Below are 57,671 nucleotides of genomic sequence, written 5' to 3'. Positions count from 1 at the left end.
GCCCGACGGACCTGGCGCTGCTGGCCAGCGCGCTGGAGCGGGCGGCCCGGGAGGTGTCGGCGGCTCAGGTGCCGTCCCTGCTCTGACACGTCTCGGGGTCTGTCCGCCGGACAGACCCCGAGGCCGGTCCGTCCCGATCACACCCGATCACGACGCGGTCACGATCGCCCACTTGACACCGTATGCGCTCTTGCCGACCCCATGGACCCGGCGTAGACCGGAGCGCACGGGGCAAGCGCTCGACGTTCGACGACGAACGAAGAACGGGGCAGTGATGCTGAGGACGAGCAGAACACACCGGACACGCACGGCCGCGAGGACCGCGGCAGCCGTCGCCGCGGGCGCACTGGCACTCTCGCTCACCGCGTGCGGCGGCAGCGGTGACAAGAAGAGCGACGGCGGGAGCACCGCGAGCGCGGGCGGCACCGTCACCCTTCCCGAGCTGGACGGCACCACGCTGTCGGTCGCCGCCGTCTGGACCGGGGCCGAACAGGCGAACTTCAAGAAGGTGCTGGCGGAGTTCGAGAAGCGCACGGGTGCCAAGGTCACCTTCGTGCCCGCCCAGGACCCGATCATCAACTTCCTCGGATCGAAGATCGCGGGCGGTCAGCCGCCGGACGTGGCGATGCTGCCCCAGCCGGGCGCGATCAAGCAGGCCGTGCAGAAGAACTGGGCCAAGCCGCTCGGCGCCGAGGCGCAGGCCGAGCTCGCCAAGAACTACTCCCAGGGCTGGCAGGACATCGGCAAGGTCGACGGCAAGCCGTACGGCGTCTACTACAAGGCCGCCAACAAGTCCCTGATCTGGTACAACGCCAAGGTCTTCGAGAACGCGGGGGCGAGCGAGCCGAAGACCTGGCCGGAGCTGCTGAACACCGCGCAGACGGTCTACGACTCCGGGGTGGCCCCGTTCTCCATCGGCGGCGCCGACGGCTGGACCCTCACCGACTGGTTCGAGAACGTCTACCTCTCCCAGGCGGGCCCGGAGAAGTACGACCAGCTGGCCCAGCACAAGATCAAGTGGACGGACCCCTCGGTGAAGGAGGCGCTGACCACCCTCGCCCAGGTCTGGGGCAAGAAGGGCTACGTGGCGGGCGGCGCGGACGGCGCGCTCCAGACGGAGTTCCCGGCGTCCGTGACGCAGACCTTCACCGGCGGCGACCAGCCGAAGGCGGCCATGGTCTTCGAGGGCGACTTCGTGCAGGTCAACATCGGCGAGACGAAGGCGAACGTGGGCACGGACGCGAAGGTGTTCCCGTTCCCGACGGTCGGCGCCACCGCGCCCGTGGTCAGCGGCGGCGACGCGGCCGTCGTCCTGAAGGACTCCGAGGGCGCGCAGGCGCTGGCCACCTTCCTGGCCTCGCCGGACGCCGCGACCGTGCAGGCGAAGCTGGGCGGCTACCTCTCCCCGAACAAGAACGTCGACCCGTCGGTGTACCCGAACCCGGTGCAGCAGAAGATGGCCAAGGCGCTGATCGCGGCCGGCGACGACTTCCGCTTCGACATGTCCGACCAGGCCCCGCAGGCGTTCGGCGGCACGCCGGGCAAGGGCGAGTGGAAGGACCTCCAGGACTTCCTGAAGAACCCGTCCGACGTGGCGGGCACCCAGGCGAAGCTGGAGAAGGACGCGGCGGCGGCGTACGGGAACGGGAGCTGATCCGGCGATGACGCCGGACACCCCGGCAGGGGTCCCCCCGGCCCCTGCCGGGCCGAGGAACCGCAAGAGCGTGACCGGTACCCGCAAGACCGTGGCGGCGCTGTTCCTGCTGCCCGCCCTGGTGCTGCTCGGCGCGCTCGTGGTCTACCCGATCGGGTACTCGGTCGTACGCAGTTTCTACGACCGCTCCGGTGACGGCTTCGCCGGATTCGACAACTACCGGGCCCTGTTCACGGACGACGGCATCCGCACGGCGTTGAAGAACAACGTCATCTGGGTGGTGTTCGCACCCACGGTCGCCACCGCGCTCGGCCTGATCTTCGCGGTGCTGACCGAACGGGTGCGCTGGGGAACGGCGTTCAAGCTGGTCGTCTTCATGCCGATGGCGATCTCGATGCTGGCGGCCGGCATCATCTTCCGGCTGGTCTACGACCAGGACCCGGACAAGGGCGTGGCGAACGCGGTGTGGGTCGGGGTGCACGACACGTTCGCGCAGTCGTCGGCGTTCCCGAACGCGCACCCCGGCCGCGAGTCGCCGCTCGTCGCCCAGGGCGGCGGGTTCGTCACCAAGACCCCGGTGCGCACCGGCGAGGCCGTCGCCCTCCCGCTCGTCGGTGTCGCCCCCGACCAGATGCCCGACGGAGCCGCGCCCGCCGCGAAGCCGAAGGCCGAGCCGGGGAAGATCACCGGCACCACCTGGCAGGACTTCACCCGCGGCAAGGGGGTGGGCACGCTCGGCGCCCCCGACCCGTCCGAGCAGGGCTACTCCGGCATGCGGATCGAGGCGGTGAAGGACGGCCGGGTGGTGGCGTCGGCGCAGGCCGCCGCCGACGGCAGCTTCACGCTCCCGGCCGCCGCGGACGGGGCCCTGCTGCGGCTGCCCGCGAGCAACTTCAAGGCGCCGTACAACGGCCTGGACTGGCTGGGCCCGTCGCTGGTCACCCCGGCCATCATCGGCTCGTACGTCTGGATGTGGGCGGGCTTCGCGATGGTGCTGATCGCGGCCGGGCTCGCGGGCGTGCCCCGGGAACTGCTGGAGGCGGCCCGGGTCGACGGCGCCAACGAGTGGCAGGTGTTCCGCCGGGTCACGGTGCCGCTGCTCGCCCCCGTCCTCGCGGTGGTCGCGGTCACGCTGATGATCAATGTGCTGAAGGTCTTCGACCTGGTCTTCATCATCGCCCCGGGGTCCTCCCAGGACGACGCGAACGTGCTCGCCCTGGAGCTGTACCGCAAGGGCTTCTCCGAGGACCAGCCGGGCGTCGCCAGCGCGATCGCGGTGTTCCTGCTGCTGCTGGTCATTCCGGTGATGTGGTTCAACGTGCGGCGGCTCAGGCGGGAGGTGCGGCGATGACGGCATGGCTGCTCGCGAAGGTCAACAGCGGTCTGGTCCGGGTCCTCCTGCTGCTGGTCGGCCTGTTCTGGCTGGTGCCGACGATCGGTCTGCTCCTGTCGTCGCTGCGCTCCCCCACCGACATGAGCGCGAGCGGCTGGTGGGAGGTCTTCGCCAAGCCGTCCCAACTCACCTGGGAGAACTACCGGAACCTGCTGCAGAACGGCGACATCACCGGCTCCCTGGTCAACACGGTGCTGATCACGGTCCCGGCGACCGTGCTGGTGGTGGCGATCGGCTCGCTCGCGGGTTACGCGTTCGCGTGGATGGAGTTCCCGGGCCGGGACTGGTGGTTCCTGGGCGTGGTGGGGCTGTTGGTCGTGCCCGTGCAGGTGGCGCTGATCCCGATCGCCGAACTGTTCGGCAAACTGGGCCTGTTCGGGTCCATCCTCGGGGTGATCCTGTTCCACGTCGGGTTCGGTCTGCCGTTCGCGGTGTTCCTGCTGCGGAACTTCTTCGCGGAGATCCCGCGTGAACTGCTGGAGGCGGCCCGCCTCGACGGAGCGGGCGAACTACGGCTGTTCGCACGGGTCGTGCTGCCGCTGGGCGGCCCGGCGATCGCGAGCCTGGCCATCTTCCAGTTCCTGTGGGTGTGGAACGACATGCTGGTCGCGCTGGTGTTCACCGACGCGGACAGTCAGCCGATCACGGTCGCGCTCCAGACACAGGTACGGCAGTTCGGCAACAACATCGACGTGCTGGCGCCGGGCGCGTTCATCTCCATGGTGATCCCGCTGGCCGTCTTCTTCTTGTTCCAGCGGCAGTTCGTCACCGGCGTGATGGCGGGCGCGGTCAAGTAGGCCCGGTTCAGGGGCGGGCCGAAGTCATCGGCCCGCCCCTCGCCGTTCACCCGGCATCCCCCGTATGCCGCACACACCGTAACCAAGTCACTCCATCGGACGTTCCCGGGCAGAACGCCCCGCGCCGACCCATGGATGTCCCGTGCCCAGGTTCAGTGTCATCGTCCCCGTGTACAAGGTTCAGGCGTACCTGCACGAATGCCTGCAATCGGTGCTCTCGCAGTCGTACGCCGATCTGGAACTGATCGCGGTCGACGACTGCTCCCCGGACGCCTGCGGCGCGATCATCGACGAGTTCGCGGCGCGCGATCCGCGCGTACGGGCGCTGCATCTGCCGGAGAACCGGGGGCTGGGCCCGGCCCGCAACGCCGGCCTGGCGCAGGCGACGGGCGACTACCTGGTCTTCCTCGACTCCGACGACACGCTCACCCCGGGTGCGCTCGGCGCGATCTCCGACCGACTGGAGGCGACCGGCGAGCCGGACGTGCTGGTCTACGACTACGCCCGCACGTTCTGGACCGGCGAGAGCGTCCGCAACAGGTTCGCCGGCCGGCTCACCGAGGAGGGTCCGGCCCCGTTCCGGCTCGCGGACCGGCCGGACCTGCTGCGGGTGCTGATGGTGGCCTGGAACAAGGCGTGCCGCCGGGACTTCGTGGAACGCGAGGGGCTGCGGTTCCCGCCCGGCTACTACGAGGACACGCCCTGGACCTATCCGCTCCTGATGGCCGCCGGGTCCCTCGCGACCCTGGACCGGGTGTGCGTGCACTACCGCCAGCGCCGCCAGGGCAACATCCTCGGCACCACCAGCCGCCGGCACTTCGATGTGTTCGAGCAGTACGACCGGGTCTTCGCGTTCCTCGAAGCGCGTCCCGAACTCGCCTGCTGGAAGCCGCTGTTGTTCCGCCGGATGATCGACCACTTCTCGACGGTGTTCACCCGGCCGGGCCGGCTGCCGCGCGCCGCCCGCGCCGAGTTCCTGCGCAGGGCCCGCGCCCAGTACCGCCGTCACCGCGTCCCCGGCGCCCCCGCCTCCCTGCGCTCCCGGCTGCGGCACGGGCTGGTCCGCCTGGGCCTGCACCGCACCTACCGCGCGGTGCAGCGGACGACGGGCCTGTACCGCGGGGCCGCGCGGCTCGTCGGCCGGCTGCGCAGGACCCTGCGGGCCGGGGCGTTGCAGCTGCACTACCGCGTCCAGCTGCGCCTTCCGCTGCGCGCCGACCACGCGATCTTCGCGGCCTACTGGGGCCGTGGCCACAGCTGCAACCCGGGCGCGCTGGAGACCGCCTTCCGCACGCACGCCCCGCACATCCGTACGGCGTGGATCGCCCGGCCCGAGTACCACGACACGATCCCGGCGGGCACCGGCCGGCTGACCCCGGGCACGGCCGCCTACTGGACGGCGCTGGCCCGCTCCAAGTACCTGGTCAACAACGTCAACTTCGACCGGCGCCTGGTCAAGCGCCGCGGCCAGGTCTTCGTCCAGACCCAGCACGGCACCCCGCTCAAGCGCATGGGCCTCGACCTCCAGGACCGTCCGGCGGCGGCGCGCGGGATGGACTTCGCGGAGCTCCTCAGGAGCGTCGACAAGTGGGACTACGTCCTGTCCGCCAACCGCCACACCACACTGACCTGGGAGCGCGTCTACCCCGGCGGCTACACCACGCTGGACTACGGCTACCCCCGCAACGACGTCCTCCAGCGGGCGAGCGCGGCGGACACGGCGCTGCTGCGGGCGTCCCTGGGCATCCCCGAGGGCACGGTGGCGATCCTGTACGCGCCCACCCACCGCGACTACCGCGCCGGCCGGCACACCTCGCTGGACCTGGAGCGCCTCGTGCGCCGCCTGGGCCCGCGCTTCATGATCCTGGCCCGCTCCCACCAGGGGCAGGCCGGCCCGCCGGCCCGGGGCACCCGCATCGTCGACGTCACCGGCCACCCGAGCGTGGAGTCGCTGTGCCTGGCCGCGGACGCGCTGGTCACCGACTACTCGTCGATCATGTTCGACTACGCCAACCTGGACCGGCCGATCGTGATCCACGACGCCGACCGGGAGGCGTACGAGGCGACCCGCGGCACCTACTTCGACCTGCGCGCCTTCCCACCGGGCGCGGTCGCGCGCACCGAGGACGAGCTGATCACCGTCTTCGCGAGCGGCCACTGGCGCGGGGCGCGCTCCGACCGGCTGCGCGCCGCCTTCCGGGAGCGGTTCTGCCCGTACGACGACGGACACGCCGCCGAACGGGTCGTACGCCATGTGGTGCTGGGCCAGACGCCGGGGCTGCCCGCGGTCGTGCCGCTCGAACGACGGCGCCCGGTGCCGTCGGCCGCCGGGGCGCTCACGAGCTCCCCGCTCGCCGGGGCGGCGGCGCAACCTTCCGGACCACACCCCGTCACCGACAGCCACTGAACGCCGTTTGCCCTATCGGGAGTTCCCATGCCTCTCAGCACCTCGCGGCCCACCCCGACCCGGCCGCCCACCTGGCGGCCGACCGGGCGGCCGGGCCGTGTCCGTACGGCCTGAGCACCAGGACCCGGACCGGACCGGACCCCGACCGGGAAGGCCGGCCGCCACCCCGGTCGGGGTCCGGGCCGCGCCCCCGGCCGGGACCCCGGCCAGGACCTCGACAGAGAAAGAGCAGAATGCCCCGCTTCAGCATCATCGTCCCGTCCCCGGGGATCGGAGGCCGGCTGTCCCTGGCGCTGGACTCCGTCCTCGCCCAGTCCTTCGGCGACTTCGAGCTGATCCCGGTCTGTGACGCGCCCGACGCCCCGGCGGCGGAGGTCGCCGCCGGCTACGCGGGGCGGGACGCGCGGGTGAGGCCGGTGCACTCACCGCCCTCCGCCGGTCCGGGCGCGGCGCGCAACGCCGGGATGCGAGCGGCCTCCGGCACGTATCTGCTGTTCCTCGACGGCGACGACACACTGGCCCCGGGCGCGCTGACCGCGCTGGCCGGCCGGCTGGACGCCACCGGTGACGTCGACGTCCTGTACTTCGAGCACGAGCGCACGCCGTGGTGGGAGGGCGAGCCGACCCGCCCGGCGGCGCCGCTGCTGGCCCAGGCCCCGCCGGGCGCCTTCGCCCCCGACCGGGCGCCCGAGGTGACCTGTGTGCGGCTGCCCGTCTGGAGCGCCGCCCACCGCAGGGCGTTCCTCGCCGAGCGGCGGATCGCCTTCCCCGACGGCCACTTCGCGGAGCTGGGCTTCGGCGGCCTGGTCACGATCGCGGCCGAACGGGTCGCCGTACTGGACGCGGTGGTCGTACGGCACCGGCTGCGCCGTCGGGGCAGCCGGCCGGACCAGCCGGGCGCGCACCACTTCGAGCTGCTCGACCAGACGGACCTGGTGCTCTCGCGGGCCGCCGGGCAGGGGCTGTCCGGCGAGCGGACGGCCGCCCTGTTCGAGCAGCTGTTCGCGCAGGTGCTGAGGACGGCGGCGCACCCCCGGCGGCTGCCGTCGCGCAGGCGCGCCTTCTTCCGCCGGGCCGGCCGCCTGTACCGGCGCCACCGCCCGGCCGGTTTCCGCAGGCCGGGCGGCAGTCCGGGCGTGCAGCACCGGCTGCTGGCGGCCGGGGCGTACACCGCGTTCCGAGCCCTGCGCGGCGCCAACCAGGCCGCGGCGCGGGCCGCCCGGAGCGTCCCGCGCCCCCGGATGCTGCGCACCCGGCTGCTGTACCGCAGGCAGCTGCGCCGCCCGCTCGATCCCCGGCTGGCCGTGTACTGCGCCTACTGGGGCCGCGGTTACGCGTGCAGCCCGGCCGCCATCCACGCCAAGGCCCGTGAACTCGCCCCGCACATCAGGTCGGTGTTCCTGGTGGAGCCCGAGCATGCGCACACCATGCCGAAGGACGTCGACCACGTGGTGATCGGCAGCCGCCGCTACTGGGAGGTCCTGGCCCGCGCCACTTATCTGATCAACAACGCCAACTTCGCGGAGGACGTGGTCAAGCGCGCAGGCAGCGTGCACGTGCAGACCCAGCACGGCACACCGCTGAAGAAGATGGGCGTCGACCAGTCGACGTACCCCGTGGTGGCCGCGGCGACCGGCAGCTTCACCAGGCTGCTGGGCCGCGTCGACCGCTGGGACTACAACCTCTCCGCCAACCGCCACTCCACCCAGATGTGGGAGCGCGCCTTCCCCGGCTCCTACGAGGCGCTGGAGTACGGCTATCCGCGCAACGACGTCTACCTCACCGCGACCGCCGAGGACGTCGCCCGGGTCCGCCGGGAGCTGGGCGTCCCGCAGGGCGCCACGGCCGTCCTGTACGCGCCGACGCACCGCGACCACCAGAGCGGCTTCGAGGCGGGCCTGGACCTGGAGCGGTTCTGCGCGGAGGCCGGCGAGGACGTGGTGGTCCTGCTGCGCGCCCACTACTTCTACGACCGGGGTCACGGCACCGGCAGCGGACGGATCATCGACGTGACCTCGCACCGCTCCTCCGAGGACGTCTGCCTGGCCGCCGACGCGCTGATCACCGACTACTCGTCGATCATGTTCGACTACGCCAACCTGGACCGGCCGATCGTCGTGTACGCCGACGACTGGGAGGTCTACCAGGAGACCCGGGGCGTCTACTTCGACCTGCTCCAGGCGCCGCCCGGCCCGGTGGCGCGCACCCCGCGGGAACTGGCCCGAGTCTTCGCCGACGGCTCGTACGCGGGTCCGCGCTCCCGCGCGCTGCGGGCCGCCTTCCGGGAGCGCTTCTGCCAGTTCGACGACGGCCGGGCCGCGGAGCGGGTGGTACGCCGGGTGCTGCTCGGCGAGCCGCCGGAGGCGATCCCGCCGGTGCTGCCGCTCGACCGGCGCGTCCCGGCCCCCGCCGCCGCCACTCTCGTGAGGAGCTGACCCCGCAGTGCCCCGCTTCAGCGTCATCATCCCCTGCTTCAAGGTGCAGGGCTTCCTGCGCGAGTGCCTCGACTCGGTCCTGGAGCAGTCGTACCGGGACATCGAGGTGATCGCCGTCGACGACCGTTCCCCGGACGGCTGCGGAGCGATCCTCGACGAGTACGCGGCCCGCGATCCGCGCGTCACGGTGCTGCACCTGCCGGAGAACGTAGGCCTGGGCCGCGCCCGCAACGCCGGGATGCCCCACGCCACCGGCGATTTCCTCTTCTTCCTCGACAGCGACGACACCCTCACCCCGGGCGCGCTGCGCGCGATGGCCGACCGGCTCGACGAGACCGGCGACCCGGACGTCCTGGTCTTCGACTACGCCCGCACCTACTGGTGGGGCGGCACCCGGCGCAACGCCCTCGCCCATCTGCTCGCGGACATGGGCGAGGGCACCTTCACGGCCGCCGGGCGCCCGGAGATCCTCGATCTGCTGATGGTGGTCTGGAACAAGGTCTACCGGCGGGAGTTCGTGACGGAGAACGGCTTCGAGTTCCCGCCGGGGTACTACGAGGACACGCCCTGGACGTTCCCGGTGCTGCTCAGCGCCGGGCGGATCGCCACGCTGGACCGGATCTGCCTGAACTACCGCCAGCGCCGCCAGGGCAACATCCTGTCCACCACCAGCCGCAAGCACTTCGACATCCACGACCAGTACGAGCGGGTCTTCGCGTTCGTCGCCGCCCGCCCCGAACTGGCCGGCTGGCTCCCCTGTCTGCACCGCAAGATGGGCGAGCACTGCCTCGACATCCTCGCCAAACCGGACCGGCTGCCGCCCGCGGACCGGGCCGAGTTCTTCCGGCTCACCGCGCAGATGTTCCGCAGGCACCGGCCGAAGGGCGCGTCGGCGGACGGGGAACTGCGGCTGCTGGAGGGCGGCTACCCGGCCTATCTGCTGAGGCGGGGGACCGGCCGGGCGGCCCGGGCGGTCGGGCGGCGGGCCCTGCCGGTGTCCAGGGCGGCGGCCGGGCGGCTCGAGCGGGGCTGGTCCGCGCTGCACGCCCGCCGTCCGCTCGACCCGCACCTCGTCGTGTACTCGGCGTTCTCCCACCGGGGTGTGCTCGGCGACCCGGCGGCCGTCTATCGCAAGGCCCGCGAGATCGCCCCGCACCTGCGCGGGGTGTGGGTGGTGGCCGGTGAGGAGGAGGCGGCCGACCCGGCGCTGCTGCCGGAAGACGTGGAGCACGTCCTGCTCGACTCCCTGCGCTACCGGGAGATCACCGCGCGGGCGACGTACTTCGTCAACAACGTCAACTGGCCCGGCACCCTGGTCAAACGTCCCGGCAGCGTGCACATCCACACCCATCAGGGCACCCCGCTGAAGTACATGGGGGCCGATCTGCGGGACAAACCCGGCGCCCGGCACGGCCTGGACGTGCCGCAGATGCTGCGCCGCGCCGACCGCTGGGACCACAGCCTGGTCGCCAACCGGCACTCCGAGCTGGTGTGGGAGCGGGCGTACCCGTGCCACTTCGCGTCCGCCCGCACCGGCAGCCCCCGCAACGACGTCCTGGTCGGCGCCGGACCGGCCGAGTGCGCGGCCGCCCGGGACCGGCTGGGCATCCCACCGGGGAACACCGTCGTGCTGTACGCGCCGACCCGCCGCGAGTACCGGCGCGGCGGCCATGTCGACCGCCTCGACCTGGCCCGGTTCGCCGGGGACCTGGGCCCGGGCCACACCCTCGTCGTACGGCTGCACCCCTCGCTCGCCACCGGTCCGGCGCGCGGGCTCGGCCTGGCGGACCTGCACCGGCGCGGGGTGCTGCTCGACGCGACGGACGAGCCGCACGTCGAGACGGTGCTGCTCGCCTCCGACGTGCTGGTCACCGACTACTCGGCCCTGATGTTCGACTACGCCTGCCTGGACCGGCCGATCGTCGTCCACGCCGACGACCAGGCCGCGTACACGGCGAGCCGGGGCACCTACTTCGACATCACCGCCGAGCCGCCCGGCCATGTCTCGCGCTCCTACCGGGAACTGGCCGGGCTGCTGGCGTCCGGCGGCTGGCGCGACGAGGAGTCGGCGCGGCTGCGGGCCGGTTTCCGGGAGCGGTTCTGCACGTACGACGACGGACGCGCCGCCGAACGCGTCGTACGGACGCTGCTGCTGGGCGAGTCCATGCCGTCCGCGGCCGGGCGGGTGCGGGTGCCCGCACCCGCCTGCGGACACGACCTGCTCGCGTCCTCGTGAGGCCGCGCACCTGGGTCCTCGTGCTGGGCGTGGTCTTCGCCCTGCTCCAGCTCGCGAACGTGACCGGCCGGGAAACCCCCGACAGCAAGAACTACCTGGCGTACGCGCTGAGTCTGCGCGGCGAGAGCAAGGACGCGACGGCGGCCGCCACCATCGACTACATCTGTGCGAGCCGGGCGGCGCTGGCCGCCCGCGACCAGAAGGTGGACGTGGTGCACTTCCACCGGGCGGACCCCGCTCCGCAGGTCCTGGCGGACTGCCGGGCCCGGGAGCTCCAGGTCGTCGAGGAGCGGCTGGCGGCCGGACAGACCGGCGGGCACACGCTGCCGTACCTCTCGGAGCGGTTCATGCGGATCTTCGAGGTGCGGCCCGGCTATCCCGTGTTCCTGCTGCCGTTCGTCACGGTGCTCGGTGTGACGTGGGGGGTGTGGGCGGCGAGCGTCGTGGTCACGGTGGCGGGCGGTGTCCTCGTCTTCCTGATCCTGCGCACGCTGCGGGTACCGGTGTCGCTGTGCCTGACCGGGCAGGCCCTGTTCTACGTCCTGCCGTGCGGCACCACCGCCATGCGCCCGATGGCCGAGGGGCTGATGCTGGCGCTGACCCTGACGGCGGTGTGGGGCTGCGCGCTGGCCCTGGAACGCCGGGTCCGCGCGGGCACGCTGCTGGTCTGCGGGGCGCTGGCCGCGCTGTTCGCCGTGAAGCACTCCCAGGCGCTGTTCCTGGCGGGGTGCCTGGCGGCGGCCGGTGCGGTGATCGCCGTACGGCGGTGGCGGGCGGGTGCGCCGCACGGGTGGGGCCCGGCCGCGGTCGCGGTGGCGGGCTGCTGCGGCGCGCTCGGCACGACGCTGCTGGCGAACGCGCTGCACTACCCGTCCGGTTCGGAGAGCGTCCAGGACCTGCTGACGGATCACTTCGCGCGGCCCGACCGGCTCCGTCCCTGGGCGGAGTTCCGCCAGCTCCAGGGCAACTTCTGGCCGGAGTGGCTCAGGCGGCAGGTACGCGAGCCGCTGTTCCTGGCGGCGCTGGCCGCCGGGGCGTGCGGGGCGCTGCGCCGGCGCCGGGCGTTCGGCGGCTTTCTGCTCGCGGCCGCGTTCACCGGGTTCCTCACCCAGGCCGCGCATCCCGACATCACCGTCTGGGGCGACCGGCTGATCGTCCTGGCCTGGCTGCTGCCCGTGGTGGGGGTGCCGCTGCTGCTGGAGCCGCTCGTACGGGGCCGGGTCGTCGTCCCCGCGCAGGACCGGGCCGGGTCCGGATCTGGATCCGTGGCCGTGGCCGGGTCCGGGTCGGGATCCGGGTCCGGGTCCGTGGCCGGGTCCGGGTCCGGGTCCGTGGCCGGGTCCGGGTCGGGATCCGGGATCGAGGCCGGGTCGGGATCCGGGATCGAGGCCGGGTCGGGATCCGGGATCGAGGCCGGGGCCGGGTCGGCCGGGCTCACCCGATGAGGTGACAGTCGGGTGGGCCCGTGATCACGGCGGGAAGGTACGGCCAATGCCCCTGATGTCCTTCCACGCCCCCGCGCCGGTCCGGTGAGCTCCGGCGCCCTCGTCCGACGGCCGGCCCGCGGAGCCACCGCGCTGCGCGGCGGCGGCCGTCTGCGGCGTCCCACGCCGTACCAGGTCTTCGGCTTCCTGTTCTGGCTGGTGATGTCGCTGGCGTACTGGCGGGTCCCGCTGTGCTGCGACGCGGGGCAGCACGCGGCGGTCGTCGAACGCCTCAAGGCGCACCTGCTGCACCCGCGCCACCCGATGGCGGACCTGCCGGGCGCGGGCAGCCCGTACTACTCGCCGTACACGCTCGCGCAGGGCGTCTTCGCCCGGCTGACGGGACTGTCCGGCTGGGAGGTGGTCAAGCTCGCCGGTCCGCTGAACCTGCTGGTGCTGCTGACCGGCATCGGCCGCTTCGTGAAGGTGCTGTCGCCCCGACCGTGGGCGCCGGTGCTGGCGCTGACGTCGATGACGCTGCTGTGGGGCACCGAGCGGGCCTGGTGGAGCGGCTATCTCGGCCTGATGTCGATGACCGGGACGCTCGCCTACCCGTCGGCGTTCGCGGCGGGGCTCGCGTTCTGGGCCTGGTCGCTGACCGGCGCACGAGCCCGCGACACCCGGCGGGTGCGGTACGTGGGGCCCAGCGGACTGCGCGGTTTCGCCGGGTACGCGGCGGTCGGCGCGCTGTACGGGGTGATCCTGCTGATCCATCCGATCACGTCGGTGGCGGCGGTGGCGGGAGCGCTGGCCTGCATCGCGGGATGGCAGCGGGGCCGGCGGCCGGCCGTGCTGGCACGGTGGGCGCTGGCGGGCGCGGTGGCCGTGGCCGTCGGGGCCTGCTGGCCGTACTTCGACGTGTTCGCCCTGGCCGGGGACGGCAGCGTGGACGCGATGCACCGGCGGCTGTACCTGGATCTCGGCGGCCACTTCTGGCTGGCCCTGCTGGGGCTGCCGGCGCTGTGGCTGCGGGCCCGCCGCTCGTCGTGGCGTGATCCGCTGGTGCTGATGACCGCGCTGGACTGCCTGGTGGTGGCGTACGGCTGGTTCAGCGGGCACTACACCTACGGCCGGATCCTCGGGCTGACGCTCGTGGGGCCGCAGTTCGCGCTGGCCGTGGAGCTGGCGGCGGCCCGGCCGTGGCCGGTGTGGCGCAGGATGCTGGGCGTGCTGGCGGCGACCGGGGCCTGCGTCGGCTTCCTCACCGTGCAGGCCGGGGCCGTGATCCCCCGGGAGCTGGACCCGGTCGGGTTCGAGCAGCCGCCGGACTGGCCGGCGTACGCGTGGGCCGCGCAGCACATCGGGCCCGGCGAGGTGGTGATCGCCGACGGGTACTACGCCGTCCACGCGATCGCGGGCTACGGTCCGAACCTCGCCGCGCCCGCCTGGCCGGACGCGGCGCTGGACGAGCGGGTGCGGCTTCGTCGGCTCGCCGACGTACAGGCCTATCTCGCCCCGTCCGCGACCCGCGCCGAGCGCACCGCGATCGGCCGCCGGTACCACGTGCACTGGCTGCTGCTCACGCGCCGGCGCACCGTGCCCGAGGAGGCGGTGGTGGTGGCGTGGAGCCGGCGGACGGGCGAGGTGCTGGCGCGGGTCGACTACGGCGCCGGCGGGAAGTCCGCGGCGGGACCTACTCGATGACGAGGGTGACGTCGATGTTGCCGCGGGTGGCGTTGGAGTAGGGGCAGACCTCGTGGGCCTGCTCGACCAGCTTGCGGCCGGTGTTCTCGTCCACGCCCTCGGGCAGCTCCACGCGCAGGGTGACCTTCAGGCCGAAGCCCACGCCCTGCTTGCCGATGCCGACCTCGCCGGTGACGGCGGCGTCGCTCACGTCCACCTTGGCGGCCCGGCCGACCACGCCCAGGGCGCTGGCGAAGCAGGCGGCGTAACCGGCGGCGAAGAGCTGCTCGGGGTTGGTGCCCTGGCCGTTGCCGCCCAGCTCGACCGGAGGGGCGAGCTGGACCTCCAGCTTGCCGTCGGAGGAGTAGGCGCGGCCGTCGCGGCCGTGCGTTGCGGTGGCGACAGCGGTGTAGAGCGCGTCCATGGAAGACCATCCCTCTCGAAGTGACGTTCCGGCGGCCCGGTCCGGCCGCCCTCACGACCACAAGTAGAGCACGCAATTCAGTTGCGCGCAATTCAATGGCTCGCAAGAGCTACCCTGGGGGCATGACGCCCACCCAGACGCCCAGCACCGAGGCCGAGACCGGGGAGAACTGGCTCCGCCTCGACCGCCAGATCTGCTTCTCCCTGCACGCCGCCTCGCGCGCCTTCAACGGCGTCTACCGCGTGCTCCTCAAGGACCTCGGACTCACCTACCCGCAGTACCTCGTGATGCTGGTCCTGTGGGAGCAGGGCGACCTGCCGGTGAAGAAGCTGGGCTCGTTCCTGCGTCTCGACTCCGGCACCCTGTCGCCGCTGCTCAAGCGACTGGAGGCGGCGGGCCTGGTCACCCGGGAGCGCAGCGCGCGCGACGAACGCTCGGTGGAGGTGCGGCTGACCGGGCCGGGCCTGGCGCTGCGGGAGCAGGCGCTCCAGGTGCCGCGCCGGATCGCCGCCGCGACCGGCTTCGGCCTCGACGAGATCCGTGACCTGCACGAACGCCTCGACCGGCTCACCACGGCGCTGGACGCGGCAGCGCTGGAGGAAACACCCGGCTGCTCGTAGCCGGGCCGCCGGCGGGCGGCGCGACGCGGGGCGGGCCGGCCGAGGACCAGCCCCCCGGGAACGGACCGGCCGGGCCCCGACCGGTCCGGGGCGGGCCCGCCGGGGCCGGACGGCGTACATAGAGACGCAGGACGGTTCTTCCACTGACGAACTCCTGTCGCGGCTCGAAGGGGACGAACTCCTCGTTCACCACGGTGAGCTTGAGCCGCTCGGCCGGGTCGCCCGGATACCAGGGCGAGCGCAGGGCGTACGGCTCGGCGACCACCCAGAGCCGGTCGACGGCGTCGAGCCTGCGGCGCAGCACCGGGGCGTCGACCTCGACGCCGTACAGCGTCCCGGACGCGGGCCCCGGCACCTTCAGGGCCACGTCGCGCGCCCGCCGGAACGCCCGCGGGTACGCCAGCGCCGGGCGCCGCCCGATGGCCGGCAGGAACACCACCGGGTCGCCCGGCGCCAGTTCGCGCGCGGCGAGCGCGGCGACCGCGGTGAGGTTGTCCGGGCGGCGGCCGGGGTCGCGGTCGAGGCGGTACAGCGGCAGCTGCCCGACGAACGCGAGGGCGACGGCGGACACGCCCGCGAGGGCGACGGCGGGCGGCCGGACGGACAAGCCGGCGTACGGCAGACCCGGTGCCGCGGCACGCAGCACCCGGTCGGCTCCGGCGGCCGCCAGCAGCGGCGCGCCCGCCAGCGCGAACAGCACGTACCGGTCGTCGTACATCGGCCGCACCTGCGACAGGGCCATCAGGGCCAGGGGCGGCAGCACCGCCAGCGGCAGCGCCACCCGGACCAGCGCCGAGCGCCGCAACGCCGTCGCGGCCACGACGACGAGGCCGACGTACACCCACGACGCCCAGTCCGCGCGGCCGGTGAACTGCCACAGCAGCCGCTGCGCCGCCCCGGCGTCCGGTGGCGTCAGCCACGCCACCTGGCCCGACTGCCGGCCCGAGAGGAGCGCCAGGGGCGACACCAGCAGCAGCGCGCCGCCGGCCGCGGCCGCCCAGCGGCACCACTCCCGGCGTACGGCCCGCGCGAGCGCGAGGGTCACGGCGTGGGCGGGCAGCATCAGCACCGCCAGTTCGTGCAGCAGGCAGGTGACGGCGACGAACACCGCGTACGGCCACCACGGCCGCCCGTCCAAGGCCTTCGCCAGCCACAGCGTCGCCCCGGCGGCCCCGGCCGCGACCAGGGCGTACGACCGGCCCTCCTGCGCGTAGTGACCGACCATCGGGGTGATCGCGTACAGCAGCCCGGCCCACAGGCCGACCCGCGGCCGGGCCAGCCGGCTGCCGAGCGCCGCCACCAGACCGGCCGCGGCGGACGCGGCGACGACGGACGGCAGCCGCAGCAGGACCTCGTCGGCGACCACGCCGGACCCGGGGACGACGAGGACGGCGTGCATGAACAGGTAGTAGAGGCCGTGCACCGCGTCCACGCCGTGCAGCAGCCGCCAGATCTGCGGTACCGAGCGCCGCGCGACCTGAAGGGTGACGGCCTCGTCGCGCCAGGTACCGCCGCGGTCCAGGTCCCACAGTCCGAGCCCGAGCATGACGGCGGCGGGCACGGCCACCGCCAGGACACCCGCCGCGCCCGCCGTGCCGCCGCTCGGGCGCCTCGGCCTTCCGCTCACCACGACACCAATTTTGTACTATTAATCAATGGTTCTTGCGTATTGACGGCGTATCACCTCGAATGAGCCACTCGTCCGGCTTACGATCCGCCGTGATGACACGTCACCACCGTCTCCTTCCCCTGGCCTCCGCCTGGCTCGTCACCCGCGCCCTGATGCTGTGGCTGCTCGCCCACGACTCCCTGCCGCTGCTGGGCGGCCGTGTCGCGCGGGAGGTGTGGCGGCTTTACCACCACTGGTACGTCGTCCTCTCGCACGGCACCTTCCCGGCGCACGACCGGCTGTGGCAGTACCCGCCGGGCGCCGGGGCGGTGCTGCTCGCGCCCGGCCTGCTGCCGGGACTGACGTACCTCCAGGCGTTCGTCGTCATCACCCTCGTGGCGGACGCGTCGGTCACGGCGGCGCTGGCCCGCACCGGCCTGCGGCCCGGCCACAGCCTGCTCGGGGCCGGGCTGTGGGTGGGTGCCCTGCCGCTGCTGCTGCGGCTGCCGTTCGCGCGCTACGACGTCCAGGTCACGGTGCTCGCGATGCTCGCGCTGCTGGCGCTGTCGCGCTCCCCCCGGGTGTGCGGGGTGATCGCGGCGCTCGCGGCGCTGGTGAAGGTGTGGCCGCTGCTGGTGCTGGTGGGGGTGGCGAGGGGGCGGGCCACCCGGTCGGCGTGGACCTGGGCGGCGGCCGCGGGAGCCGTGGTCTTCGCCTCCCTCGCGGCGCTGTTCCACAACCCCCTCGCGTTCCTGTGGCAGCAGGGCGGCCGGGGCGTGCAGATCGAGTCCCTCGGCGGCACGGTCCTCAACCTGGCGACCCGCGCGGGCTGGCCGGGACGGGTGCACTACCGGTACGGCTCGATGGAGTTCACCGGACCGTACGTCACCACGGTCGCGCACATCGCGCTCGCCCTCACCGTCGTCGCCATCGGGCTGCTGGTGCTGTGGCGGCTGCGGGCCCGGCGGTGGACCGAGGCGACTCCGCTCGACGCCGCGCTGAGCGCCGTGCTGCTGTTCACCGCCACCAGCCGGGTGATCAGCCCGCAGTACATGGTCTGGCTGCTCGGCCTGGCCGCCGTGTGCCTGACCTCGCGGCACACCACCCAGCGTCCGGTGGCCTGGCTGATCGTGGCGGCCACCGCGGTGAGCAGCGTCGTGTTCCCCCTCTACTACAGCGACGTCGTCGCCTCCACCTGGACCGGGTGTGCGCTGATGCTCGTCCGCAACGGGCTGCTGGCCACGGCCGCCGTCCTGTCGTTCGTCCGTCTGTGGCGGTCCGCGCACGCCGACCCTGCGGAGCCCTCCGCACGCACCGGCCGTCCTCGGGCCGGGCACACCGACCCTGCCGGGCGCACCGACCGTCCCCGGCGTGCCGGGCACGCCGAAAGCCCCTCCTCCGACTCGGCCCCCTGGACCTCATGCCTCCCCTCGCCCCCCACCAGGTCTCCGTCGTCGTCATCGGCCACAACGACGCCGCGCATGTGACCGACGCCGTGCGCTCGGCCCTCGCGCAGGGCCCCGCCGTCCGTGAGGTCGTCGCCGTCGACGACTGCTCGACCGACGGCAGCGCCGAGCTGCTCACCCGCCTCGCCGGGACGGAGCCGCGGCTGCGGGTGGTACGGCACCCGGTCAACAGCGGCGGCTGCGGCACCCCGCGCAACACCGGGCTCGACACGGTCACCGCGCCGTACGTGATGTTCCTCGACAGCGACGACGTACTGCCGCCGGGCGCGGTCGACGCGCTGCTCACCGCGGCGGTCGAGGAGGACGCCGAGGTGGCCGGCGGGCTGTGCGTACGCCGCGAACTGCCCTCCGGGCGCGAGGCGCCCTGGCAGCGGCGCCTGTACACGGCGCGCGCCGTGGTCGGGCGCCCGGCGCAGCGCCCCCTGCTGGTCCGCGACACGCTCTGCGTCAACAAGCTCTACCGCACCGCGTTCCTGGCCTCGCACGGCATCCGCTTCCCCGAGGGCGGCTTCCGCTACGAGGACTTCGTGTTCACCGCGCGCGTGCTCGCCGCGGACCCCCGCATCGTCCTGGTCCCGGACCGGGTGTACGTCTGGCACGTCCGCCGGTCCGCCGAGCGGCTGTCGATCTCCCTGGACCGCGCGGGCATCGAAAACTGGCGGGCCCGCACCCGGGCGAGCCGGGCCGCCCACGAGATCCTGCTGGGCGCCGGGCAGAAGGAGCTCGCGCGGGCGGCCCGCGCCAAGTTCCTCGACCACGAGCTGCGCCTGTACCTGCGCGAACTGGGGCTGCGCGACGAGTCGTACCGGCGCGACTGGTGGGCGCACACCCGGGAGTACCTCGCGACCTACGACGCCGCCGACCTCGGTCCCCGCCCCGCCGCCCCGGGCCGTCTCCTCGCGCAGGTCGTCCTGGCCTCCCCCGGACCGCGCGACCTGCCCCGGCTCGGCGAACTGGCCGCCCGCCCGGCACGTCTGCTGCCGCCCTACGCGCGCGCGGCCGACGGCACGCCCGTCTGGTCCGCCGACCTCCCCCGGGTCACCCTGGACTCCCTGCTGACCTGCCCGGTCCGGCTCCTTCCGGTCGCCGTCGACGCAGGGCTGCGGCCCCGCGCGCGGGGCACCGTGCTGCGGCTGCGCCTGCACGAGCTGTACGGCCGGATGGCGGCGGCGGGGCCCGAGGCGCTGGAGGTGGAGTGGCGGCCGCGCGACGGTGCGCCGGGCCGGGCCGGCGCCACGCGGACCGGGGACGCCCGGTGGCGCCGTACCGCCGCGCTCGCACCCGCCCCGGACGGCACCTGGACCGCGGAGACGGCCGTGGACCTGGCCGCGCTGGCGGCGTACGGCACGGGCACCTGGGACCTGCGGCTGCGGGTGCTGTTCGCGGACGGCGCGAGCCGCGAGACGACGGCGCACGCCGTCGGGGGCGCGGGTCTGCTGCGCCGTCGCGCCGTGGTGAGCGCCCGGCACGCCGTCGTCCTCGTGCAGCCCTACGCCACCCACTCCGGGGCGCTGGCCCTGCGGCTGGCTCCGGGAGCGGGGGGCATCGTCTCGGTCGCCCATGCGAGGCTGCGCCGGCTGATCGTCTGAGAGCGGCACCGCGCGCGGGGCAGGGGGTGCCGCCGGGCGGATCAGAGGGCCTTGAGTGCCGCCGTGGTCGCCCGCGCCAGGGCGCCCAGGTATCCCTTGGGGAGCTTCGGGCTGCGGATCACCACCGAGCGCCAGTACAGCGGGCCGGAGATCAGGTCGAGGGCGAGTTCCTCGTCGATGCCCGACCGGACCTCGCCGCGCCGCTTCGCCGCCGCGACGATCCCGCTGGCCACGCCCTCCTGCCCCTCGCGCAGCGTGTTCTGCACGGCCTCGGCGATCTCGGGGTTGCGGGCCGCCTCGGCCTGGAGGTCCGGGATGATCTGCGAGGCCACGGGGTGGCGCAGCGCCCGGGAGGTCATCTCGTACAGCAGGCGCAGGTCGCCCTCCAGGGACCCCGTGTCCGGGGTGGGCAGGCCCTGCACGGCGATCGCCGAGACGACGTCGAGGACGAGATGGAGCTTGGAGCGCCAGCGGCGGTACACCGCCGTCTTGCCGACCCCAGCCCGGCGGGCGATGCCCTCGATCGACATCCGTGCGTAGCCGACGGCCGCGAGCTCCTCGAAGACGGCCGCGCGAATGGCCTCCGTCACATCCTCGCGGAGTACGGCGGCTCCCGCCGGGGTGCGGCGGCGCGGACGCGTCTGGGACTCCTCGGCGTTCGTCGTCATGCCGAACAGCATAGGGCGTTACGACGATACGGTCCCGTCCCCACGCAAAGCGTGGCGGCGCAACGGATCCGTCCTCACGACACCCGTCCCCTCCTGCCGCCCCTTGCCCACGAAATGTATCGGCCCGGCGTCGATACGGTCTCGTCCTCGCGTAGGTCGTCACGACGAAACGGTTGCGTTCCGACGCCAACTCGTCCTACGCTCACGTTGCGACGATACGGTGCCGTCCCGACGTGAGTAAATGCACAGAAAAACGTCGGGAAACCACGGGCGACGGCCCCGGTTCCCGGCCGGACGCACCCACCCCCTCCCCCGAACGAAAGCAGCGGATGTGAGCCAGGTCCTCCACACACCGCCCCCCACCCCGGTCCCGGCCGACGACGACCTCTCGGCCCTGGCCGCCCGCCACGGCCTCGCGGTCAGTGGTGCCCGCCCCTCCCTGTCGGAGTACATCCGCCAGCTCTGGGCGCGACGCCACTTCATCAGTGCTTTCGCCACCGCCAAGCTCACTGCACAGTACAGCCAGGCGAAGCTGGGGCAGCTCTGGCAAGTGATGAACCCGCTGCTCAACGCGGCGGTGTACTACTTCATCTTCGGCATTCTGCTGGGCACCTCGCACGGTGTCCCCGACTTCGTGCCGTTCCTTGTCACGGGTGTGTTCGTGTGGACGTTCACCCAGAGCTCGATCATGGCGGGCACCCGGGCGATCTCCAGCAACATCGGCCTCGTACGGGCCCTGCACTTCCCGCGGGCGGCCCTGCCGATCTCCTTCTGCCTCCAGCAGCTCCAGCAGCTGCTGTTCTCGATGGTCGCGCTGATCGTCATCCTGCTCTGCTTCGGTGTGCCCGTCAGCATGTCCTGGCTGCTGGTACTGCCCGCCCTGGCGCTCCAGTTCGTGTTCAACACCGGTGTGTCGATGGTCATGGCCCGGATGGGCGCGAAGACGCCGGACATCGCGCAGCTGATGCCGTTCATCCTGCGCACCTGGATGTACGTCTCCGGCGTGATGTGGAGCATCGAGAAGGTGCTCAGCCACGACGATCTGCCCCACTGGGCGATGACGGCGCTCCAGTGCAACCCCGCCGCCGTCTACATCGACCTGATGCGCTTCGCCCTGATCGACAGCTTCCACGCGAGCCAGCTCCCGCCGCACGTGTGGCTGGTCTCGACGGGCTGGGCGGTGCTCGCAGGCGTCGGTGGCTTCATCTACTTCTGGAAGGCTGAGGAGACGTACGGCCGTGGCTGAGAACCCGACTTCCCCGACTTCCGCAGGCGAGCGGATCCCCACCGTCGTCGCCGACCGCGTCAACATCGTCTACCGGATCAACGGCACCGGCGCCGGCCGCGGCACCGCGACCGCCGCCCTCAACCGCATCCTGCGCCGCGGCAAGGCCGAGAAGGCGGCGGGCGTGCGCAAGGTGCACGCGGTGAAGGACGTGTCCTTCGTCGCCTACCGGGGCGAGGCCATCGGCCTGGTCGGCACCAACGGCTCCGGCAAGTCGACCCTGCTGCGGGCCATCGCCGGCCTGCTGCCGCCCGAGACCGGCCGGGTCTACACCGACGGCCAGCCCTCCCTGCTCGGCGTCAACGCGGCCCTGATGGGCGACCTCACGGGCGAGCGGAACGTCATCCTGGGCGGTCTCGCCATGGGCATGTCCCGCGAGGAGGTCAAGGAGCGCTACCAGTCGATCGTCGACTTCTCCGGCATCAACGAGAAGGGCGACTTCATCAGCCTGCCGATGCGCACCTACTCCTCCGGCATGGGCGCCCGGCTGCGCTTCGCCATCGCCGCCGCCAAGGACCACGACGTCCTCATGATCGACGAGGCCCTGGCCACCGGCGACCGCAAGTTCCAGCGGCGTTCCGAGGAGCGCATCCGCGAGCTGCGCAAGGAGGCCGGCACGGTGTTCCTGGTCAGCCACGGCGCCAAGGCGATCCGCGACACCTGCACCCGCGTGCTGTGGCTGGAGCGCGGCGAGCTCCTCATGGACGGGCCCACGGACGAGGTCATGGACCAGTACGAGGAGTTCACCAACGGCAACGGCAAGGCGCCGCGGCCGCTGCGGGAGACGCAGGCCGAGCTGCGACAGCAGAAGGTCGCCCTGCACTCCTGATCCGGACCGCGACGGCCCGGCCACGATCGTGACACCCGACACGACCGCGGCCGGGCCTCGGCGTATCCGGCGCACGGCACGACCGCGGCCGGGCCCCGGCACATCCGGCGTCCGGATCATTCGGGCTAATCGCGCCGCCACAGCAACCACTTTCAACCTTTTCATCAGATCAGTGCCAATATGTCCAGAAAGGTGCGCCCGGCCGACGACAAGGCGGACGACGACGAGAGGTCACCCACGCGAAGGAGACCACCGCGATGCCCGAGCTCAGCGTCATCGTCCACGGCCCGAACACCCAGGGCCGGCTGGCCGCCCTCCTCGACGGCCTGGCCGCCCATCCGCTCCCGGACGTCGAGGTGATCGTCGCCGCGGTGGGCGACTGGGCCCGTGAGACCGCCCAGGGGCACGCGTCCGAGCTGACCGTGCTGCCCCTGCCGGCCGGCACCGGGGACGCCGAGGCCAGGGCCGCGGGAGCCGCGCGGGCGTCCGGGCGCTGGCTGCACTTCGTCCGCGCCGGCGACGGACTGCCGGCCGGTGCCCCGCACACGGTCGCCGAACGGGCCGCCGAACTGACCGCGGCACCGGACCCGGTGGACGTACTGCTCTTCGACCACGTCCGTTCCACCTGGCAGACGACGGGGGCGCCCTCCCCGGACGGTCTGCTGCTGGCCCGCACGGGCCCGACCGCCGTCGTCCTGGACCAGGCCCCGCAGCTGCTGCGGCTCGCCCCGCTCCTCGGCAACCGGGCCGTCCGCGCCGACTTCTGGCGGGCGCACGCGCAGGACCTCGGCACGGACGACGAGCCGTTCGCCGCCTACGCCACCCTGCTGCACGCCGGGCGCGTCGCCTGCCTGCCCCACATCGCCTACGAGCACCGCGAACCGCGCCCGGAGAGCCTCCCCCTGGCCACCCCGCAGGATCGTTACGCCGTGATCGACCGCTACGAGTCGCTCCTCGCCCGTACCGCGCCGGACCGCCCCGGCGCGCACGCCGTGCTGTACGACGTGATGGTCCAGGACTGCCTGCGCACCTTCGCCCGCTCCCCGATGCCGGAGGCGGTGGCACGGGAGTTCTTCCGGCGGGCCTCGCTCGCCGCGGTCCGCGGGCGCCCGGAGCGCCACCAGCGCCCGGCCGGCTTCGAAGGCGTACGCCGTGCCCTGCTGGAGGAGGGCGCGTACACCAGGTACCGGGCCTTCCAGGCCGCCAACCGCACGCGCCGCACGGCCAGATCGGCCGTGCGCACCCAGAGCCGCAGGATCGGCGCGAAGTTCCGCGACCACCGCTACCGCAGCGCGCTCGGCCGCCCGGCCGACCCCGGTCTCGCGGTGTTCTCCGCCTACTGGAACCGCGGGATCGCCTGCAACCCGGCCGCGATCGCCGCCAAGCTCACCGAGCTGGCCCCGCGGATCCACCAGGTGTGGGTGGTGTCGGCGGCGAACGCCGCGCTGCTGCCGCCCGGCACGGACCACGTCGTCCCCGGCACCCCCCGCTACTGGGACGTCCTGGCGAGCGCCGCGTACCTGGTCAACAACGTCAACTTCGCCGACGCCGTGATCAAACGCCCGGACGCGGTCCACCTGCAGACCCACCACGGCACCCCGCTCAAGCACATGGGCCTGGACCAGATGCGCTTCCCGGCCGCCGCGCAGGGCATCGACTTCGCCGCGCTGCTGGACCGTGTCGACAAGTGGGACTACAGCGTCTCCGCCAACAGTCACTCCACCCGGATGTGGGAGCGCGCCTACCCGGCCCGCTACGTCTCCCTGGACCACGGCTACCCGCGCAACGACGTCTACTACACCGCCGGCGCGGCGGACGTCCGCGCGGTCCGCGCACGCCTGGGCATCGCCCCCGGCCGGCGGGCCGTCCTGTACGCCCCCACCCACCGCGACTACGAGGCCGGCTGGACCCCGCGCCTGGACCTCGCCGCCCTCGCCGACCGGCTCGGCGAGAACACCGTCCTGCTCGTCCGCGGCCACTACTTCTACGGCGGTGCGGCGTCGCCCCTGGCCGGCCTGCGCCGCACCGGGCGCATCATCGACGTCTCCTGCTACGACCCGGTCGAGGAACTCGCCCTGGCCGCCGACGCGCTGGTCACGGACTACTCGTCCATCATGTTCGACTACGCCAACCTCGACCGCCCGGTCGTGATCTACGCCGACGACTGGGAGACGTACGCGACGACCCGGGGCGTCTACTTCGACCTGACGGCCGAGGCGCCGGGCCAGGTGGCCCGCACCCAGGAGGAACTGACCGAGATCCTCGCCTCGGACGCCTGGCGCGACGAACGCGCGACGAAGGCGCGAGCCGCCTTCCGGCGCCGCTTCTGCGAGTACGACGACGGACGCGCCGCCGAGCGGGTCGTACGCCGGGTCTTCCTCGGCGAGAGCGAGCAGTCGCTGCCCCGGCCGGTCCCCGTCGACGAGCGGACGCCGGCCCCGACCCCGCAGGAGGCGGACGCCCGATGACCACACCCGAGGCCGCCTCCGACGCCCCTCACCTCGCCGACACCCCCGAGGCCCCCGACACGCCCGACACCCCGGATGTCACGGTCACGGTGATCGTCTACAACGACGCCGAGCGCCTCCCGCGCGCCGTCGCCTCGCTGCGCCGCCAGACGCACGCCGACATCGAGATCATCATCAGCGACGACCACTCCACCGACGCCACCCCGGAGGTGGCCCGCCGGCTGGCGGCCGAGGACCCGCGGATCCTGTACCTGCGGCTGCCCGAGAACAGCGGCGGGTGCAGCGCCCCGCGCAACCGCGCGCTGGAGATCGCCCGCGCCCCGTACCTGATGTTCCTGGACAGCGACGACGAGCTTCCGGCCGACGCAGTCGAGCTGCTGCTGGCCGCCCACCGCGAGCGCGAGGTCGACTTCACGATGGGCGCCGTGCAGCGGGTGCGCATCGACACCGGGCGCCGCTCGACCTGGATGCCCCATCTGGTCGACCGGCGCCGCACGGTGGAGGGCATCGAGGCCGACCCGCGGCTGCTGTTCGAGCACCTGTCGACGAGCAAGATGTACGCGCGCGCCTTCCTCGACCGGCACGGCCTGCGCTTCCCCGAGGGCATCCACTACGAGGACCAGCTGTTCACGGCACAGGCGTACTGCCTCGCCAAGGAGTTCACGATCATCCCGGAGCAGGTCTACCACTGGTACATCGAGCCGTACGCGGACTCGGGGCCGAGGTCGATCTCCAACCAGCGGCACAAGCTCGGCAACGTCGCCGACCGCATCCGGGTGCAGCGGCTGATCGACACCTTCCTGGCCGAGAGCGGGCACGAGTCGCTGCGCGAGGACAAGGACTACAAGTTCCTCAAGCACGACTTCCGCATGTACGCCGGAGACCTGCCCTACCGGGACGACGCATGGCTGGAGTCGTTCGCGCAGATCGTGAACCCGTATCTGGCGACGCTCGCGCCGGGCGCGTACGCCCGGCTCCCGCGGGCCGAGCGGGTGGTCCTCCAACTGGTCCGCGAGGGCCGTACCGAGCAGGTCAGGGTGGCGGCCCGGGGGCTGGGCCACGGTGTGGCCCCCAGGACGGTGACCGCGGACGCGCAGGGCCGGACCTACTGGGGGGACACGGTCGCGCAGGGCCCGCGTTCCCGCCGTGAACTGGACGTCACGGACCTGGAGCTGGACACCCGCCCCTTCCCCGGCGCACTGCTGCGCCACGAGATCGTCGAACTGACCCCGGGGCCCGGCGCCTCGCTCGACCTGGCCGTGCGCACCTACGACCCGGGGCTGCGGCTGGCCGTCGGCCCGCAGCGCGCCTGTCTCCTGCTCACCCCCGGCCGGCGGCTCACGGTCCCCTTCCGGCTGCTCCCGGTCCGCCCCGGCGTCTTCGAGGGGCGCGTCCACCTCGATCTCGTGGCCGCCGCCCCGCCGCTGCAGGGCTTCGACGGAGTGCGTCACCCGCTGCTCCGCCTCGAACAGAACGGCCTCGCGCACACCTCGCTCCTGCTGGCGCCGCTCGCCTTCCCGGCCCTCACCGCCCGCGTCGGCTACCGCTCGGGCACCGCGCCCCACCAGGTGACGGTGGAACCGGAAGGCCGCAACCCTGGCCGTCTCCAGGTGCGGTGGACACCGGTGGGCGTGACGGCACGCCTCGTACAGCCGCTGGCGCGCAAGGTGGCACCGCCGAAGGTGAGACGAGCGGCCCGGCTGGTGCGCAGCGTGCTGAGATGACGACACACGGCGGCGGGGCCGTTCACGTGGACCGGCCGGCGGGGGATGTCACGGCACGACGGCGTACAGCACCTGCCCGTCCGGCCCCCGGGCCACCCTCCGCAGCCCGCCGGTCTCCCGCAGGGCGCCCCGGTCCACCACCCACCGCACCCCGTACGCCCGGGCGATGTCCTGCCGCACCCCCGGTGCCGTCCCCGCCGCGAAGTACCTGCGCACCGCGTCCGCCCGCCGGGCCTCGTCCGGCAGGAAGAAGTCGGGATAGCCGGGAGCCACGGTGTACGGCCCGTAGGCCGGGATCTGCCGCGCCGCGAACGTCCGGGCCAGCACCACGTCCCCGTACCTCACCCACGGGGTGATCCACCGGTACCCGACCCAGGGCTGCCGGTACTTCGCCGCCACCGCCTCGGGCAGCCGTCCGCGCGGGACCACGTACCCCAGCGTCCCGGCCTGGGTCCACGCCCCCACCACCAGCGCCACGCCGAGCACACACGCCCACGCGGTCCGCACCCGGCGCCGTCCGGCCGTCACCGTCTCCAGCGCGGCCGCGGTCTGCGCCGGGATCAGCACCGCGGGCAGCGCACGGCCCCAGGAGTAGTGCCCGCTCAGCCAGCCCCCCGTGCACACCACGAGCCCGAGCGCGAAGAACAGGACCAGCGGATCCCACCGGTCGCGCCGCCACCGCAGCCCCAGCGCCACCACGCCGAGGAGCACCAGCCAGAACCGTCCCACCAGGTCCCGGTACAGCGCCCGGTGCACCGACTCCAGCCCCGAGCCGGCCCCGAAGAGCGCGAAGAAGTCGTAGTACGGCCACAGCCACAGCACCAGCAGCCCCAGCGCCAGGCCGGCCGCCGCCCGGCCCCACACCGCCCGCGCGGGCCGCGCGGCGAGCACCGTGGCGAGCGCGCCCAGCGAGGCCACGACGCCCGAGAACTGGTGGCAGAGCAGGATCGCCGCCCACAGCGCCCCGAGCCCGAGCCAGGCCCCCCATCCGCCGGGCTCCCGCACCGCCCGCGCCAGCCACGCCCAGAAGTGGAAGGCGAGCCCCAGCGCCGGCACGCTCGGATACGACACCGTCAGCGCGAGCGAGTTCAGCCCGAGGAAGCCGCTCCACTCGAACAGGGTCGTGCCCCAGAGGAACACCAGGCACAGCAGCACCAGCGCGGGTGCCGCGGGATGCCGGCTCAGCGTCCGCACGTACCGCCAGACCCCGGTCACCAGCAGGCCGAGCCCGACCAGTGCCCCGATGCGCAGGACGGCGAAGACCGGCAGGCCCGTCACCCGCGCGACGCACCCCAGCAGCAGGGTCCACGGCGAGTAGTACGGGCTCGGCGTGTCGGCGTCGACCAGCGGGTTGCCCGGATCCGTCAGATGGTGCCGCAGACGCTCCACGGTCGCCGCGTGCATGCCGAGATCGCCCGCCCAGGGCAGACGGACGATCACCAGGAGCATGAGGACCAGGACCAGCGCCAGGGCCGTCGGCGCGAGGGCCGCAGTCGCCCTATGCGGTGCGCCGCGCACCGGGCCGGAACGACGGATTCAATGTCACTTGCGATATTTTAAGACAGTTGTGATGAATGGGCAGAAAAGGCAGCTATTCGCGTGATTGACGGTGAATGCGGGCTGGTTTAAGTGCGGCCCTTTCCACCAGGCGGACGAGAAAAAGGGGGAAGCCCCGGCCGGTGCGGCCGGGGCTTCCCTCTTTCGCGTGCTGGAACGCGCGCTGCGAATGCGCTACGGACGCGCTATGAATGCGTGCGCAGCAGCGTCCGCATGGTCCGCATGGCCACCGACAGGTTGGCCAGGTCGAACGTGTCCGAACCCTGGATCTCCTCCAGCGTCGTACGCGCCCGGCCCAGGATCGCCGCGTTCTTCTCCTGCCACGCCTCGAAGCGCTGCTCCGGCGTCGAGGTGCCGTTGCCGACGGCCAGGACGTCCGCGGTGAGGGCCGAGTGGGCCGCGTACAGGTCCTCACGGATGGAGGCGCGGGCCATGGACTGCCAGCGGTCGGCACGGGGCAGCTCGATGATGCGGTCCATGAGCTGGGTGATGTGCAGACGGTCGGCGAGGTCGTAGTAGACGTCGGCGACTTCCAGCGGCTCCTTGCCCATGCGGTCGGCGACCGAGACCACGTCGAGGGCCGGGAAGGCGGAGGAGAACCCGGCCACCCGCGTGGCCAGCTCGTCCGGGACGCCCGCCCCCGTCAGCTCGTCGTAGACGTGCTGGTACCACTCCAGGTCCGCGCCGCGCAGCAGCTTCGGCAGCTGCTGCCAGACCTGCTCGACCCGCTCGGAGAAGAACTCGACCGTCTCGGCGAGCTGGAGCGGCTGCGGCCGGTTGTTGAGCAGCCAGCGGGTACCGCGCTCGACCAGGCGGCGCGAGTGCAGTCGGATCCGGGTCTGGACGACGGCGTCGACCTTGTTGTCGAGGCCCTCGACCGCGTCCCACACGGGCGCCGCGCGGAAGATCGCGCGGGCCGCGGTCTGCGCCCGGACGATCTCCTCCAGCGACGCGCCGGTCTCCTCGCGCAGCCGGTGCAGATACGTCGTACCACCGGTGTTGACCGTGTCGTTGACCAGCACGGTCGTGGTGATCTCACGGCGCAGCGGGTGGCTGTCGAGGTGCTCGGCGAAGCGCTCGCGCAGCGCCGTCGGGAAGTACGCGTACAGCAGGCCGCGCAGATACGGGTCGTCGGGCAGCGAGGTGTGCAGCAGCTCCTCGGCGACCGTGATCTTCGTGTACGCCATCAGGACGGCCGTCTCCGGGCTGGTCAGCCCCTGGCCGGTGTTCAGACGCTCCCGGATCTGACGGTCGGTGGGCAGGAACTCCAGCGCCCGGTCGAGGTGACCCTCGCGCACCAGGTGACGCAGGAAACGCTGCTGCGCGTGCAGCATGTCGTTGGACTGGGCGAGGGCGTTGGCGATCGCCGTGTTCTGCGCGTAGTTGTTGCGCAGGACCAGCGCGCCGACCTCGTCGGTCATCTCGGCGAGCAGCTTGTTGCGCTGCTTGACGGTCATGTCGCCCTCCGCGACCAGACCGTTGAGCAGGATCTTGATGTTCACCTCGTGGTCGGAGGTGTCCACGCCGGCGCTGTTGTCGATGGCGTCGGTGTTGATCCGGCCGCCCTGGAGCGCGAACTCGATCCGGCCGAGCTGGGTCAGGCCCAGGTTGCCGCCCTCGCCGACGACCTTGACCCGCAGGTCGCGGCCGTCGACGCGGATGGGGTCGTTGGCCTTGTCGCCGACGTCCGCCTGGCTCTCGGTGGACGCCTTGACGTACGTACCGATGCCGCCGTTCCACAGCAGGTCCACCGGGGACTGGAGGATCGCCTTCATCAGGTCGGCGGGGGTCAGCTTGGCGACCTTGGCCTCGATGCCGAGCGCCTCGCGGATGTGGGCGTTGACCGGGATGGACTTCGCCGTGCGCGGGAAGACGCCGCCGCCCGCGGAGATCAGCTCGCTGTCGTAGTCGGCCCAGGAGCTGCGCGGCAGTTCGAACAGCCGGCGGCGCTCGGCGTAGGAGGTGGCCGCGTCCGGGTTCGGGTCGATGAAGATGTGCCGGTGGTCGAAGGCGGCGACCAGGCGGATGTGCTCGCTCAGCAGCATGCCGTTGCCGAACACGTCACCGGACATGTCACCGACGCCGACGACCGTGAAGTCCTCGACCTGGGTGTTCACGCCCAGCTCCCGGAAGTGCCGCTTGACGGACTCCCAGGCGCCGCGGGCTGTGATGCCCATGGCCTTGTGGTCGTAGCCGGCCGAGCCGCCGGAGGCGAAGGCGTCGCCGAGCCAGAAGTTGTACGACTGCGCGACCTCGTTGGCGATGTCCGAGAACGTCGCCGTGCCCTTGTCGGCCGCGACCACCAGGTAGGTGTCGTCCTCGTCGTGGCGCACGACGTCCGCCGGGGGGACGACCTCGCCGGCCACCATGTTGTCGGTGATGTCGAGCAGCGCCGAGATGAAGGTCTGGTAGCTGGCGATGCCCTCGGCCAGCCACGCGTCCCGGTCGACGGCCGGGTCCGGCAGCTGCTTGGCGACGAAGCCGCCCTTGGCGCCGACCGGCACGATGACCGTGTTCTTGACCATCTGCGCCTTGACCAGGCCCAGGATCTCGGTCCGGAAGTCCTCACGCCGGTCGGACCAGCGCAGACCACCGCGCGCGACCTTGCCGAAGCGCAGGTGCACACCCTCCACCCGCGGCGAGTACACCCAGATCTCGAACGCCGGACGCGGCGCCGGGAGATCGGGGATCGCCTGCGGGTCGAACTTCATGGAGACGTAGGCGTGCGGCGTGCCCGGCTCGGCCTCCTGGAAGAAGTTCGTCCGCAGGGTCGCCTTGATCACGGTCAGGAAGGACCGCAGGATCCGGTCCTCGTCGAGAGAGGCCACCTGGTCGAGGGCGGCGTCGAGCTCCTCGAGGAGGGCGTCGACGATCTCCAGGCCGGCGCTCTGGCGCTCCGGCGCCATCCGCGCCTCGAAGAGGGAGACCAGCAGCCGGGTGGTGTGGACGTTGTTGCGGAGGGTGTCCTCCATGTAGTCCTGGCTGAAGGTGGAGCCCGCCTGGCGCAGGTACTTGGCGTACGCCCGCAGCACCATCGCCTGCCGCCAGGTCAGCCCGGCGCTCAGTACGAGGGCGTTGAAGCCGTCGTTCTCCGCCTTGCCGGTCCAGGTGGCCTCGAACGCCTGCTGGAAGCGCTCGCGGCCGTCCTCGCCCAGGTAGTCGCCGTTGCCGCCGCCCAGGGACTTGGGGATGCGCAGACCGAAGTCGTAGATCCAGGAGCTCTTGCGGTCCGAGCAGCGCAGTTCGTACGGCCGCTCGTCGATCACCTCGACGCCGAGCCGGTTGAGGACCGGCAGCACCGCGGAGAGGGAGATCGCGGCGCCCTTGCGGTAGATCTTGAAGCGGCGCTCGCCGGGTCCCGCGCCCACCGGCTCGTACAGGCTGAGCGAGAAGTCGTTGCCCGCCTCGTCGCTCAGGCGCTCCAGGTGGACGAGGTCGGAGACCGCGGCACGCGCGGTGTGGTCGGCCTTGTACCCCTCGGGGAAGGCGTTGCCGTAGCGGCGCAGCAGCTCGGCGGCCCGCTCCTCGCCGCACTCGGCGTTCATCGCCTCGGCGAACGCGTCGGCCCAGGACCGCGCGGCCTCCACCAGACGGACCTCGATGCGGTCCTTGTCGGAGTCGCTGAGCTGCGGCAGCTCGGTGCCCTGCGGGACCCGCACGACGAAGTGCAGCCGGGACAGGATCGACTCGGTGTTCCAGGCGGTGAAGTCGACGCTGATGCCGCCGAGCTCCTCCTTCAGGATGTCGATGATCCGCAGCCGGACACCGGTGGTGTAGCGGTCGCGGGGCAGGTAGACCAGCGCGGAGTAGTAGCGCCCGTACTCGTCCTGGCGCAGGTAGAGCCGCAGCCGGCGGCGCTCCTGGAGGTACAGCACGGACGTGACGATGGACTGGAGCTCGTCGACCGGCGTCTGGAACAGCTCGTCGCGCGGATAGGTCTCCAGGATCTGGAGCAGGTCGCGCCCGTCGTGGCTGTTGGGCGAGAACCCGGCACGCTGGAGGACCTCGTCGACCTTGCGCCGGATGACCGGCACGCGGGTGACGGACTCGGTGTAGGCGGCGGAGGAGAACAGTCCCAGGAAGCGCCGCTCGCCGACGACGTTGCCGTCCGCGTCGAACTTCTTCACGCCCACGTAGTCGAGGTACGACGGCCGGTGCACGGTGGAGCGGCTGTTGGCCTTGGTCAGCACGAGGAGCTTGTGCTCACGGGCCTTGGCGCGGGCGTCGGCGGGCAGCCGCTCGAAGGAGGGGCTCACCGGGTGGCCCTCTTCCTCGGAGTGGTGCGGGTCGGAGCGCAGGATGCCCAGGCCCGTGCCGGGGACGGCGGCGAGGGAGTCGTCACCGCGCAGCTGGTACTCGCGGTAGCCGAGGAAGGTGAAGTGGTCGGCGGCCAGCCAGCGCAGCAGCTCGCGGGCCTCCTGGACCTCGGGCCGGGCCAGGTCGGCGGGCACGGGCTCGTCCGGGATCCCGTCGGCGACCCGGGCGGCGGTGGCCCGCATCTTCTCCCAGTCCTCGACGGCCTCGCGGACGTCGGAGAGCACCCGCAGCAGATCGGCGGTGATCTGCTTCAGGTCGGCGCGGTCGGTCTCCCGGTCGATCTCGACGTGGATCCAGGACTCGGTGTGCGTGTCGTGCGGCATCGAGCCGACGGGCGGCTCGGTGAGCACCTCGACGAGCTTGCCGGTCACGTCACGGCGGACGACGACCTGCGGGTGGATGACGACGTGGATGCCACGCCCCTGACGGGTGAGCTCGTTGGTCACCGAGTCCACGAGGAAGGGCATGTCGTCGGTGACGACCTCGACGACGGAGTGGCTGGACGTCCAGCCGTTCTCCTCGACGGTCGGGGTCTGCACCCGCACGTTGGCGGTGCCCTGCGGACGGTTTTCCGCCAGGCGATAGTGCGAGAAGGCGGCTCCGAAGACATCGACCGGGTCACGGCCGGAGAGGTCCTCCGGGGCGGTGTGCAGGTAGTAGCGCTGGAGGAACGCGAGCACGGTGTCCCGGTCCGGGGCCCCCTGGCTCGTCGTCCCAGTCGGTAGGTGCCCCCCGACCGGGCTGTTCTCAGCGACCCGGGCGGCCCTCTCGAGCAGCTCGGCCTTGGCTTCGTCCAGCTTGGTCTGCATTGTCCTCTGGCTCCTGTCGCGCGCCGTTGCGTGACGTAGAAGGGTGTACGGTCTCGCGCCCTCCGGTACAACGCCACGACGCGGGGTCTCCGGTCGGTTCCGACGCTATGCCGCAAGGTGAGATGAGCGGGGGTTTATCAGCCATGTTCGACACCCGTGCGTGGTGTGACGCTGCTCTCTGCCGCGTCCCGCCCGGTGATGTGTACGGCGTCCTGGGGGCCTTCGAGGCCCCGTCCCGCCCGCGAGGACCAGCGACCGCCGCCCGGTCACGGATGTAGTCCGTGCGTCCCGGGCGCAGGGCGGAGGCAACGGTGCCCCCGCGAGCTATCGCGCTGATCACGCCACTAAGGCTATCGCCCTCCACGGGGGACCCGTCATGAGCCGTATGTGTACAAAACAGGGGGTGGAACTTTGACACTCTGCACAGGGGCAAAGAAAGCGGGACCATGCAGTGCCCCCACCCACCCCGGCAATCCCGGCCCGTCCGGCGCTCGGACGAAGGCCCACCGGAGCATCCCAGCCCGTCCAACGCTTGGCCGAAGGCCCCCCGGCAATCCCAGCCCGTCCGGCGCTTGAGGACGAGGCCGTCCAGGCCGATCGGGGCGCAGGGGCGAAGCCCCGCCCGGGGTCCGGGGACGCCCGGGGTCCGGGGGCGGAGCCCAGCCCAGGCAATCCCAGCCCGTCCGGCGCTTGAGGACGAGGCCGTCCAGGCCGATGGGGGCGCAGGGGCGAAGCCCCGCCCGGGGTCCGGGGACGCCCGGGGTCCGAGGGCGGAGCCCAGCCCAGGCAATCCCAGCCCGTCCGGCGCTTGAGGACGAGGCCGTCCAGGCCGATGGGGGCGCAGGGGCGAAGCCCCGCCCGGGGTCCGGGGGCGTAGCCCCGGGATGGGACGGGTAAGGGCGGCGGGGGCGAGAAAAGTCGACGCCGCCCCCGGCTTCACGCACCCTGAAAACGACCGCGCCTCTTGGCAACCCCGCCCGCACCCGGCACGTTGCCCAGGACAGCCCACGCCCGCCCGAGGGGAGCCGCCCGACATGCCCGCGAAAATCCTCGTCCTGACCGGCGACGCAGCAGAGTCCCTGGAGGTCCTCTACCCCTACCAGCGCCTGCGTGAGGAAGGCTACGAAGTCCACATCGCGGCCCCCACCCGCAAGACCCTCCGCTTCGTCGTCCACGACTTCGAACCGGGCTTCGACACCTACACCGAGAAGCCCGGCTACACCTGGCCCGCGGACCTCGCCTTCTCCGAGGTGGACCCGGGCGAGTACGTCGCCGTCGTCATCCCCGGCGGCCGGGCCCCCGAGTACCTGCGCAACGACCCCGAGCTGCGCAAGATCCTGAAGTCGTTCTTCGACACGGACAAGCCGGTCGCCCAGATCTGCCACGGCCCCCTGCTCACCGCGGCGGTCGACAGCCTGCGCGGCCGCCGCGTCACGGCGTACCCGGCACTGGAGCTGGACATGCAGGCCGCCGGCGCCACCTTCCAGGACAGCGAGGCCGTGGTCGACGGCACCCTGGTCTCCGCGCGGGCCTGGCCGGACCACTCCGCCTGGATGCGCGAGTTCCTGAAGGTGCTGCGCGCGAAGGCACCGGTCACCTGACCCAGGGCCCCGGACGGGCGGCGCGGCGCCCCCGGAGCGCCGCGCCGCCCGTCCGGCGCACCGGCCCGCGGTTGCCGCTCCAGCCCGCGGCAGCTCCGGAGCGGGGCTCAGGCCGCGATCCGCTGCGCCTCCTCGACCGCCTCCTCCAGCGTGTCCACGACCGGCACACCCACCTCCTCCAGGCTGGCCCGGCTGTGCGACCCCCCGGTGTACAGCACCGCCCGCGCCCCCGCGTGCAGCGCCGCCACCGCGTCGTCGGCGGCGTCCCCGATCACGACCGTGCGGGCGGGATCCACTCCGGCGAGCGCGCCGAGGTGGCGCACCATGTGCGTGGTCTTGCTGCCCCCGGACGGGCCGGTCCGCCCGTCGACGCGTACGAAGTGCGCCTCGATGCCGAAGCCCCGCACCAGCGGGACGAGCTCGTCGTGCACGTACATGCTCAGGATCGACTGGCTGCGGCCCGCCGACCGCCACCCCGCGAGCAGTTCGACCGCCCCTGCCGTCAGCCCGCAGGCCGCCCGGTGCTCGGCGTAGTACCGGTGGAAGATCTCGTCCATGAGTTCCCACTCGGCGTCCGTCGGCAGCCGTCCTATCAGCCGCTCGTAGAACTTCGGCACCGGCACGCAGTACAGCGCCCGGTACCGCTCCAGCGTGATCGGTTCGAGCCCCAGCTCCAGGAACGCCGCGTTCGTCGCCCCGATGATCGCCTCGTTGTCGTGGAAGAGCGTGCCGTTCCAGTCCCAGACGATGTGTGCAGCTTTGTGCTTCCCCATGGGAAAAAACTACCCGCGGCCACTGACATCCACGAGAACAGCCGGGGGTCTCAGCCCCCGAGCCCGACGACCAGGTTCTGGATCTCCTGCGTGGCGAACCACAGCAGCTCGTGGTCCTCGGCCCCGTCCACGACGAACTGCGCGTCGTCGTCCCCGCCGTCCGCCGCCGACAGCGCCTGCGCCGCGGCCGCCACGTCCGCCTCCGCGTCCTGCGCGTCGACGTGCACCGAGGCCACCTTGGCCAGCGCCACGGCACCGGCGACCCGCACCTCGCCGAGCGCGCCCGGGTCGAGCCCCCGGTCGGGGTCGACGGACGCGATGCCGTCGGGCACGTCGACGGCGACCACGGTGCGCCGCCGGGCCGCCCCGGGGTCCGCGGCGAGCAGGCGCAGCGACGCCAGCGCGGCCCGGCTCAGCGCCGCGTACTCCAACTCCTCGATGTCGTCGGAGAGGTACCACTCGCGCAGTCCCGGCGTGACGGCGTACGCGACGAGCGGCTCCGCCCCCAGCCCACCCGTCTTGTACGCCTCGGCGAGACCGGAGAGGGTCAGAGGGACGTAGACGCGCATGGGCTGGCCGCTTTCGTGGTCGGGGCTCGGGTGACCTGAGGGAGGCCGGACGGCGCGCCTCCCGGAGGGTCTTCAGGATACGTGCGGGAGTCCCCTTTCGAGTCCCTGCCGCCCCTCCTGGGCACGTCCACCCGGCGCCCTGGAACTCACCCGGTGCTCCCCCGGAAATACGGGCCGTACGTCCCCCTCGGTCACCCTGATAGGTGAACCTTCCGCGCCCCTCGACCCGGGCGACGGCTTCCTTGCTCCTGCGGTCCACCACCCCGTACAAGATCCCCGACCGCAAGTTACCCGCCGGTACCACTCGGATCGGACCCCACCGGCCGGGCCGGGAGCCGCTGGACCCATGGAACGGGGACGCACATGAACAAGGTGATGACCAGGACCCGCCGCCACACCGGCAGCCGTCCGCCGGTCCGGCACGACACCCGCCGCCCCGGCACCGGCCCGTCCCGCACCGCGCCGGGCACCGGCCCGTCCCGCACCCCCGCGGCAACCGCCCCGGCGCCCACGTCCGCGCCCACGCCCGCACCGGTGTCCCGAGTCCTGCCCGGCGCGCCCGTCACGTCCCCGGCACCGGTCGCCCCCGCGGTGCCCGCCGGGCCGTCCCACCGGCAGGTCCCGCAGCCCCGACCCACCGATGTCTTCGCCGAGCGCCTCCTCGCGGTGCTGAGCGGGCTGCACCCCGTCCACCGCATGCTGCGGCACACCGCAGGCCGGGCCTACGACGAACTGGCCTGGCTCGCCGAGCACGCTCCCCTGCGCGGCACCCGGGGCAACCGCCCCGTGGTGCGCGACATCGGCTACTACGTCCCGCGCCCGGGCGCCGTCGAGGCTTTCGCCCGTATCGGAGCCGGCGACCGGCTGCGGGCCATGGCCTTCCGGCTGGAACTGGGCGCCGACCGGCGCTGGCGCTGCACGGCGGTGGAACTCGACGGCCCCCGCAGGCCCCGGACGGACGACTGCTGAACCGAACGGCGATCCGGCCGACGCACGCACGCGGAAGGGCCGGGCACCCCGAGGATGCCCGGCCCTTCACGACTCACCGCTCATGCCCGCCCCGCACGGGGCGGGCATGCGTCACTTCTTGCGACGGCCGATACGGCGGCCCTGCTTGCGGCGCTCGGCGCGCGTGAGGCCGTCGGCCTCCGAGCGCACCGGCTCGTCGTCCTCGGCGAAGTCGCCCTCGACGATGCCGCCCTCGCCGTCCACGGTGGGCGCCGAGAAGTGCAGCCGGTCCCGGCGCTGCGGGGCCTCCAGGCCCTTGGCGCGGATCTCGGGACGCGCGCCGGCCTGGGCCGGGACCACGTCCTGGGGCTCCTTCGTCAGCGACGGCTGGACGTCCTCGACCGGGACCTCCTCGACCTGCTGCTCGACCTGGACCTCCAGGTTGAACAGGTAGCCGACGGACTCCTCCTTGATGCCCTCCATCATCGCGGTGAACATGTCGAAGCCCTCGCGCTGGTACTCGACCAGGGGGTCCTTCTGCGCCATCGCGCGCAGGCCGATGCCCTCCTGGAGGTAGTCCATCTCGTAGAGGTGCTCACGCCACTTGCGGTCGAGGACCGACAGCACGACCCGGCGCTCCAGCTCACGCATGATCTCGGAGCCGAGCTGCGCCTCGCGCGCCTCGTACTGCTCGTTGATGTCGTCCTTGATGGACTCGGAGATGAACTCCGCGGTCAGACCGGCACGGTCACCGGCCGCGTCCTCCAGCTCCTCGACGGTGACCTTCACCGGGTAGAGCTGCTTGAACGCGCCCCACAGCCGGTCGAGGTCCCAGTCCTCCGGGAAGCCCTCGGCGGTCTCCGCGGCGATGTAGGCGTCGATGGTGTCGCTCATGAAGTGCTGCACCTGCTCCTGGAGGTCCTCGCCCTCCAGGACACGGCGCCGCTCGCCGTAGATGACCTCGCGCTGGCGGTTGAGGACCTCGTCGTACTTCAGGACGTTCTTGCGGGTCTCGAAGTTCTGCTGCTCGACCTGCGACTGGGCCGACGCGATCGCACGCGTGACCATCTTGTTCTCGATCGGCACGTCGTCGGGCACGTTCGCCATCGACATCACGCGCTCGACCATCTGCGCCTTGAACAGCCGCATCAGGTCGTCACCGAGGGAGAGGTAGAACCGGGACTCGCCCGGGTCGCCCTGTCGGCCGGAACGACCGCGCAGCTGGTTGTCGATACGGCGCGACTCGTGCCGCTCGGTGCCGAGGACGTAGAGGCCGCCGAGCTCCTCGACCTCCTCCTTCTCGGCCCGGACCGCCTGCTCGGCGCGCTCCAGGGCGGCGGGCAGGGCCGCGGCCCACTCCTCGATGTGCTCCTCGGGGTCGAGGCCGCGCTGGCGCAGCTCCGCCTCGGCGAGGTCCTCGGGGTTGCCGCCGAGCTTGATGTCGGTACCACGGCCGGCCATGTTGGTGGCGACCGTCACGGCGCCCCGGCGGCCGGCCTGGGCGACGATCGTCGCCTCACGGTCGTGCTGCTTGGCGTTGAGCACCTCGTGCTGGATGCCGCGCTTGCTGAGCTGCTGCGAGAGGTACTCGGACTTCTCGACCGAGGTGGTGCCGACCAGGATCGGCTGACCCTTCTCGTGCTTCTCGGCGATGTCGTCGACCACCGCGTCGAACTTGGCGACCTCGGTGCGGTAGATCAGGTCGGACTGGTCCTTGCGGACCATCGGCTTGTTCGTCGGGATCGGGACCACGCCGAGCTTGTAGATCTGGTGGAACTCGGCGGCCTCGGTCATCGCCGTACCGGTCATGCCGGAGAGCTTGTTGTAGAGGCGGAAGAAGTTCTGGAGGGTGATCGTGGCGAGCGTCTGGTTCTCGTCCTTGATCGGCACCCCTTCCTTCGCCTCGATCGCCTGGTGCATGCCCTCGTTGTAGCGGCGGCCGGCGAGGATACGGCCGGTGTGCTCGTCGACGATCATGACTTCGCCGTCGATGACGACGTAGTCCTTGTCCTTCTTGAAGAGTTCCTTGGCCTTGATGGCGTTGTTCAGGTAACCGACGAGCGGGGTGTTCACCGACTCGTACAGGTTGTCGATGCCCAGCCAGTCCTCGACCTTGGAGACACCGGGCTCGTGGATGGCGACGGTGCGCTTCTTCTCGTCGACGTCGTAGTCGCCGGTCTCCTCCAGGCCCTTCAGCGGGTTGCCCGCCTCGCCCCGCTTCAGGCGCGTGACCAGCTTGGCGAAGTCGCCGTACCACTTGGTGGCCTGGTCGGCCGGGCCGGAGATGATCAGCGGCGTACGGGCCTCGTCGACCAGGATGGAGTCGACCTCGTCGACGATCGCGAAGTTGTGACCTCGCTGGACCAGTTCGTCCTGCGACCACGCCATGTTGTCGCGCAGGTAGTCGAAGCCGAACTCGTTGTTCGTGCCGTACGTGATGTCGCACGCGTACTGCTCGCGACGCTGGGCCGGCGTCATGTTGGCCAGGATGCAGCCGACTTCCAGGCCCAGGAACTTGTGGACGCGACCCATCATCTCGGAGTCGCGCTCGGCCAGGTAGTCGTTGACCGTGATGAGGTGGACGCCGTCTCCGGAGAGGGCGTTCAGGTAAGCCGGCAGCGTGCCGACCAGGGTCTTGCCCTCACCGGTCTTCATCTCGGCGACATAGCCGAGGTGCAGGGCGGCGCCGCCCATCATCTGGACGTCGTAGTGCCGCTGACCGAGGACGCGCTTGGCGGCCTCGCGCACCGTGGCGAAGGCCTCGGGCAGCAGGTCGTCCAGGCTCTCACCGTCGGTGTAGCGCTGCTTGTACTCATCGGTGAGGGCCCGCAGCTCGGCGTCGGAGAGGTCGACGAAGTCCTCTTCGATGGAGTTGACCTGGTCCGCGATGCGGTGCAGCTTTCGCAGGATCTTGCCTTCGCCTGCACGCATGATCTTCGAGAGGACGGACACGGGGGTTGGTCTCCTTGCCGGTCGGGCCTGGGACGGTCGGTTTCCATTTGACTTACTGAGCAACGGCCATCGTATGCGAGGACCCCACCACCCCGGGAGGCCTGCCGCCACCACGACGGCCGTCTTCAATGGGCACAACGCACGGAGCACTCGGATGGTGCCGTGCCCGGCCGCCGAATTGCACGAAATGTGATCGCCGGCTCACGCGGCGCAAAGAGATGGCGCCCATCGGCCGGACGCGCGCAGAATCGGCCGATGGAACCCGTCACGCTCACCACCGGCCGTCTGGTCCTGCGCGCCGTCGGCCCGGAGGACACCGACGCCGTGTACGGCGCCGCCCAGGACCCGGACATCCAGCGCTGGACCACGATCCCCTCCCCCTACCTTCCGGAGCACGCCCGGGGCTTCACGCACCAGCTGGTCCCGGACGGCTGGGCCGACAGCTCGATGTTCACCTTCGGTGTGTTCCTCCCCGCGGGGGACCTGGTGGGCATGCTCGCGCTCACCATGCGCTCCCTGGGGATGGCGGAGATCGGCTTCTGGGCCACGAAGGAGCACCGCGGCAACGGCTACACCGCCGAGGCCGCCCACGCAGCCGCCCACTGGGCCTTCACCCGGCTCGCGGTCGACCGCGTCGAGTGGCGCGCCGAGGTCGGCAACCACGCCTCACGCGCGGTGGCGGAGAACACCGGTTTCACCATCGAGGGCACGCTGCGCTCCGCGATCAACAACAAGGGCGTACGACGGGACTGCTGGGTGGGCTCACTGCTGCCGTCGGACCTGGGACTGCCGTCGACGGCGCCGTACCTGCCCGCCCCCGCGCGCCCCGCCTAGGGTCCGACGTCCGGAGCGGCCCGGCATCGCGGGGGCGGGCCCGCACAGCTGCGCACCCACGGGCCGCACGCCCGCGTGCCCGCGTGCCCGCGTGCCCGCGTATCTGCGTGACTGTGGTCCTGCGTGACTGTGGTCCTGCTTGCCCGCGCGCCTGCGCGACCGTGCGTCTGCGCGTCGGCGCGCCCGGTGGACACCCTCGTCGGGACGCCCTCGTCTGGACGCCCTCGTCGTCTCCCGCTGTCAGTCCCACCCTCTATCGTGCGGATGTATGACGACCCCGCGCCCCATCCCCCTCTCGGCGGACGACGCCCGCCGCATCGCGCTCCGCGCACAGGGCTTCCTCGGCGCCCCCGACCGCCGGGCCGGCGTCCGCGGTGTCCTGCGTCATCTCGGCGCGGTCCAGCTCGACACCATCTCCGTGCTCGCCCGCTCCCACGAGCTCATCCCGTACGCACGCCTGGGCGCCGTGGGCCGCCGGACGGTGGACGACGCCTACTGGACGGACACGCACGCCTTCGAGTACTGGTCGCACGCCGCCTGCATCCTGCCCATCGAGGAGTGGCCGCACTTCGCCTTCCGCCGCCGCGCCTACCGCAACCGCCCGCACTGGAACCACGAGCTGCCCGAGGGCACCTACGACCAGGTCGTCAAGCAGCTGCGCGCCGAGGGCCCCCTCACCGCGACGGAGCTGGGCGGGGCGAAGAAGACCAGCGAGTGGTGGGACTGGTCCGGCACGAAGGTCGCCGTCGAGCGGGCGCTGATGTACGGCGAGGTGGTGTGCGTCGAGCGCCGCGGCTGGAAGCGGGTGTACGACCTGGCCGAACGGGCGATCCCGGCCGCGCTGCTGCACGACGAGCTGGACGACGCCGAGTGCCTGCGCCGCCTGGTCCGCCTGGCCGGCCAGTCCCTCGGCGTCGGTACGCGCGCGGACATCGCCGACTACCACCGGCTCAAGGGTGAGCAGTTCGACGCGGTGATCGCGGATTCGGGTCTGGTCCCGGTCACGGTGGAGGGCTGGGGCAAGCCCGCCTGGGCCGACCCGGCGGCGCTGGAGACCGCTCCGCGCGGCCGTCACCGCACCACGCTGCTGTCCCCGTTCGACTCGCTGATCTGGGAGCGGGCGCGCACGGAGCGGATCTTCGGCTTCACCCACCGCCTGGAGGCCTACGTCCCCAAGCCCAAGCGCGTGTACGGCTACTTCGCGATGCCGGTCCTCGCCGGCGGCCGTCTCGTCGGCCGGGTGGATCCGGCCCGCGAGGGCCGCACGCTGGTCGCCAAGCAGGTCACCCTGGACGGCCCGAAGGCCGTTCCCGCGGTGGCCGAGGCCCTGGTGGCCGCGGCGGGCTGGGTGGACTGCACGGACGTCCGCGTGGAGCGCGTGGACGCCCCCGAACTGCGCGCTCCCCTCACCGCCGAACTCGCCCGCGCCCTGGCCTAGGGCGGCGGCTGCGGCTGCGGCTGCGGCTGCGGCTGCGGCACGACCGCCGGACGGGCCCCGGAGTCCTCCGGCGGTCACCGGATCTCGAGGATCTTCTCCCGCATCGCGTACACCACCGCTTCCATCCTGGAGTGCAGCTGCAACTTCTCCAGGATGTTGCGCACATGGTTCTTCACGGTGTTCTCGGAGATGAACAGCTCCTTGGCGATGTCCCGGTTGTTCATCCCGGTGGCGACGAGCTTGAGCACCTCCAGCTCGCGGTCCGTCAGCCGGGGCGCGGGCACCAGCCGGCGCTCGTCGGTGCGCTGGATCATCGACTTGAACTCGGTGAGCAGCTTCGACGCCATGGAGGGGCTGATCTGTGACTGCCCGTCGGCCACCGCGCGGATGGCGGTGGCCACCTCGTCGGTGGAGATCTCCTTGAGCAGATAGCCGGTCGCACCGGCCTTGATCGCCTCGTAGAGGTCGGCTTCCTCGTCACTGATCGTCAGCATGATGATCTTGGCGCTGGGTGCCACCTCCTTGATGGAGGTGCATGCCTCGATCCCCCCGCGCTTCGGCATCCGCACATCCATCAGGATGATGTCCGGCAGCAGGTCGGCGGCCTTGACGACGGCTTCGGCGCCGTCGCCCGCCTCGCCCACGACCTGGATGTCCTCCTCGGCGGCGAGCACGATCTCCAGGCCACGGCGGAACAGGGCATGGTCGTCCACGACAAGGACTCTGATCGGTTCCTTGCGTGAAGTGCCTGCGTCCGGGCCCATACCGACGACGCCTCCGGCATCCCCGTCGTGCATCGGTCCGAAGCTGTCCGCCATCGTTCCTCCCCCTGAAGGCTTTGGCCCGTGGTCCTGAGCCATCGCCAACCCAAGGCAACGGCCCACCGGTTGAGCCGCGGCCCCCATGCTTTCATGCCCGGACCTCAACACGGTGACAGAGCGGTACGCGCAGCGGCCGCACATCGGTGCCCCTGGGGGCGCGAGCGCGCTCCAGGGGCACCGTCTCATCTGTCATCCGTGTAGGTCAGCCACCGAGCGCGCCGCTCGCGCCGGGCGAGTGCGCCTGGGTGACCATCGTGTCCGTGCTGAGGTGGATCACACCGTAGTCGTACGCGTGCCTCCGGTAGACGACACTCGGTTCCTTGGTCTCGGAGTCGACGAACAGATAGAAGTCGTGTCCGACCAGCTCCATCTCGTAGAGCGCCTGGTCGAGCGTCATCGGAGCGGCGACGTGTGTCTTCTCGCGGACCACCAGGGGGCCGTCGCCCTGCACTTCCAGAGAACCGATCCGCTTCGTGGGCACGCTGTCCGAGTCCTCCGCCGAAACGGGGTGGCCGTTGCCGTTGAGCGTCGCCACTCCCGGGACGTGGTCGGCGACCTCTGCCGCCGTGAGCCTGCGGGCGCCACGGCGCGTGTTCTTCTTGTCGTGCTGCTTGCGCAGCCGGGCGTCCAGCTTCTCCGCTGCCAGGTCGAGTGCCGCGTACGGATCGTTGGCCGCTGCCTCCGCCCGGATCACCGGACCGCGGGAGCGGAGCGTGATCTCCACTCGGTCGCAGCGGTCGGCCTGTCGGGGGTTGGGCTCCTTGGACACCTCGACGTCGAGGCTGATCACCTTGCCATCGAGCTTCTGGATCTTGTCCAGGTTCAGCTTCTCGGCCACGTGCTTGCGGAACCGCTCGGGCACCTCGGTCTTGCGGCCCTTGACGACGATGTCCACGCAGAACTCCGTTCCCGGATCGCCCCGCATCCACGGCGGGGCATCTCCCTTTTGCACCAGGCTCCGGCGAACTCCGGAACCTCGGACTCGGCGACTTCCACCTCCTCCTCCCCCATGGGCAAGATCTACACCCCCGACGCCGTCACCGATAGCGCAAAACCACGGCACGGCATTCGGATATGCGAGGGTGGCCTGCGGCTTTCCCTCACAACCGAACATATCTCGCCCGGACGGATGTCGTCACCCTCTAACGCGACGTACCTCCGTTCAGGTGAATTGACCGGCTCATTACCTGCAACGACGCAAGCCCGCGGTCAGTTCCGGCTTATTTCGAAGGAATCCGGCGGCGCCGCGATCACGGCTGCACAGATCAGGCCTCGGCACTCGTTGTCGTCCGCCCCTGACTGCCCGGACCGACCCGGCTCCTGCCTCCCTTCGCCCGTCCCGTCCGTTCGTTCCTCTCTGCCTTCCCGACCTGCTCGCGGATACACGGGAGTCGCCCCCATGAACCCTCGTTCGCCCGTATCCGGCCACCTGTACGACCCCGCCCGCGCCGCCCGCGCCCGCACGGCCCGCACGGCCCGTGCCGCCTCGGCGAGCGAGGCGCCGGTGGTCATCAGGTCGTCGACGAGCACGACCGGTCCCTCCGCCAGCAACCGCTCCGCGCCGGGTGCCACCGTCAACGCGCCCGCGAGGTTCTCCAGCCGCTGCCGGGAGTCGAGCCCCGCCTGGTCGGCCACGGTCCGCCGCTGCCGCAGCACGGCGAGCACCCGGGCCGCGGTTCCCGTGCGGCGCAGTTCACCGGCGGCCGCCAGGGCGATCCGCCGCGCCGGGTCATGCCCCCGCGCCCGCACCGCGCGCCGACCGGACGGCACGGGAACGAGCAGCACCGGCACCTCGGCACCGGCTGCGGCCCGCCGCGCTCCGGGCCCGGTGACGACCCCGCAGGCCCGCGTCCCGGCCGCTGCGAGCCCCGACCGCACGGCTCCCGCCAGAGCCGTGCCGAGCGGCCCCGCGAGCGCCAGCACGCCCCGCTCCTTGTGCGCCAGCAGCACGGCCCGCACCTCGTCCCCGTACCGTGCCGCCGCGTACACGGCCGGCAGCCCGGCCGGCCGCGGCACCGGCCGTACCCGGCCCGGTGCCGCCCCGTGCAGAGCGGCCCGGCACGGCGCGCAGAGCACCGTACGAGGCCGCCCACAGCCCCCGCACTCGGCCGGCAGCATCAGATCGGTGAGGTCCCGCCACCACCCCCGCATGTCCACCACTGTGCCCGCACCTACGCCACTCGGCCAGGCCTGTGGAAAACACCCTGTGGAAAACTCGGCGCATTGCCGCCGGACAACCGCTCCATGCATCCCCGTACATACACAGGCGCCCCACACGGCAGCGAAACGACAGGACCGGCCGGAAAAGCGGACGGCCGCCTCCGTACCGGGGACACCCCGAACGAAAGCGGCCGCCCGCTTCAACCTTTCATCCGGAAAGAATCCGGAACATCTGTCTTCGCTGTCTTCACGCCCGCACCCGGAAAACCGGATCCGGCCGGCCGGATCACCCCGGATAAACCGGAGCCGATCCGTCCTTGACCACCTTCTGCCACTGCGCACCGGAAGGCAGCCGCACGATCCCGTCCTCCGAGTAGGCCGCCAGGGGCAGCTGCTCGTCCTCGGAGGCGGCGATCTCCTTCACACCGGTCACGGCGGCGGGCGTCGGCCCCTCCGGCACGGAGCCGTCGACCTCGACGTACCGCATCTGCTGCACGCCACCCTGCTCGCGCCCGACCACCACGAGCCGGCTGTCGCCGGCCCACGCCATGGTCGTGACCTCTTCGAGCTCAGGGGTGGCGGAGCGCAGTTCGAGGACCGACACCACCGGCCGCTCACCGTCCTTCTCGTCCCGCTCGATCCGCCCGATGAGCAAGGACTCGGTGCCGTCCTGGTCCTCGACCACGAGCGCGATGCGCACCCCGTCGGCGGCCACCCGCACGTCCCTGATCCGCCCGGTCAGCGCCGGAGCGCGCACTTCCAGCGGTACGCCCGCGCCCTTCTCCAGCAGCAGCAGCCGCGGGGCGGCCGGGTTGCGGTCGGCCACCCACAAATCGCCGCGCGCGTCCCAGCTGGGCGTGGTCAGCCGGTCGGCCTCGGTCTTGCCCGTGCTGCCCAGCACGGGCTCTCCGACCGAACTGCCCGAGACCAGGGAACCGACGTACAGCGACTTGCCGTCGAGGCTCACTCCGGCCGCCGTGTGCTCGTCCCGCGAGACGGCCGCCGCCCGCAGCTGCTTGGCCCCCTCGCCGAGCGCCCCCGGCACCGGCTCGGTCCTCGGCGTGTCGCCGGCGCCGCCCGGGATCCGCACCAGCCGGTGCTTGCCGTCGATGAAGTACAGGTAGTCGGGGTGGCTCGCCGAGCCCCGCGAGGCGACGGCCACGGCCGAGTCCTCGTCGAGCGAGCACAGCCGTGCGCCGCCCGCCCTCAGCTCGACCTCGTCCACCGCCGGGGTGAGGTTGTGCAGCGTGTACAGGAGCTGGGCCGCCATCTCGATGCACTGGGTCCGCCCGACCCGGGCGGCCTTGTCGTTCAGCGGCACGGTCAGCTTGTTCTGGTCGTCGGGCGTCAGCGAGGTGACCCCCTTGTCCAGCGCCGTACCGGTGGGGAAGCTCGACCTGACCACCGGCCGCAGCCAGCTGGTGGGGCCCTGGAGGAGGGAGCGCACCATCTCCGTCATCGGGTCCACGCGCTCGCGTACGTAGACCGGATCGGCCACGCCCGTCGGCTGTCCGTTCCCGGCGTCCGCGCTGTTGGAGGCGAAGTAGTACTTGTTGACGGACATGTAGTTGCGCTCGAAGTCCGACTTGCCCATGACGACGCCCTGCGGCAGCCCGTCGATGCGCCACTGCCCGGTCTTCTTGTTCTTCGTGAGGTGCACCGGCCGGCTGTAGCGCCCGGAGGCGGGCGTGTACGCCTGCTGGGCGTCCACGCCCGCGACCATGGTGCCGGTCAGGGTGAACGAGTAGTCGTCGCCGTCCACCCGGCCACCCGACGGGTCGGCCTGGGGGTTCGGCCCGTCCAGCAGCACCGTGGTGGACATGTCCGGCGTCCAGGTCTGTCTGGCCTCGCCCGTCAGATACTGGCGTGCCGTCGCATACGTCGGATCATCGCTGGTCAGCGCCTCCAGAAAGCCCTGGACGATCTCCCCGGGCTGCGCGTCCTCCCGCGGCGGCATGGCGAACACCCGCACCTGGATGTCCTGGCGCGGCGTGGACTCCACACCGCGCAGGTCCCCGTCGTCCGGCATCGACGCACACCCCGTCAGCAGTACGACCCCACTGGCGGCGTAGGCCACCACCGCGCGCCCCGGCATCCGCCGGGCGCCCCCCTCGCGGTCAGCGCCCACGAAATGCCTCCCCTTGCTTGTCCGCGTCCTGGGACCGGGTGTCCCGGCGGGCCGCGGCCGCCTCCACAGCGGGCGTGTCGTCCTGTCTCGGCCCGCCCGTGGCGGGCCTGGGCACCACGCGCGCGCCGTTGCCGGGCAGCGCCGTCGGGTCCACGGTGGCGGGCACACCGGCCGTGCGCGGCCCGAGCGGAGCCCGCGACGGCGTCTTGTGCTCACCGGTCGACTGCATCGGCACGGTGGCGGCCTTCTCGCCTCCCCCGCGCGGGATACCGGCCTCGTCGAGCCCGCGGTTGCGCCGCGAGTCCTTGGGTTCCAGGGGTATCGGCGAACCGCGCAGCGGCTCGTCCGCGGTGCGCGGCAGCGTCAGCCGGAACTGCGAACCGCCGCCCGGCTCACCCCAGGCCTGCAACCAGCCGCCGTGCAGCCGCGCGTCCTCCAGGGCGATGGAGAGGCCGAGGCCCGTACCACCGGTCGTACGCGCGCGTGCCGGGTCCGCCCGCCAGAAGCGGCTGAAGACGCGGGTGGCCTCGCCGGGCTTGAGCCCGACGCCGTAGTCGCGCACCGCGACCGCGACCGCACCGCCCGCCGACGCGAGCTTGACGACCACGTCCCTGCCCTCGCCGTGCTCCACCGCGTTGACGACGAGATTGCGCAGCACGCGCTCCACCCGGCGGGCGTCCGCCTCGGCGACGACGGGCTGCTGGTCGCCGACGACCCGTATCGTCGTGCCCTTGCGCTCGGCCAGCGGTTCGGCACCGCTGACCACGCGCCGCACGACCTCCCTGAGGTCGATCGCCTCGGCCTCCAGGGCCGCCGCGCCCGCGTCGAAGCGGCTGATCTCCAGCAGGTCCGCGAGCAGCGTCTCGAACCGGTCCAGCTGGTCGGCGAGCAGTTCCGCCGACCGCGCGGTGACGGGGTCGAAGTCCGCGCGCGCGTCGTGGATGACGTCCGCGGCCATCCGTACGGTCGTCAGCGGTGTGCGCAGCTCGTGCGATACGTCGGAGACGAACCGCCGCTGCATCCGCGACAGGTCCTCCAGCTGCTGGATCTTCAGCTGAAGGCTCTGCGCCATCTTGTTGAAGGCCTCGCCGAGCCGCGCGATGTCGTCCTCGCCGGTGACCTTCATACGTTCCTGCAAACGTCCCGCGGACAGCCGCTCGGCGATCCCGGCGGCCATCCGCACCGGCGTGACGACCTGCCGCACCACGAGCCACGCGATGGCCCCGAGCAGTACGACGACGAAGAGGCCGGCCGTCGCCAGGGTGCCCTTGACCAGGCTGAGGGACTTCTCCTCCTGCGTCAGCGGGAAGAGGTAGTACAGCTGGTACGGGTCGCCGTTGGGATCGTTGACCTGCTTGCCGATGACCAGGGCCGGCTGGGACTCCTTGTCGTCGTCCTTGTAGACGATGCGGGTGTACTCCTGCGCGGCCGCCGTGCTGCTGTCGATGCGCGCGCGCAGTTCCTCGGGCACGCTCGTCGTCGGGTCGACACCGCCGGAGGCGCGCGGTCCGCGGCCGCCGCCGCTCTCGTCGCCCGCGGGCAGCGTCACCACGTCGAAGGCGCCCTGGCCACCGCTGGAGAGCGACGACACGAGGTTGCTCATCCACTCGATGACGTTCTGGGACGACCGGCCGTCCACCGTGGCGACATCGCCGTCGGTACCGGCCGCCGCCTCGTCCGCCTTCTGCTTGGCCACCGCGAATCCACCGGTGGCCTGGCTCTGCGAGGCCTTCACCTTGGCGTCCAGCAGGCCGTTGCGCACCTGTCCGATGACGACGAAGCCCAGCAGCAGTACGACGCCGAGCGACATCAGCAGCGTCGTGACGACGACCTTGAGCTGGATGTTGCGCCGCCACAGCCGCATGACGGGCAGCAGCGGTCGGCGCACCCAGCGCATGAGCAGGCGCAGCACCGGGCTGCCCTGGACTCCGCCCTGGAGCAGACCGCCCTCCCACAGACGTCCCCAGCGGGAAGCCATCGTCCTCCGGTCGACAGGCCGCCCAGCTCGGGCCCCGTTCTGCCCGGACGCCGAAGCGGCGCTGTCACCGGTCATATCAGCTGGGTCCTGCCTTGTAGCCCACACCTCGGACGGTCACCACGATCTCCGGACGCTCCGGGTCCTTCTCGACCTTGGAACGCAGCCGCTGCACGTGCACGTTGACCAGACGGGTGTCCGCCGCGTGCCGGTAGCCCCACACCTGCTCCAGCAGGACCTCGCGGGTGAACACCTGCCACGGCTTGCGGGCCAGCGCGACCAGCAGGTCGAACTCCAGCGGCGTCAGCGCGATCGACTGCCCGTCCCGCTTCACGGAGTGCCCGGCGACATCGATGACCAGGTCGCCGATGGCGAGCTGCTCCGGTGCCGGCTCCTCGGACCTGCGCAGGCGCGCCCGGATACGGGCGACCAGCTCCTTGGGCTTGAACGGCTTCACGATGTAGTCGTCCGCGCCGGACTCCAGGCCCACCACGACATCGACGGTGTCGCTCTTCGCCGTCAGCATCACGATCGGCACCCCGGACTCCGCCCTGATCAGGCGGCACACCTCGATGCCGTCCCGTCCGGGCAGCATCAGGTCCAGGAGCACCAGGTCGGGCTTGCTCTCACGGAAGGCGGCCAGCGCCTTGTCACCGTCGGCTACGAAAAACGGCTCAAAACCTTCACCACGCAGCACGATGCCGAGCATCTCGGCCAGTGCGGTGTCGTCGTCGACGACAAGGACTCGTCCCTTCATAAACGACATCATCCCATTCTCGTAACGGTGAAGGAGGTGCAGGTGAGCAGGGTCACCGACCCGTGACGATAGTCGTACCCGGCCATCACTGTCTGCCCTCGGCCACAGACACCGGCGTCCCCGCTTTTCACGGGCGGCACACCACCGGCCCTCAGACCGTGACCGACGAGGCGTCCACGTCGCCTCGCCCCACCCCGATCACATCAGCCGATCGCCGTCTCGCGCGACCCGGCGCACAGCGCGGCGAGAGCGTCGGCCGTCACGGGCGAGACGACACCCTCCTCGGTGACGATCGCGGTCACCAGCTCCGGCGGTGTCACGTCGAACGCCGGGTTGTACGCCTGGGTGCCCAGCGGCGCCACCGGGATCCCGCCGCCCGCCCCGGTCGACTGCGCCTGCGGCGCCATGACCTCGGTCACCTCGAACCCGGGACGTTGCTCGACCTCGATCGACGCCCCGTCCCCCGTGTGCAGGTCCACCGTCGTCACCGGCGCGACCACGATGAACGGCACATGGTGGTAGCGCGCGAGCACCGCGAGCGGGTAACTCCCCACCTTGTTCGCCACCGATCCGTCGGCCGCGATCCGGTCGGCCCCGATCAGGACGGCGTCCACCTCGCCCGCCGCGAACAGCGACCCCGCCGCGTTGTCGGTGAGCAGGGTGTACGCCATGTCGCTGCGGGCCGCTTCGTACGCGGTCAGCCGCGCGCCCTGGAGGAGTGGACGCGTCTCGTCCACCCACAGGCGCCGCAGCCGCCCCGCCCGATGTGCGGCGAGGGCCACCGCGAACGCGGTCCCCTCCCCACCCGACACCAGCGATCCGGAGTTGCAGTGGGTGAGGACACGGTGTCCGCCGCCGGGCAGCAGCTCGTCCAGCAGCGCCAGCCCGTGCCCGGCCATCCGGGCACTGGCCTCCGCGTCCTCCCGGTGCAGCTGCCGCGCCGCGGCCAGCGCCGCCCCGGCCGCCTGCCGCCCGGCCTCGCCGCGGGCCAGCGCGGCCGCGTACGCCGACCGGGCCCTGCGCACACCGACGGCGAGGTTCACGGCCGTGGGCCGGGCGCCGGCCAGCGCCGTCGCGGCCTCGTCCACGTCGAACCCGCGGGCGGCGGCGAGCGCGACCCCGTACGCCCCGGCGATGCCGAGCAGCGGCGCCCCGCGCACGGCGAGCGAGCGGATCGCCTCCACCAGCGCGGACGCGTCCGTACAGACCAGTTCGACCTCCTCGCTCGGCAGTCTCGTCTGGTCGAGGAGCACCAGTACCGGGCCCTCGGGCGGCTCCTCCCAACGGATGACGGGTATCCCGGTCGACCGCTTGCCCTCGCCTGCTTGCGCGTACTGATCAGCCATGCGGTCAGTCTGCCCCGGATCCGTCGGACAATTGAAGGCGTGCAGCCCCGACCGCGGCCGGTCCCCCGATGACCACCCCATGGCACGATGTCTGCCAACCTTCCGCCGCGACCGCGGACGGGCACCGTGAAGGAGCGACGATGAAAGACACTCCGGGCTGGGCCTCGCCCGGATCCGCCCCGTCCGACGGGCAGACGCCCGATGCGTCCGGCCCCGCCGAGCCCACCGCCGCACAGCCCACGGGCCCCTCGGACACGGACCCGCAGAACCCCGCCGCAAAGTGGTCCCAGGTGCAGCCGCCGCCGGCACAGTGGTCCGCGCCGGCCGTCCCGCCGAACACCGGCCAGGCCCCGCCGCCTCCGCCGCCCGTCCCGGGCCAGGGCCACCGGCCTCCCGTCGGCCCGGGAGGCTACGGCGGTCCCGGCGGTCCCGGCGGTCCCGGCGGTCCCGGCGGCCACTACGGCTGGGGCGCGGGCTGGGGCGGCCCGCCGCCCGCCGCCCAGCCCGGGGTGATCCCGCTGCGCCCGCTCGGCGTCGGCGAGATCCTCGACGGCGCGGTGGCCACCATGCGCGCCCACTGGCGCACGGTGCTGGGCCTGTCGCTGGCCGTCGCGGCCGTCACGGAGACCATCGTCGTACTGCTGCGAGGCCTCGTCCTGGACGAGAGCGCCGGCACCGAGGCCCTCGACGACCCGAGCGCGACGGTGAGCGAGCTCACGCGCGCCATGGAGCACTCCCTCCTCAACTCCGGTGTGCTCGTCGTGATCTCCATGATCGGCACCCTGGTGGCCACCGCCCTGCTCGCCACCGTCATCAGCCGTGCGGTCATCGGCAAGCCGGTGACCACCGGCGAGGCCTGGCGCGATGCCCGGCCGCAGGGCGCGAAACTGTGCGGTCTGATCCTGCTGCTCCTGCTCCTGACGTTCGGTGTCGCCGCCGCGGGCGCGGTGCCCGGCATCCTCGTCGCCGTCGCGGGAGCCGCGGCGCCGGGTGCCGCCCTCGCCGTCCTGGGCAGCATGGGCACTGCCGTCGTGGCCCTGTGGCTGGTCGTCCGCTACTCGCTGGCCGCCCCCGCGCTGATGCTGGAGAAGCAGGGCATCCAGAAGTCGATGAGCCGCTCGGCGAAGCTCGTGCGCGGCGCCTGGTGGCGGGTCTTCGGCATCCAGCTGCTCGGGGCGTTCATCGCGAACATCGTCGCCGCGATCGTCGTCGTCCCGTTCACCCTGCTCGCCGCCGCCCTGAGCGGAGGCGGCGTCTCCGGCTTCCTCACCAGCGGCAGCGACTACAGCTGGACGTTCCTCGTCATCAGCGGCATCGGCGCGGTGATCGGCTCCATGATCACTTTCCCGATCAGCTCGGGCGTCACCGTGCTCCTCTACATCGACCAGCGCATCCGCCGCGAGGCACTCGACCTCGATCTGGCCCGCGCCGCCGGCGTCCAGGGCTACAGCAGCTCCGGCGCCACCCCCGGGAGCTGATGCGGTGAGTCCGACGGGGGGAGTTCTCACAGCACTGCCGGCACTGCCGCACACCACCGGCACGGCCGTGCGCGCCCTGCTGCGCGCCGGCGACACATCCCTGGGGTCACTGGCACGCTCCGACGAACCGCCGGTGACGATCGGGCGGGATCCCGCGCGGGAGGCGGCCCGCCACGAGCTGTCCAAGAGCGTGTACCACCAGAACGACCCCGGCCTGTTCGAACGCGCCCTGAACGCCGTCTGGGAGTGGATCGGCAGACTCCTCGACACCGCCTCGACCGCGTCCCCCGGGGGGACGGTCGGACTGGTCCTGATCGTCCTGGCCGTGGCCGCCGTGCTGGGCGCCCTGTGGTGGCGCCTGGGCACCCCGCGCCGCCCGCCCACGTCCTCCCCCGCCCTGTTCGACGACCGGCCCCGAACCGCCGCCGACCACCGTGCGGCCGCCGAGGCGCACGCCGCCCAGGGCCACTGGAACAGGGCGGTCCAGGAACGCATGCGGGCCGTCGTCCGCTCCCTGGAGGAACGCGCTCTCCTCGACGTCCGCCCCGGCCGCACCGCCGACGAGGCCGCCGCGGAAGCGGGCCGCGCCCTGCGCGAGCACGCCGACCGGCTGCGCACCGCCGCCCTGGACTTCGACGACGTGACGTACGGCGGACGCACGGCGAGCGAGCAGTCGTACCACCGCATCGCCGAACTCGACCGCGATCTGGAGAGCGCCAAGCCCGACCTCGCGGCCGACACCCGGGGCACGGCCCACAACGCCCGCCAGGGAGCCGCCGAATGACCGAAGAGGCCACGCTCCCGTCCACCTCGGTCTCGCCCTCCGCCCGGCATCTGTGGACCCGCACGCGCGGTATCGCCCTCGCTCTCGTCCTGCTGCTGGCCGGGGGCGTCGCGATCGCCGTGATCCGCTCCGACACCAGGCACGGCACACTCGACCCGCGCTCCGTCGACCCCTACGGCAGCCGTGCCGTCGCCGCGCTGCTCGCCGACCGCGGCGTCGACACCCGTGTGGTGACGACCCTCGACGAAGCCCGCGCCGCGGCCGGCCCGGACACCACCCTGCTGGTCGCCGTTCCCGACCTGCTGACCCAGAGTCAGCAGAGCCGACTGCACTCCGCCACCGCCGGCACCGGCGGCCGCACCGTGCTCGTCGCCGCGGGCAGCTGGTCCGTCGAACGGCTCGCCCCCGGGGTCACCGCGGACCCCGCCACCAGCTTCGACGCGACGCTCTCCCCCGACTGCGACCTGCCCGCCGCCAGGCGCGCGGGCAGCGCGGACACCGGCGGCATCCGCTACACCACCACCCACCGCGACGCCGACGAGTGCTACCCCAGCCAACGCCTGGCCACCCTGGTGCGCGTCCCGGACGCGTCCGGCGGCGGCGACACCGTCGTGCTCGGCGCACCGGACATCCTCTACAACGACACCCTCGACGAGCAGGGCAACGCCTCGCTCGCGCTTCAACTCCTCGGCTCGCGCCCCCATCTGACCTGGTATCTCCCCTCGACGGCGGACCACTCGGCGACCGACCAGGACGCCGAGACGAGCTTCCTGGACCTGCTCCCGTCCGGCTGGCTGTGGGGCACCTTGCAGCTCTTCGTCGCCGCAGTAGTGGCCGCCCTGTGGCGGGCACGCCGCCTCGGCCCCCTGGTGCCCGAAAGACTCCCCGTGGCGATCCGCGCCTCCGAGACCGTCGAAGGCCGCGCCCGCCTCTACCGCAGAGCGAACGCCCGCGACCGCGCGGCCACCGCTCTTCGCTCCACCACCCGCACCCGCCTCGCCCCCCTCGTGGGCGTCCCCGTGGCCCAGGCGCACGCGCCCGAGGCCCTCCTCCCCGCGCTCTCCGCCCACTTGGACGGCGAAGGGCAGCTGTTGCACTCCCTCCTCTTCGGCCCGCCGCCCAGCGACGACACGGCCCTGATCGCACTTGCCGACCAACTCGACGCCCTCGAAAGAGAGGTACGCCGTTCATGATGGACCCGACCACTGACAACGCCGGGTACACCAGGGATCAGGGCGGCGCCCGGGCCGCCCTGGAAGCCCTGCGCGCCGAGATCTCCAAAGCCGTGGTCGGCCAGGATCCCGCCGTGACCGGACTCGTCGTCGCCCTCCTCTGCCGCGGACACGTTCTCCTTGAAGGAGTCCCCGGAGTCGCCAAGACGTTGCTCGTCCGCACCCTCGCCGCCGCGCTCGAACTCGACACCAAGCGCGTCCAGTTCACGCCCGACCTGATGCCGAGTGATGTGACGGGCTCTCTGGTCTACGACACCCGCAGCGCCGAGTTCTCCTTCCAGCCCGGCCCGGTCTTCACCAACCTCCTGCTCGCCGACGAGATCAACCGCACCCCGCCCAAGACCCAGTCCTCCCTCCTCGAAGCCATGGAGGAACGCCAGGTCACGGTGGACGGCACCCCTCGTCCCCTCCCCGACCCCTTCCTGGTCGCCGCGACCCAGAACCCGGTCGAGTACGAGGGCACGTACCCGCTGCCCGAAGCCCAACTGGACCGTTTCCTGCTCAAGCTGACGATCCCTCTGCCCTCCCGCCAGGACGAGATCGACGTACTGACCCGGCACGCCGAGGGCTTCAACCCGCGCGACCTGCGCGCCGCCGGCGTACGCCCCGTCGCGAGCGCGGCCGACCTCGAAGCGGCGCGCGCCGCGGTCGCCAAGACGACCGTCACCCCCGAGATCACGGCGTACGTCGTGGACATCTGCCGCGCCACACGCGACTCCCCGTCCCTCACCCTCGGTGTCTCCCCGCGCGGCGCCACCGCGCTGCTGTCCACCTCGCGCGCATGGGCCTGGCTCACGGGCCGCGACTACGTCATCCCCGACGACGTGAAGGCCCTGGCCCTGCCCACGCTCCGGCACCGCATCCAGCTGCGCCCCGAGGCGGAGATGGAGGGTGTGACGGCCGACTCCGTCATCAACGCGATCCTCGCCCACGTCCCCGTCCCGCGCTGATGGGAGTCACCGGACGCGCCGCGCTGCTCGCGGCACTCGGCTCCGTCCCCCTCGGCGTCTGGGCCCCCGGCTGGACGGGCGTCCTCGCCGTGAACGCCTCCGTGGCGGTGGCGTGCGCCTGCGACTTCGCCCTCGCCGCGCCGGTACGACGTCTCGGCCTGACCCGTTCCGGCGACACCTCCGTCCGGCTGGGCGAGGCCGCCGACGTGACCCTCACCGTCACCAACCCCACCGGTCGGCCGCTGCGCGCGCAACTCCGGGACGCCTGGCCGCCGAGCAGCTGGCAGCCCGGCACGGAGGGCCCCGCCTCCCGTCACCACCTGACGATCCCCGCGGGCGAGCGCCGGCGTGTCACCACCCGGCTGCGTCCCACCCGCCGAGGCGACCGCCAGGCGGACCGAGTGACGATCCGCTCCTACGGTCCCTTGCGTCTCTTCGCCCGTCAGGGCACCCACCGGGTTCCCTGGACGGTGCGCGTCCTTCCCCCTTTCACCAGCCGCAGACACCTCCCGTCCAAGCTCACCCGCCTGCGCGAGCTCGACGGCCGCACCAGCCTGCTCACCCGGGGCGAGGGCACGGAGTTCGACAGCCTGCGCGAGTACGTGCCCGGCGACGACACCCGCTCCATCGACTGGCGCGCCACCGCCCGGCACACCTCGGTCGCCGTCCGCACCTGGCGTCCCGAACGCGACCGTCACATCCTGCTGGTTCTCGACACCGGCCGCACTTCGGCGGGTCGCATGGGCGACGTCCCGCGACTGGACGCCTCGATGGACGCGGCACTGCTGCTCGCCGCCCTGGCCTCCCGCGCCGGTGACCGAGTCGGCATGCTCGCCTACGACCGCCGGGTCCGTGCCCTCGTCCAGGGCCGAAGCGCCCGCGACGTCCTGCCTTCCCTGGTGGACGCGATGGCCACGCTCGAACCCGAACTGGTCGAGACGAACGCCCGCGGCCTTACGGCGACAGCCCTCCGTACGGCCCCACGCCGCTCCCTGATCGTGCTGCTCACCACGCTCGACGCGGCTCCGATGGAGGAGGGTCTGCTTCCCGTCCTCGGCCGGCTCACTCAGCGCCATACGGTGCTGGTGGCGTCCGTCGCCGATCCGAACATCGCCCGCATGGCGACGGCCCGCGGCTCGGTTGACGCGGTCTACGAAGCCGCGGCGGCCGCCCAGGCCCAGTCGGAGCGCCGGCGTACGGCCGACCAGCTCCGTCGCCACGGGGTCACGGTCGTCGACGCGCCACCCGATGAACTGGCTCCCGCGCTGGCGGACGCATACCTGGCGCTGAAATCGGCAGGCCGCCTCTGAGACGGACTGCCGGCGGGGCGAGCCCTTCTGTAGCGGGCTCGCCCACGCGGAATCTCACGCGATACCACTTCGCCCTCAAACGCAGAAAACCCCCGCGCCAATGGCACGGGGGTTTTCTCAAAATTTGTTCGGCGGCGTCCTACTCTCCCACAGGGTCCCCCCTGCAGTACCATCGGCGCTGTGAGGCTTAGCTTCCGGGTTCGGAATGTAACCGGGCGTTT

At 72.3% G+C, this 57,671-nt stretch carries 40 protein-coding genes and 1 rRNA gene (1 of these 41 running past the window's edge); 25 read left to right on the top strand and 16 right to left on the bottom strand.

What is annotated here, in order from left to right; all coding sequences use genetic code 11:
• The 9 genes from ACZ7OY_RS00205 to ACZ7OY_RS00165 all read left to right on the top strand — a co-directional run.
• Window positions 1-86, top strand: the final stretch of a protein-coding gene (locus ACZ7OY_RS00205; RefSeq protein ID WP_471910328.1) for an FHA domain-containing protein. The gene continues 3,487 nt to the left of window position 1, outside the view; only the last 86 of its 3,573 coding nucleotides appear in the window; the start codon falls outside the window, past its left edge; its stop codon occupies window positions 84-86.
• A 188-nt stretch (window positions 87-274) separates the two neighbouring features.
• Window positions 275-1,654, top strand: coding sequence for an ABC transporter substrate-binding protein (locus tag ACZ7OY_RS00200; RefSeq protein WP_471909310.1), 1,380 nt, complete (start codon window positions 275-277; stop codon window positions 1,652-1,654).
• Between the two features lie 70 nt (window positions 1,655-1,724).
• A complete protein-coding gene (locus ACZ7OY_RS00195) occupies window positions 1,725-3,005 on the top strand; it encodes a carbohydrate ABC transporter permease (RefSeq protein ID WP_471909309.1) in 1,281 nt (426 codons plus the stop codon).
• Complete coding sequence (locus ACZ7OY_RS00190; RefSeq protein WP_471909308.1) at window positions 3,002-3,844, top strand: carbohydrate ABC transporter permease; 843 nt, start codon at window positions 3,002-3,004, stop codon at window positions 3,842-3,844. The genes ACZ7OY_RS00195 and ACZ7OY_RS00190 overlap by 4 nt, the downstream gene beginning before the upstream one ends.
• Window positions 3,845-3,986: 142 nt before the next feature.
• Window positions 3,987-6,251 carry a bifunctional glycosyltransferase/CDP-glycerol:glycerophosphate glycerophosphotransferase gene (locus ACZ7OY_RS00185; protein WP_471909307.1) on the top strand — a complete coding sequence of 755 codons (2,265 nt, stop codon included), beginning with the start codon at window positions 3,987-3,989 and terminating at the stop codon, window positions 6,249-6,251.
• A gap of 233 nt (window positions 6,252-6,484) precedes the next feature.
• Window positions 6,485-8,686, top strand: a complete 2,202-nt coding sequence (locus tag ACZ7OY_RS00180; RefSeq protein WP_471909306.1) for a bifunctional glycosyltransferase/CDP-glycerol:glycerophosphate glycerophosphotransferase — start codon at window positions 6,485-6,487, stop codon at window positions 8,684-8,686.
• Window positions 8,687-8,693: 7 nt separating this feature from the next.
• Entirely contained in the window at window positions 8,694-10,922 is a 2,229-nt protein-coding gene (locus ACZ7OY_RS00175) for a bifunctional glycosyltransferase/CDP-glycerol:glycerophosphate glycerophosphotransferase (protein ID WP_471909305.1), read from the top strand.
• Window positions 10,919-12,367 (top strand): hypothetical protein, encoded by a 1,449-nt coding sequence (locus ACZ7OY_RS00170; protein WP_471909304.1) that lies wholly within the window; start codon window positions 10,919-10,921, stop codon window positions 12,365-12,367. The genes ACZ7OY_RS00175 and ACZ7OY_RS00170 overlap by 4 nt, the downstream gene beginning before the upstream one ends.
• A gap of 84 nt (window positions 12,368-12,451) precedes the next feature.
• Window positions 12,452-14,050: a hypothetical protein gene (locus tag ACZ7OY_RS00165; protein ID WP_471909303.1), complete on the top strand. Its 1,599-nt coding sequence runs from the start codon at window positions 12,452-12,454 to the stop codon at window positions 14,048-14,050.
• On the opposite strand, the gene ACZ7OY_RS00160 is transcribed toward ACZ7OY_RS00165, so the two are convergent.
• Window positions 14,040-14,453, bottom strand: coding sequence for an organic hydroperoxide resistance protein (locus ACZ7OY_RS00160; RefSeq protein WP_471909302.1), 414 nt, complete (start codon window positions 14,451-14,453; stop codon window positions 14,040-14,042). The two genes, ACZ7OY_RS00165 and ACZ7OY_RS00160, sit on opposite strands and share 11 nt — an antisense overlap.
• A 122-nt stretch (window positions 14,454-14,575) precedes the next feature.
• Between ACZ7OY_RS00160 and ACZ7OY_RS00155 the strand changes: the two genes are divergently transcribed.
• Complete coding sequence (locus ACZ7OY_RS00155; RefSeq protein ID WP_471909301.1) at window positions 14,576-15,073, top strand: MarR family winged helix-turn-helix transcriptional regulator; 498 nt, start codon at window positions 14,576-14,578, stop codon at window positions 15,071-15,073.
• Here the strand turns inward: ACZ7OY_RS00155 and ACZ7OY_RS00150 are convergent.
• Window positions 15,021-16,703: a glycosyltransferase family 39 protein gene (locus ACZ7OY_RS00150; protein WP_471909300.1), complete on the bottom strand. Its 1,683-nt coding sequence runs from the start codon at window positions 16,701-16,703 to the stop codon at window positions 15,021-15,023. The two genes, ACZ7OY_RS00155 and ACZ7OY_RS00150, sit on opposite strands and share 53 nt — an antisense overlap.
• A gap of 92 nt (window positions 16,704-16,795) precedes the next feature.
• Between ACZ7OY_RS00150 and ACZ7OY_RS00145 the strand changes: the two genes are divergently transcribed.
• Both ACZ7OY_RS00145 and ACZ7OY_RS00140 read left to right on the top strand, forming a co-directional pair.
• The gene (locus tag ACZ7OY_RS00145) at window positions 16,796-18,169 is read left to right on the top strand and encodes a glycosyltransferase 87 family protein (protein ID WP_471909299.1); all 1,374 of its coding nucleotides are present in this window, start codon (window positions 16,796-16,798) and stop codon (window positions 18,167-18,169) included.
• Complete coding sequence (locus ACZ7OY_RS00140; protein WP_471909298.1) at window positions 18,103-19,737, top strand: glycosyltransferase family 2 protein; 1,635 nt, start codon at window positions 18,103-18,105, stop codon at window positions 19,735-19,737. The genes ACZ7OY_RS00145 and ACZ7OY_RS00140 overlap by 67 nt, the downstream gene beginning before the upstream one ends.
• Window positions 19,738-19,778: 41 nt before the next feature.
• Here the strand turns inward: ACZ7OY_RS00140 and ACZ7OY_RS00135 are convergent, their stop codons facing one another.
• On the bottom strand, window positions 19,779-20,417 hold the full coding sequence (locus ACZ7OY_RS00135) for a TetR/AcrR family transcriptional regulator (protein ID WP_152885130.1): 639 nt from the start codon (window positions 20,415-20,417) through the stop codon (window positions 19,779-19,781).
• Between the two features lie 319 nt (window positions 20,418-20,736).
• Between ACZ7OY_RS00135 and ACZ7OY_RS00130 the strand changes: the two genes are divergently transcribed.
• The 4 genes from ACZ7OY_RS00130 (at window position 20,737) to ACZ7OY_RS00115 (ending at window position 26,711) form a co-directional block, all read left to right on the top strand.
• Window positions 20,737-21,651, top strand: a complete 915-nt coding sequence (locus ACZ7OY_RS00130) for an ABC transporter permease (RefSeq protein ID WP_471909297.1) — start codon at window positions 20,737-20,739, stop codon at window positions 21,649-21,651.
• Window positions 21,644-22,519, top strand: a complete 876-nt coding sequence (locus ACZ7OY_RS00125; RefSeq protein ID WP_471909296.1) for an ABC transporter ATP-binding protein — start codon at window positions 21,644-21,646, stop codon at window positions 22,517-22,519. The genes ACZ7OY_RS00130 and ACZ7OY_RS00125 overlap by 8 nt, the downstream gene beginning before the upstream one ends.
• Before the next feature lie 257 nt (window positions 22,520-22,776).
• Entirely contained in the window at window positions 22,777-24,987 is a 2,211-nt protein-coding gene (locus ACZ7OY_RS00120) for a CDP-glycerol glycerophosphotransferase family protein (RefSeq protein WP_471909295.1), read from the top strand.
• Window positions 24,984-26,711, top strand: coding sequence for a glycosyltransferase family 2 protein (locus tag ACZ7OY_RS00115; RefSeq protein ID WP_471909294.1), 1,728 nt, complete (start codon window positions 24,984-24,986; stop codon window positions 26,709-26,711). Before ACZ7OY_RS00120 ends, ACZ7OY_RS00115 begins: the two co-directional genes overlap by 4 nt.
• A 48-nt stretch (window positions 26,712-26,759) precedes the next feature.
• Here the strand turns inward: ACZ7OY_RS00115 and ACZ7OY_RS00110 are convergent, their stop codons facing one another.
• Both ACZ7OY_RS00110 and ACZ7OY_RS00105 read right to left on the bottom strand, forming a co-directional pair.
• A complete protein-coding gene (locus ACZ7OY_RS00110) occupies window positions 26,760-28,160 on the bottom strand; it encodes a hypothetical protein (RefSeq protein WP_471910327.1) in 1,401 nt (466 codons plus the stop codon).
• A 293-nt stretch (window positions 28,161-28,453) separates the two neighbouring features.
• Window positions 28,454-33,394, bottom strand: a complete 4,941-nt coding sequence (locus ACZ7OY_RS00105) for an NAD-glutamate dehydrogenase (RefSeq protein WP_471909293.1) — start codon at window positions 33,392-33,394, stop codon at window positions 28,454-28,456.
• Window positions 33,395-34,428: 1,034 nt separating this feature from the next.
• Between ACZ7OY_RS00105 and ACZ7OY_RS00100 the strand changes: the two genes are divergently transcribed.
• On the top strand, window positions 34,429-34,995 hold the full coding sequence (locus tag ACZ7OY_RS00100; protein WP_152895099.1) for a DJ-1/PfpI family protein: 567 nt from the start codon (window positions 34,429-34,431) through the stop codon (window positions 34,993-34,995).
• Between the two features lie 107 nt (window positions 34,996-35,102).
• Here ACZ7OY_RS00100 and ACZ7OY_RS00095 read toward each other — a convergent pair whose 3' ends face one another.
• Together ACZ7OY_RS00095 and ACZ7OY_RS00090 are read right to left on the bottom strand one after the other, a co-directional pair.
• Entirely contained in the window at window positions 35,103-35,768 is a 666-nt protein-coding gene (locus ACZ7OY_RS00095; protein WP_471909292.1) for an HAD family hydrolase, read from the bottom strand.
• 50 nt (window positions 35,769-35,818) lie between these two features.
• Complete coding sequence (locus ACZ7OY_RS00090) at window positions 35,819-36,337, bottom strand: DUF6912 family protein (RefSeq protein WP_471909291.1); 519 nt, start codon at window positions 36,335-36,337, stop codon at window positions 35,819-35,821.
• A gap of 363 nt (window positions 36,338-36,700) precedes the next feature.
• On the opposite strand from ACZ7OY_RS00090, the gene ACZ7OY_RS00085 reads away from it, so the two are divergent.
• The gene (locus ACZ7OY_RS00085) at window positions 36,701-37,306 is read left to right on the top strand and encodes an Rv3235 family protein (protein ID WP_471909290.1); all 606 of its coding nucleotides are present in this window, start codon (window positions 36,701-36,703) and stop codon (window positions 37,304-37,306) included.
• A gap of 111 nt (window positions 37,307-37,417) precedes the next feature.
• Here ACZ7OY_RS00085 and secA read toward each other — a convergent pair whose 3' ends face one another.
• Window positions 37,418-40,237 (bottom strand): preprotein translocase subunit SecA, encoded by a 2,820-nt coding sequence (gene secA, locus ACZ7OY_RS00080; RefSeq protein WP_471909289.1) that lies wholly within the window; start codon window positions 40,235-40,237, stop codon window positions 37,418-37,420.
• A gap of 255 nt (window positions 40,238-40,492) precedes the next feature.
• On the opposite strand from secA, the gene ACZ7OY_RS00075 reads away from it, so the two are divergent.
• Both ACZ7OY_RS00075 and ACZ7OY_RS00070 read left to right on the top strand, forming a co-directional pair.
• A complete protein-coding gene (locus ACZ7OY_RS00075; RefSeq protein WP_471909288.1) occupies window positions 40,493-41,071 on the top strand; it encodes a GNAT family N-acetyltransferase in 579 nt (192 codons plus the stop codon).
• Between the two features lie 268 nt (window positions 41,072-41,339).
• The gene (locus ACZ7OY_RS00070) at window positions 41,340-42,509 is read left to right on the top strand and encodes a winged helix-turn-helix domain-containing protein (RefSeq protein WP_471909287.1); all 1,170 of its coding nucleotides are present in this window, start codon (window positions 41,340-41,342) and stop codon (window positions 42,507-42,509) included.
• Window positions 42,510-42,583: 74 nt separating this feature from the next.
• Here the strand turns inward: ACZ7OY_RS00070 and ACZ7OY_RS00065 are convergent, their stop codons facing one another.
• From ACZ7OY_RS00065 to mtnA, 7 genes are all read right to left on the bottom strand, one after another.
• A complete protein-coding gene (locus tag ACZ7OY_RS00065; protein ID WP_384730987.1) occupies window positions 42,584-43,327 on the bottom strand; it encodes a response regulator in 744 nt (247 codons plus the stop codon).
• 205 nt (window positions 43,328-43,532) lie between these two features.
• Window positions 43,533-44,225, bottom strand: coding sequence for a ribosome hibernation-promoting factor, HPF/YfiA family (gene hpf / locus ACZ7OY_RS00060; protein ID WP_351619194.1), 693 nt, complete (start codon window positions 44,223-44,225; stop codon window positions 43,533-43,535).
• A gap of 314 nt (window positions 44,226-44,539) precedes the next feature.
• Window positions 44,540-45,481 carry a ComF family protein gene (locus tag ACZ7OY_RS00055; RefSeq protein ID WP_471909286.1) on the bottom strand — a complete coding sequence of 314 codons (942 nt, stop codon included), beginning with the start codon at window positions 45,479-45,481 and terminating at the stop codon, window positions 44,540-44,542.
• Between the two features lie 295 nt (window positions 45,482-45,776).
• On the bottom strand, window positions 45,777-47,618 hold the full coding sequence (locus ACZ7OY_RS00050; protein WP_471909285.1) for an LpqB family beta-propeller domain-containing protein: 1,842 nt from the start codon (window positions 47,616-47,618) through the stop codon (window positions 45,777-45,779).
• The gene (gene mtrB, locus ACZ7OY_RS00045; protein WP_471909284.1) at window positions 47,608-49,671 is read right to left on the bottom strand and encodes an MtrAB system histidine kinase MtrB; all 2,064 of its coding nucleotides are present in this window, start codon (window positions 49,669-49,671) and stop codon (window positions 47,608-47,610) included. The genes ACZ7OY_RS00050 and mtrB overlap by 11 nt, the downstream gene beginning before the upstream one ends.
• Window position 49,672: 1 nt before the next feature.
• Window positions 49,673-50,362, bottom strand: coding sequence for a two-component system response regulator MtrA (mtrA, locus tag ACZ7OY_RS00040; protein ID WP_471909283.1), 690 nt, complete (start codon window positions 50,360-50,362; stop codon window positions 49,673-49,675).
• 191 nt (window positions 50,363-50,553) lie between these two features.
• Window positions 50,554-51,696 carry an S-methyl-5-thioribose-1-phosphate isomerase gene (gene mtnA / locus ACZ7OY_RS00035; RefSeq protein ID WP_471909282.1) on the bottom strand — a complete coding sequence of 381 codons (1,143 nt, stop codon included), beginning with the start codon at window positions 51,694-51,696 and terminating at the stop codon, window positions 50,554-50,556.
• Window positions 51,697-51,836: 140 nt separating this feature from the next.
• Between mtnA and ACZ7OY_RS00030 the strand changes: the two genes are divergently transcribed.
• Genes ACZ7OY_RS00030 through ACZ7OY_RS00010 form a run of 5 tightly spaced genes read left to right on the top strand, consistent with a single transcriptional unit; the run spans window position 51,837 to window position 57,450 of the window.
• On the top strand, window positions 51,837-53,174 hold the full coding sequence (locus ACZ7OY_RS00030) for a hypothetical protein (RefSeq protein ID WP_471909281.1): 1,338 nt from the start codon (window positions 51,837-51,839) through the stop codon (window positions 53,172-53,174).
• A 4-nt stretch (window positions 53,175-53,178) separates the two neighbouring features.
• On the top strand, window positions 53,179-53,958 hold the full coding sequence (locus ACZ7OY_RS00025) for a DUF4129 domain-containing protein (RefSeq protein WP_471909280.1): 780 nt from the start codon (window positions 53,179-53,181) through the stop codon (window positions 53,956-53,958).
• Window positions 53,955-55,151 (top strand): DUF4350 domain-containing protein, encoded by a 1,197-nt coding sequence (locus tag ACZ7OY_RS00020; RefSeq protein ID WP_471909279.1) that lies wholly within the window; start codon window positions 53,955-53,957, stop codon window positions 55,149-55,151. Before ACZ7OY_RS00025 ends, ACZ7OY_RS00020 begins: the two co-directional genes overlap by 4 nt.
• Window positions 55,151-56,140 (top strand): AAA family ATPase, encoded by a 990-nt coding sequence (locus tag ACZ7OY_RS00015; protein WP_471910326.1) that lies wholly within the window; start codon window positions 55,151-55,153, stop codon window positions 56,138-56,140. The genes ACZ7OY_RS00020 and ACZ7OY_RS00015 overlap by 1 nt, the downstream gene beginning before the upstream one ends.
• On the top strand, window positions 56,140-57,450 hold the full coding sequence (locus ACZ7OY_RS00010; protein ID WP_471909278.1) for a DUF58 domain-containing protein: 1,311 nt from the start codon (window positions 56,140-56,142) through the stop codon (window positions 57,448-57,450). The genes ACZ7OY_RS00015 and ACZ7OY_RS00010 overlap by 1 nt, the downstream gene beginning before the upstream one ends.
• 126 nt (window positions 57,451-57,576) lie before the next feature.
• Here the strand turns inward: ACZ7OY_RS00010 and rrf are convergent.
• Window positions 57,577-57,671: ribosomal RNA gene (rrf, locus tag ACZ7OY_RS00005) — 5S ribosomal RNA — on the bottom strand; the annotation flags it as partial.

It is taken from the genome of Streptomyces sp. NPDC107559, assembly GCF_055657365.1.
Note: the sequence above shows the minus strand (reverse complement) of the source record. Positions and strands in the feature narration are given on the sequence as shown.

Excerpts from the sequence above, each read along its gene's own strand:
- ACZ7OY_RS00070 (WP_471909287.1), top strand. The coding sequence starts at position 41,340 with ATGACGACCCCGCGCCCCATCCCCCTCTCGGCGGACGACGCCCGCCGC.
- ACZ7OY_RS00190 (WP_471909308.1), top strand. The coding sequence starts at position 3,002 with ATGACGGCATGGCTGCTCGCGAAGGTCAACAGCGGTCTGGTCCGGGTC.
- ACZ7OY_RS00110 (WP_471910327.1), bottom strand. The coding sequence starts at position 28,160 with ATGCTCCTGGTGATCGTCCGTCTGCCCTGGGCGGGCGATCTCGGCATG.
- ACZ7OY_RS00100 (WP_152895099.1), top strand. The coding sequence starts at position 34,429 with ATGCCCGCGAAAATCCTCGTCCTGACCGGCGACGCAGCAGAGTCCCTG.
- ACZ7OY_RS00085 (WP_471909290.1), top strand. The coding sequence starts at position 36,701 with ATGAACAAGGTGATGACCAGGACCCGCCGCCACACCGGCAGCCGTCCG.
- ACZ7OY_RS00065 (WP_384730987.1), bottom strand. The coding sequence starts at position 43,327 with ATGGCGGACAGCTTCGGACCGATGCACGACGGGGATGCCGGAGGCGTC.
- ACZ7OY_RS00120 (WP_471909295.1), top strand. The coding sequence starts at position 22,777 with ATGCCCGAGCTCAGCGTCATCGTCCACGGCCCGAACACCCAGGGCCGG.
- mtnA (WP_471909282.1), bottom strand. The coding sequence starts at position 51,696 with ATGGCTGATCAGTACGCGCAAGCAGGCGAGGGCAAGCGGTCGACCGGG.
- ACZ7OY_RS00090 (WP_471909291.1), bottom strand. The coding sequence starts at position 36,337 with ATGCGCGTCTACGTCCCTCTGACCCTCTCCGGTCTCGCCGAGGCGTAC.
- ACZ7OY_RS00030 (WP_471909281.1), top strand. The coding sequence starts at position 51,837 with ATGAAAGACACTCCGGGCTGGGCCTCGCCCGGATCCGCCCCGTCCGAC.
- ACZ7OY_RS00135 (WP_152885130.1), bottom strand. The coding sequence starts at position 20,417 with ATGCTGTTCGGCATGACGACGAACGCCGAGGAGTCCCAGACGCGTCCG.
- ACZ7OY_RS00010 (WP_471909278.1), top strand. The coding sequence starts at position 56,140 with ATGGGAGTCACCGGACGCGCCGCGCTGCTCGCGGCACTCGGCTCCGTC.
- ACZ7OY_RS00095 (WP_471909292.1), bottom strand. The coding sequence starts at position 35,768 with ATGGGGAAGCACAAAGCTGCACACATCGTCTGGGACTGGAACGGCACG.
- ACZ7OY_RS00075 (WP_471909288.1), top strand. The coding sequence starts at position 40,493 with ATGGAACCCGTCACGCTCACCACCGGCCGTCTGGTCCTGCGCGCCGTC.
- ACZ7OY_RS00180 (WP_471909306.1), top strand. The coding sequence starts at position 6,485 with ATGCCCCGCTTCAGCATCATCGTCCCGTCCCCGGGGATCGGAGGCCGG.
- ACZ7OY_RS00145 (WP_471909299.1), top strand. The coding sequence starts at position 16,796 with ATGACACGTCACCACCGTCTCCTTCCCCTGGCCTCCGCCTGGCTCGTC.
- mtrB (WP_471909284.1), bottom strand. The coding sequence starts at position 49,671 with ATGACCGGTGACAGCGCCGCTTCGGCGTCCGGGCAGAACGGGGCCCGA.
- mtrA (WP_471909283.1), bottom strand. The coding sequence starts at position 50,362 with ATGATGTCGTTTATGAAGGGACGAGTCCTTGTCGTCGACGACGACACC.
- ACZ7OY_RS00020 (WP_471909279.1), top strand. The coding sequence starts at position 53,955 with ATGACCGAAGAGGCCACGCTCCCGTCCACCTCGGTCTCGCCCTCCGCC.
- ACZ7OY_RS00105 (WP_471909293.1), bottom strand. The coding sequence starts at position 33,394 with ATGCAGACCAAGCTGGACGAAGCCAAGGCCGAGCTGCTCGAGAGGGCC.
- ACZ7OY_RS00015 (WP_471910326.1), top strand. The coding sequence starts at position 55,151 with ATGGACCCGACCACTGACAACGCCGGGTACACCAGGGATCAGGGCGGC.
- ACZ7OY_RS00160 (WP_471909302.1), bottom strand. The coding sequence starts at position 14,453 with ATGGACGCGCTCTACACCGCTGTCGCCACCGCAACGCACGGCCGCGAC.
- ACZ7OY_RS00055 (WP_471909286.1), bottom strand. The coding sequence starts at position 45,481 with ATGCGGGGGTGGTGGCGGGACCTCACCGATCTGATGCTGCCGGCCGAG.
- ACZ7OY_RS00140 (WP_471909298.1), top strand. The coding sequence starts at position 18,103 with ATGCCTCCCCTCGCCCCCCACCAGGTCTCCGTCGTCGTCATCGGCCAC.
- ACZ7OY_RS00155 (WP_471909301.1), top strand. The coding sequence starts at position 14,576 with ATGACGCCCACCCAGACGCCCAGCACCGAGGCCGAGACCGGGGAGAAC.
- ACZ7OY_RS00200 (WP_471909310.1), top strand. The coding sequence starts at position 275 with ATGCTGAGGACGAGCAGAACACACCGGACACGCACGGCCGCGAGGACC.
- ACZ7OY_RS00115 (WP_471909294.1), top strand. The coding sequence starts at position 24,984 with ATGACCACACCCGAGGCCGCCTCCGACGCCCCTCACCTCGCCGACACC.